Origin of the sequence: Mucilaginibacter sp., from assembly GCF_041660805.1 — a bacterium.
Taxonomy (GTDB): Bacteria; Bacteroidota; Bacteroidia; order Sphingobacteriales; family Sphingobacteriaceae; genus Mucilaginibacter.
This window is the reverse complement of record NZ_JBAZVP010000017.1, coordinates 57,672-107,264: the sequence shown is the minus strand read 5'-3', so window position 1 is coordinate 107,264 and position 49,593 is coordinate 57,672. Positions and strand designations below refer to the sequence as shown.

Annotated in this window: 56 protein-coding genes (1 of these 56 cut by a window edge); 44 read left to right on the top strand and 12 right to left on the bottom strand. The window is 41.8% G+C overall.

Features of this window, described 5'->3' with window-relative positions:
* The first annotated feature begins 496 nt into the window (after nt 1–496).
* The 5 genes from WC743_RS18970 (at nt 497) to WC743_RS18950 (ending at nt 6,021) form a co-directional block, all read left to right on the top strand.
* Complete coding sequence (locus WC743_RS18970) at nt 497–1,612, top strand: acyltransferase family protein (RefSeq protein WP_373014498.1); 1,116 nt, start codon at nt 497–499, stop codon at nt 1,610–1,612.
* A 7-nt stretch (nt 1,613–1,619) separates the two neighbouring features.
* Nucleotides 1,620–2,087, top strand: a complete 468-nt coding sequence (locus WC743_RS18965) for a DUF2059 domain-containing protein (RefSeq protein WP_373014496.1) — start codon at nt 1,620–1,622, stop codon at nt 2,085–2,087.
* Between the two features lie 59 nt (nt 2,088–2,146).
* Nucleotides 2,147–5,008, top strand: coding sequence for a M16 family metallopeptidase (locus WC743_RS18960; protein ID WP_373014494.1), 2,862 nt, complete (start codon nt 2,147–2,149; stop codon nt 5,006–5,008).
* Nucleotides 5,009–5,168: 160 nt separating this feature from the next.
* Complete coding sequence (locus WC743_RS18955; RefSeq protein WP_373014492.1) at nt 5,169–5,759, top strand: DUF6624 domain-containing protein; 591 nt, start codon at nt 5,169–5,171, stop codon at nt 5,757–5,759.
* 43 nt (nt 5,760–5,802) lie between these two features.
* A complete protein-coding gene (locus WC743_RS18950; protein ID WP_290427212.1) occupies nt 5,803–6,021 on the top strand; it encodes a zinc ribbon domain-containing protein YjdM in 219 nt (72 codons plus the stop codon).
* Between the two features lie 70 nt (nt 6,022–6,091).
* Here the strand turns inward: WC743_RS18950 and WC743_RS18945 are convergent, their stop codons facing one another.
* The 3 genes from WC743_RS18945 to WC743_RS18935 form a co-directional block, all read right to left on the bottom strand.
* On the bottom strand, nt 6,092–6,997 hold the full coding sequence (locus WC743_RS18945; protein WP_373014490.1) for a prohibitin family protein: 906 nt from the start codon (nt 6,995–6,997) through the stop codon (nt 6,092–6,094).
* Nucleotides 6,998–7,076: 79 nt separating this feature from the next.
* Nucleotides 7,077–7,262, bottom strand: coding sequence for a DUF6358 family protein (locus WC743_RS18940; RefSeq protein ID WP_373014488.1), 186 nt, complete (start codon nt 7,260–7,262; stop codon nt 7,077–7,079).
* A gap of 4 nt (nt 7,263–7,266) precedes the next feature.
* Entirely contained in the window at nt 7,267–7,581 is a 315-nt protein-coding gene (locus tag WC743_RS18935) for a rhodanese-like domain-containing protein (RefSeq protein ID WP_373014486.1), read from the bottom strand.
* A gap of 128 nt (nt 7,582–7,709) precedes the next feature.
* Between WC743_RS18935 and WC743_RS18930 the strand changes: the two genes are divergently transcribed.
* The 5 genes from WC743_RS18930 to WC743_RS18910 all read left to right on the top strand — a co-directional run bounded on the left by WC743_RS18930 (nt 7,710) and on the right by WC743_RS18910 (nt 14,032).
* A complete protein-coding gene (locus WC743_RS18930) occupies nt 7,710–8,828 on the top strand; it encodes a DUF4407 domain-containing protein (protein ID WP_373014484.1) in 1,119 nt (372 codons plus the stop codon).
* Between the two features lie 639 nt (nt 8,829–9,467).
* Nucleotides 9,468–11,339: a M61 family metallopeptidase gene (locus WC743_RS18925; protein ID WP_373014482.1), complete on the top strand. Its 1,872-nt coding sequence runs from the start codon at nt 9,468–9,470 to the stop codon at nt 11,337–11,339.
* Nucleotides 11,340–11,344: 5 nt separating this feature from the next.
* The gene (locus WC743_RS18920; RefSeq protein WP_373014481.1) at nt 11,345–12,676 is read left to right on the top strand and encodes a M20/M25/M40 family metallo-hydrolase; all 1,332 of its coding nucleotides are present in this window, start codon (nt 11,345–11,347) and stop codon (nt 12,674–12,676) included.
* A gap of 44 nt (nt 12,677–12,720) precedes the next feature.
* The gene (locus WC743_RS18915) at nt 12,721–13,077 is read left to right on the top strand and encodes a VOC family protein (protein WP_373014479.1); all 357 of its coding nucleotides are present in this window, start codon (nt 12,721–12,723) and stop codon (nt 13,075–13,077) included.
* Between the two features lie 88 nt (nt 13,078–13,165).
* The gene (locus WC743_RS18910) at nt 13,166–14,032 is read left to right on the top strand and encodes a neutral zinc metallopeptidase (RefSeq protein ID WP_373014477.1); all 867 of its coding nucleotides are present in this window, start codon (nt 13,166–13,168) and stop codon (nt 14,030–14,032) included.
* 305 nt (nt 14,033–14,337) lie between these two features.
* Here the strand turns inward: WC743_RS18910 and WC743_RS18905 are convergent, their stop codons facing one another.
* The 3 genes from WC743_RS18905 to WC743_RS18895 all read right to left on the bottom strand — a co-directional run bounded on the left by WC743_RS18905 (nt 14,338) and on the right by WC743_RS18895 (nt 16,720).
* Nucleotides 14,338–15,060: a lysophospholipid acyltransferase family protein gene (locus WC743_RS18905; RefSeq protein WP_373014475.1), complete on the bottom strand. Its 723-nt coding sequence runs from the start codon at nt 15,058–15,060 to the stop codon at nt 14,338–14,340.
* Nucleotides 15,061–15,112: 52 nt separating this feature from the next.
* Nucleotides 15,113–15,697, bottom strand: a complete 585-nt coding sequence (locus tag WC743_RS18900; protein WP_373014473.1) for an NUDIX domain-containing protein — start codon at nt 15,695–15,697, stop codon at nt 15,113–15,115.
* A gap of 96 nt (nt 15,698–15,793) precedes the next feature.
* Complete coding sequence (locus WC743_RS18895; protein WP_373014471.1) at nt 15,794–16,720, bottom strand: EamA family transporter; 927 nt, start codon at nt 16,718–16,720, stop codon at nt 15,794–15,796.
* A 104-nt stretch (nt 16,721–16,824) separates the two neighbouring features.
* On the opposite strand from WC743_RS18895, the gene WC743_RS18890 reads away from it, so the two are divergent.
* Nucleotides 16,825–17,451 carry an ABATE domain-containing protein gene (locus WC743_RS18890; RefSeq protein WP_373014469.1) on the top strand — a complete coding sequence of 209 codons (627 nt, stop codon included), beginning with the start codon at nt 16,825–16,827 and terminating at the stop codon, nt 17,449–17,451.
* Nucleotides 17,452–17,499: 48 nt separating this feature from the next.
* On the opposite strand, the gene metK is transcribed toward WC743_RS18890, so the two are convergent.
* The gene (gene metK, locus WC743_RS18885; RefSeq protein WP_373014467.1) at nt 17,500–18,750 is read right to left on the bottom strand and encodes a methionine adenosyltransferase; all 1,251 of its coding nucleotides are present in this window, start codon (nt 18,748–18,750) and stop codon (nt 17,500–17,502) included.
* 204 nt (nt 18,751–18,954) lie between these two features.
* Between metK and WC743_RS18880 the strand changes: the two genes are divergently transcribed.
* The 33 genes from WC743_RS18880 (at nt 18,955) to WC743_RS18720 (ending at nt 46,879) form a co-directional block, all read left to right on the top strand.
* Entirely contained in the window at nt 18,955–19,848 is an 894-nt protein-coding gene (locus WC743_RS18880; protein WP_373014465.1) for a diacylglycerol kinase family protein, read from the top strand.
* A gap of 2 nt (nt 19,849–19,850) precedes the next feature.
* Nucleotides 19,851–20,186, top strand: a complete 336-nt coding sequence (locus WC743_RS18875) for a translation initiation factor (RefSeq protein WP_373014463.1) — start codon at nt 19,851–19,853, stop codon at nt 20,184–20,186.
* Nucleotides 20,187–20,332: 146 nt separating this feature from the next.
* Complete coding sequence (pckA, locus tag WC743_RS18870) at nt 20,333–21,937, top strand: phosphoenolpyruvate carboxykinase (ATP) (RefSeq protein WP_373014461.1); 1,605 nt, start codon at nt 20,333–20,335, stop codon at nt 21,935–21,937.
* A 297-nt stretch (nt 21,938–22,234) separates the two neighbouring features.
* Nucleotides 22,235–23,077, top strand: coding sequence for a MotA/TolQ/ExbB proton channel family protein (locus tag WC743_RS18865; RefSeq protein ID WP_373014459.1), 843 nt, complete (start codon nt 22,235–22,237; stop codon nt 23,075–23,077).
* A gap of 85 nt (nt 23,078–23,162) precedes the next feature.
* Complete coding sequence (locus tag WC743_RS18860; RefSeq protein ID WP_373014457.1) at nt 23,163–23,780, top strand: ExbD/TolR family protein; 618 nt, start codon at nt 23,163–23,165, stop codon at nt 23,778–23,780.
* A gap of 6 nt (nt 23,781–23,786) precedes the next feature.
* Complete coding sequence (locus tag WC743_RS18855; RefSeq protein WP_373014456.1) at nt 23,787–24,320, top strand: ExbD/TolR family protein; 534 nt, start codon at nt 23,787–23,789, stop codon at nt 24,318–24,320.
* A 49-nt stretch (nt 24,321–24,369) separates the two neighbouring features.
* Nucleotides 24,370–25,194, top strand: a complete 825-nt coding sequence (locus tag WC743_RS18850; protein WP_373014454.1) for an energy transducer TonB — start codon at nt 24,370–24,372, stop codon at nt 25,192–25,194.
* 8 nt (nt 25,195–25,202) lie between these two features.
* Nucleotides 25,203–25,442 (top strand): hypothetical protein, encoded by a 240-nt coding sequence (locus tag WC743_RS18845; RefSeq protein ID WP_373014453.1) that lies wholly within the window; start codon nt 25,203–25,205, stop codon nt 25,440–25,442.
* Nucleotides 25,423–26,346, top strand: a complete 924-nt coding sequence (locus WC743_RS18840; RefSeq protein WP_373014451.1) for a PstS family phosphate ABC transporter substrate-binding protein — start codon at nt 25,423–25,425, stop codon at nt 26,344–26,346. The genes WC743_RS18845 and WC743_RS18840 overlap by 20 nt, the downstream gene beginning before the upstream one ends.
* Before the next feature lie 31 nt (nt 26,347–26,377).
* Entirely contained in the window at nt 26,378–28,081 is a 1,704-nt protein-coding gene (locus tag WC743_RS18835) for a tetratricopeptide repeat protein (RefSeq protein ID WP_373014450.1), read from the top strand.
* Nucleotides 28,082–28,160: 79 nt separating this feature from the next.
* On the top strand, nt 28,161–28,532 hold the full coding sequence (locus WC743_RS18830; protein ID WP_373014448.1) for an NADH-quinone oxidoreductase subunit A: 372 nt from the start codon (nt 28,161–28,163) through the stop codon (nt 28,530–28,532).
* 116 nt (nt 28,533–28,648) lie between these two features.
* Entirely contained in the window at nt 28,649–29,191 is a 543-nt protein-coding gene (locus WC743_RS18825; RefSeq protein WP_373014446.1) for an NADH-quinone oxidoreductase subunit B, read from the top strand.
* A complete protein-coding gene (locus WC743_RS18820) occupies nt 29,191–29,694 on the top strand; it encodes an NADH-quinone oxidoreductase subunit C (RefSeq protein ID WP_373014444.1) in 504 nt (167 codons plus the stop codon). The genes WC743_RS18825 and WC743_RS18820 overlap by 1 nt, the downstream gene beginning before the upstream one ends.
* Nucleotides 29,695–29,699: 5 nt before the next feature.
* A complete protein-coding gene (locus WC743_RS18815) occupies nt 29,700–30,911 on the top strand; it encodes an NADH-quinone oxidoreductase subunit D (protein ID WP_373014442.1) in 1,212 nt (403 codons plus the stop codon).
* Entirely contained in the window at nt 30,904–31,428 is a 525-nt protein-coding gene (gene nuoE, locus WC743_RS18810) for an NADH-quinone oxidoreductase subunit NuoE (RefSeq protein ID WP_373014440.1), read from the top strand. The genes WC743_RS18815 and nuoE overlap by 8 nt, the downstream gene beginning before the upstream one ends.
* Entirely contained in the window at nt 31,428–31,610 is a 183-nt protein-coding gene (locus tag WC743_RS18805) for a hypothetical protein (RefSeq protein ID WP_373014438.1), read from the top strand. The genes nuoE and WC743_RS18805 overlap by 1 nt, the downstream gene beginning before the upstream one ends.
* A gap of 2 nt (nt 31,611–31,612) precedes the next feature.
* Nucleotides 31,613–32,977 carry an NADH-quinone oxidoreductase subunit NuoF gene (nuoF, locus tag WC743_RS18800; RefSeq protein WP_373014436.1) on the top strand — a complete coding sequence of 455 codons (1,365 nt, stop codon included), beginning with the start codon at nt 31,613–31,615 and terminating at the stop codon, nt 32,975–32,977.
* 39 nt (nt 32,978–33,016) lie between these two features.
* Entirely contained in the window at nt 33,017–33,370 is a 354-nt protein-coding gene (locus WC743_RS18795; RefSeq protein WP_373014434.1) for a four helix bundle protein, read from the top strand.
* 55 nt (nt 33,371–33,425) lie between these two features.
* Nucleotides 33,426–34,424 carry a 2Fe-2S iron-sulfur cluster-binding protein gene (locus WC743_RS18790; RefSeq protein WP_373014433.1) on the top strand — a complete coding sequence of 333 codons (999 nt, stop codon included), beginning with the start codon at nt 33,426–33,428 and terminating at the stop codon, nt 34,422–34,424.
* Nucleotides 34,424–35,455, top strand: coding sequence for an NADH-quinone oxidoreductase subunit NuoH (gene nuoH, locus WC743_RS18785; protein WP_373014431.1), 1,032 nt, complete (start codon nt 34,424–34,426; stop codon nt 35,453–35,455). Before WC743_RS18790 ends, nuoH begins: the two co-directional genes overlap by 1 nt.
* Before the next feature lie 13 nt (nt 35,456–35,468).
* A complete protein-coding gene (locus WC743_RS18780) occupies nt 35,469–35,966 on the top strand; it encodes an NADH-quinone oxidoreductase subunit I (protein WP_373014430.1) in 498 nt (165 codons plus the stop codon).
* A 64-nt stretch (nt 35,967–36,030) separates the two neighbouring features.
* Nucleotides 36,031–36,540 carry an NADH-quinone oxidoreductase subunit J gene (locus tag WC743_RS18775; protein ID WP_373014428.1) on the top strand — a complete coding sequence of 170 codons (510 nt, stop codon included), beginning with the start codon at nt 36,031–36,033 and terminating at the stop codon, nt 36,538–36,540.
* Nucleotides 36,540–36,869: an NADH-quinone oxidoreductase subunit NuoK gene (gene nuoK / locus WC743_RS18770; RefSeq protein ID WP_373014427.1), complete on the top strand. Its 330-nt coding sequence runs from the start codon at nt 36,540–36,542 to the stop codon at nt 36,867–36,869. Before WC743_RS18775 ends, nuoK begins: the two co-directional genes overlap by 1 nt.
* Nucleotides 36,870–36,961: 92 nt before the next feature.
* Nucleotides 36,962–38,866 (top strand): NADH-quinone oxidoreductase subunit L, encoded by a 1,905-nt coding sequence (gene nuoL / locus WC743_RS18765; RefSeq protein ID WP_373014425.1) that lies wholly within the window; start codon nt 36,962–36,964, stop codon nt 38,864–38,866.
* Between the two features lie 24 nt (nt 38,867–38,890).
* The gene (locus WC743_RS18760; protein ID WP_373014423.1) at nt 38,891–40,357 is read left to right on the top strand and encodes a NuoM family protein; all 1,467 of its coding nucleotides are present in this window, start codon (nt 38,891–38,893) and stop codon (nt 40,355–40,357) included.
* Nucleotides 40,358–40,401: 44 nt separating this feature from the next.
* Nucleotides 40,402–40,776: a four helix bundle protein gene (locus WC743_RS18755; protein ID WP_373014421.1), complete on the top strand. Its 375-nt coding sequence runs from the start codon at nt 40,402–40,404 to the stop codon at nt 40,774–40,776.
* Between the two features lie 114 nt (nt 40,777–40,890).
* Nucleotides 40,891–42,270 (top strand): NADH-quinone oxidoreductase subunit N, encoded by a 1,380-nt coding sequence (locus tag WC743_RS18750; RefSeq protein ID WP_373014419.1) that lies wholly within the window; start codon nt 40,891–40,893, stop codon nt 42,268–42,270.
* 58 nt (nt 42,271–42,328) lie between these two features.
* Complete coding sequence (locus WC743_RS18745) at nt 42,329–42,982, top strand: DedA family protein (protein ID WP_373014417.1); 654 nt, start codon at nt 42,329–42,331, stop codon at nt 42,980–42,982.
* Between the two features lie 8 nt (nt 42,983–42,990).
* Nucleotides 42,991–43,536: an inorganic diphosphatase gene (locus WC743_RS18740; protein ID WP_373014415.1), complete on the top strand. Its 546-nt coding sequence runs from the start codon at nt 42,991–42,993 to the stop codon at nt 43,534–43,536.
* A 7-nt stretch (nt 43,537–43,543) separates the two neighbouring features.
* On the top strand, nt 43,544–44,884 hold the full coding sequence (locus tag WC743_RS18735) for a hemolysin family protein (protein ID WP_373014413.1): 1,341 nt from the start codon (nt 43,544–43,546) through the stop codon (nt 44,882–44,884).
* A 58-nt stretch (nt 44,885–44,942) separates the two neighbouring features.
* Nucleotides 44,943–45,650: a 16S rRNA (uracil(1498)-N(3))-methyltransferase gene (locus tag WC743_RS18730; RefSeq protein WP_373014411.1), complete on the top strand. Its 708-nt coding sequence runs from the start codon at nt 44,943–44,945 to the stop codon at nt 45,648–45,650.
* Nucleotides 45,651–46,313: a DUF4159 domain-containing protein gene (locus WC743_RS18725; protein WP_373014410.1), complete on the top strand. Its 663-nt coding sequence runs from the start codon at nt 45,651–45,653 to the stop codon at nt 46,311–46,313.
* Nucleotides 46,314–46,381: 68 nt separating this feature from the next.
* Nucleotides 46,382–46,879, top strand: coding sequence for an acetyl-CoA carboxylase biotin carboxyl carrier protein subunit (locus WC743_RS18720; protein ID WP_373014408.1), 498 nt, complete (start codon nt 46,382–46,384; stop codon nt 46,877–46,879).
* A gap of 14 nt (nt 46,880–46,893) precedes the next feature.
* On the opposite strand, the gene WC743_RS18715 is transcribed toward WC743_RS18720, so the two are convergent.
* The 5 genes from WC743_RS18715 to WC743_RS18695 all read right to left on the bottom strand — a co-directional run.
* Nucleotides 46,894–47,445 carry an NUDIX hydrolase gene (locus WC743_RS18715; RefSeq protein WP_373014406.1) on the bottom strand — a complete coding sequence of 184 codons (552 nt, stop codon included), beginning with the start codon at nt 47,443–47,445 and terminating at the stop codon, nt 46,894–46,896.
* Entirely contained in the window at nt 47,432–47,845 is a 414-nt protein-coding gene (locus WC743_RS18710) for a hypothetical protein (RefSeq protein ID WP_373014404.1), read from the bottom strand. The genes WC743_RS18715 and WC743_RS18710 overlap by 14 nt, the downstream gene beginning before the upstream one ends.
* Before the next feature lie 32 nt (nt 47,846–47,877).
* Entirely contained in the window at nt 47,878–48,687 is an 810-nt protein-coding gene (locus WC743_RS18705; RefSeq protein WP_373014402.1) for a YgcG family protein, read from the bottom strand.
* An 8-nt stretch (nt 48,688–48,695) separates the two neighbouring features.
* Nucleotides 48,696–49,130, bottom strand: a complete 435-nt coding sequence (locus WC743_RS18700; RefSeq protein WP_373014401.1) for a TPM domain-containing protein — start codon at nt 49,128–49,130, stop codon at nt 48,696–48,698.
* Nucleotides 49,131–49,278: 148 nt separating this feature from the next.
* Nucleotides 49,279–49,593 carry the 3' portion of a LemA family protein gene (locus tag WC743_RS18695; RefSeq protein ID WP_373014399.1) on the bottom strand. The gene runs 264 nt beyond the window's last position, so the window shows 315 of its 579 coding nt (coding positions 265–579); its start codon lies off the right edge, out of view — the gene reads right to left on this strand; it ends in the stop codon at nt 49,279–49,281.

Below are 49,593 nucleotides of genomic sequence, written 5' to 3'. Positions count from 1 at the left end.
ACCGCAACCGGGAAACGGCGCAGAGCTATGACCGGCTGGGGCTGGCCGAATACGCCGCCATGGAAGCGTTCGTGAGGTATCATTATTAAAAGATAAACCGCGTAGAGGCGCAATATTTTGCGCCTCTGCCTAAATAAAAATAAAAACCATGTCATTGCGAGTTTTAAAATCCGTTTGACCTCTGAAGGGAAATGACATTGGTTGGGTCATCCTGAGCTTGTCGAAGGACGTGCGCAAAGGCCCGCCCGCAATGTGGTTCGACAAGCTCACCATGACAAGACAAGCTCAGCATGACCCCCATATAATTAAATACGCTATCGCTCGCAATGACATATTTGTTCGTGGGTAGCTGTTCCACCCAGCGCGTCATTGCGAGGTACGAAGCAATCCCCGACATGCTTGTCGGCTACTTTTCTATCGGGGATTGCTTCGTACCTCGCAAAGACGCAGGTAGTTATTAAGACGCAAGTATTGCTATAAGATATTAAACAATAAAATGACTGAAACAATTTTTACAAAAGCCCCCCGCCTCCTTTCACTTGATGTTTTTCGTGGCCTAACCATTGCCGCTATGATACTGGTTAATGACCCCGGTGATTGGGGCCATATTTATGCACCGTTGGAACATTCCGAATGGAACGGCTGTACACCTACAGACCTGGTATTTCCCTTCTTCCTGTTTATGGTTGGGGTATCAGTTGTATATTCCATGGAAAGCAAGAAGGCTAACGGTGCAGGGCATTCAAAAATTATACTCACAGCATTAAGGCGTACAGTGATATTGCTGCTCATTACCTGGTCAATGCAGCTTATATTACGATGGAACTTTGATTTAGGGCACCTGCGTTTGCCGGGCGTTTTGCCGCGTATAGCATTGGTGTATTTTACCTGCACTATACTTTATCTAAAAACATCGCAAAAAACCCGCGACTGGATCTTTGCGGGGGTGCTTATTGGTTACTACATCATCATGACGTTTATCCCGGTACCGGGGGTAGGGTATCCTAACCTTAATCCCGAAACTAACATGGGTGCCTGGTTAGACCGTTTAGTGTTCACAACAGATCATTTATGGCGGTCATCACGCACCTGGGACCCTGAAGGTTTGCTGGGTACATTACCCGCAATTGGCACCGGTTTATTTGGTATAAGGGTAGGCACCTGGCTTAAACGCAAGGACCGGGACGATAGTGTTAAAGTAAGCTGGATGTTCACCTATGGCATTATAGCAGTGATCATCGCGCTGTTTTGGGATCTTTTCTTCCCTATTAATAAGGCCTTGTGGACAAGCTCATTCGTACTGTACACCGGCGGACTGGCTACCATTGGACTGGCTATTTGTTTTTGGCTGATAGATGTACAAGGGCATAAACGGTTCACTTACCCATTTGTGGTTTTTGGGGCCAATGCCATCACCGCCTATGTACTGTCGGGCTTTATTCCGCATTACTTTAATAAGATCCACATCGGTGGCAAAACCATCTATCAAAACTTATTTGTGCCATACTTTTCGCCTGTAAATGCCTCATTGATGGGTGCAATTTTTATTGTTGTAATATTATGGCTGGTAATGTGGGTGTTGTATCTTCGTAAGATCTTTGTTAAGATATAAAAGCACCATGAAAATCAGACTGATAATTGCCTTCCTGTTATTTTGTTCGGTAGTTAAAGCGCAAACTGCAAATGTTAATATTACCCCGGCACATTTAAAGGCAGCAGAAGATGTACTTATAGCTTCGGGTGCAGGCGCACAAATGAAACAAAACGTAACGGCGATGATAAAACAAGCCAGCGCAAATGTACCTGATGATAAAAAAGCCAAGTTTACAGAGATCATGGGCATTTTCATGAACAAGTATTTAAACTGGGAATTGCTGAAAGATCAAATGGCTGCTTTATATGCCCAGCAATTCACAGAGAAAGAACTGAAGGACCTGACGGTATTCTATCTATCGCCATTAGGTAAAAAATTAAATGAAAAACAACCCGTGCTATTTCAAAAAGGCGCCGAGCTTGGCCAGCAAGCCGTTGCAAGCCATCAGGTTGAGCTGCAGCAAATGCTGCAGGACGCATTTAAAGAGCAATAACAATTTGCAACTAAGAAATTCGTTTAGCATCTTAGTGCGATAATCCCTTAATTAATCATATGAACTTTAACAGGAGTTTTTCTGTAACCGCAATAGCGCTAATCCTTGTATCGGGCAGTGTATTTGCACAGGTTAAAAGAAAGCCAACACCATCACCCAAACAAAAACCTACTGCCGCCGCAAAACAATTACAAGGCAATATATTACCGGTTGATAAGGACGTACTTATAGGCAAGCTGCCAAACGGCTTAACGTACTACATCCGGCATAATGAGCAGCCAAAGAACCGGGCAGAATTATACCTGGTTAACAAAGCCGGCTCCATACTGGAAACCGATGCACAGCTGGGGCTTGCACATTTTACAGAGCATATGGCCTTTAACGGCACACGCGATTTCCCTAAAAATGATCTGGTAAATTATCTGCAAAAATCGGGCGTCCGCTTTGGCGCCGATTTAAACGCTTATACCTCATTTGATGAAACTGTATACCAGCTTCCCTTACCAACAGATAGCGCCGCGGTGTTCAAAAAAGGATTTAACATACTGGCCAACTGGGCGGGTTTTGTAACTTTTGACCCGGCCGAGATCGACAAAGAACGCGGCGTGGTTTTAGAAGAAGAACGCCTGCGCGGCCGTAATGCTCAGGAACGCCTGAGCCAGCAAACCTTACCGGTGTTATTAAATAATTCCAGGTATGCATCACGTTTGCCTATTGGTAAGGATAACATCATTAAAACATTTGATGCCAATACCATAAAAGCGTTTTATAATGATTGGTACCGCCCTAATCTGCAGGCTGTAATTGCCGTTGGCGATTTTGATGTAAAAGAGGTTGAAGAACTGATAAAAACCAATTTCTCCGGGTTGAAAAATCCGGTTGGAGAAAAGCCGCGTGCACAATACACCGTACCGCCAACACCGGGTACCGCTGTAAAAATAGTTACCGATAAAGAGTTTCCGTACACGCTTGCACAAATTGTAGTTAAGCACCCGCAAATTATTGTTACGTCGGTTACCGGTTTTATGCAAAACATGCGTATTAATTTGTTCAACTACATGCTTAGCGAAAGGCTGAATGAGCTGCAGCAAAAACCCGAACCTCCTTTTTTATACGGTAAAGCCAGCTATGGCCCTTTATTAGGAAAACAAGATGCATTCTCGGCAATAGTGGTAGCAAAACCCGGCGACCTGGAAAACGCGATAAAAACGATGGTTGCACAAACGGAACGTGCCCGCAAATTTGGATTTACTTTGACCGAGTTGGAGCGTGCGAAACAAGCCGCATTGGCCCAAATACAAAATGCCTATAACGAACGGGATAAAACCAATTCCAATAATTTTGTAAGAGAATACCAGCAGAACTTTTTAACAGGCGAAGCTATACCGGGTGTTCTTTATGAATACGCTTTTTATGCAAGCAACATCAGCGAAATAACCCTTACGCAAGTGAATGCTATGGCGGCTAAATTTATTACCGACCAAAATCGTGTGGTAATTGTTGAAGCCCCTGAAAAGGACAAAGACAAGCTGCCCGCCGAAAAAACCGTTTTAGATTGGGTAAATACTGCCGGTAAAAATGTTACTGCTTATGTTGATAACGTAACCAGCAGGCCGTTGATGGAAAATGCCCCTGAAGGTACAAAAGTGGTAAGTGAACTGCGCGATACTGCCATTGGTACAACAACCTATGTTTTAGGTAATGGCCTTAAGGTAATACTAAAACCTACAAAGTATAAAAACGACCAGGTCCTGATAAATGGTAACAGCTTTGGCGGCACATCATTAGCAAGCGATGCTGATTTTACATCTGCTAACCTTGCAGCGCCAATCATTAGCAATAGTGGCGTGGCCGATTTTAATCAGGGCCAGCTGGATAAAATGCTTGCCGGTAAAAACCTGCATGTTTCGCCTTATATCAGTGATATTTCACAGGGGATTACGGCAAATTCAACTCCGCGCGATTTTGAGACCGCTATGCAATTAATATACCTGTACTTTACCCAACCGCGTAAGGATAACGATATATGGCAGGGGAACATTAATCAAACCAAATCTATTTTAACTAACCGCGGGCTTGATCCGGGTAGTGTATTTCAGGATACTATTGCCGCCGTTTTAGGTAATAATAACTTCCGCTCAATGGTTACTACCTTGCCAAGGTTAAGCACAGCCAGCTTAGATAAAGCTTATAACTTTTATAAAGACAGGTTTGCCGATGCCAGCGGGTTTACTTTTACACTGGTAGGTAATTTTGAACCTGAACAGGTAAAGCCATATCTTGAAACTTACCTGGGCAGCTTACCATCAACCAATAAAAAAGAAATTTATAAAGACCTGCACATATACCCAACCCCCGGGCAGGTAACCAAAGTAGTAAACAAGGGGATTGCCGATAAAGCCACCGTGCAGTTAGTATTTAGTGGCACTTATGAGTTTAATGATGCCAACAACATACAAATAGATGCATTGGAGGAGGTGTTGAACATTAAACTTACCGAACGCTTACGCGAACAGGAAAGTGGCAGTTATGCGCCGGGTGTGAGGGCAAGCTATGTTAAAATACCAAATGGCAGGTATACCATTACCATTTATTTTAGCTGTGCCGAAGCCAATGTTGATAAGCTGATAGCGGCAGCGCTTGAAGAGATAAGCAAGCTAAAACAAAATGGCGCCCTGCCTGCAGATATTGAAAAATTTGTTGCTGAAGAAGCGCGATCAACACAATCGCAATTAAAGGAAAATGTATTTTGGGCAGGCTACCTTGCCGGAACTGCACAAAACGGTCAAGACCCGGATAACATATTGTTCCACGTTAAAAACCTGGAGCAAATAACCGTTGCAAGCACTAAAGATGCTGCTAATAAATATCTAAACACCAACAATTTCATTAAACTGATCTTGCTGCCTGAAAAGAAATAGACATACATTTCATAAACCAAGAAAGCCCTGCATAGCGGGGCTTTCTTGGTTTTACACCTATTTTTAAATCGTTGTTCCGCTAAAAACGGAACACGCAGCAATTAAATGTATTCTTATTGCATCTCGACTTAATTATTTAGCTTTACCTAAAGATTTAGTTATGAAGAAGTGTTACTTATTATTGTTTTTGTTAACCTGCACAATAGCGGGTGTTTGCCAGCCTAAAATAGACTCCGCTTTGTATAAAAAACTGAAAGCGATGTTTAAGGAAGATCAAAAATGGCGGATAGAATTTAACAAACTATACAAGCACGAAAAATCTGATTATGACCAGAAAACCGTCGACAGGAATTGGGCATTAACAGACAGCGCTAACGAAGCCGAAGCCAAACGGATTATAATTAAGTACGGATACCCGGGTTATTCGCTTGTTGGTGAAAGCGGAAGCAGTATTTTTTGGGCTATTGTACAGCATTGTGATGATGATGTAGCTTTTCAACAGAAAGTATTACTATTGATGCATAAAGAGGTTAAACGCCATAATGCATCAGGCGAAAACTACGCTTATTTAAAAGACAGGGTATTGGGCAATCTGGGGCAAAAGCAGCTATACGGTACACAGGGCCGTACTGACCCGCAAACACATAAATGGGAACCATTACCTATAAGTGACCCGGCTAATGTTGAAATCCGCAGAAAACAGATGGGGCTGATATCATTGAAAGACTATAAAAAGGAAATAAATAAATAGTAGTCAACTTATCTGTTTAATTTTGCAAACTATAAATTAGCAGATGGCAGAATCAAACGTAAAAGACAGCAACGGTAACATCCTTAATGACGGCGACTCGGTAACCCTTATTAAAAGCCTTAAAGTAAAAGGCGGCGGTGTTACCCTTAAGCAGGGCACACTTGTTAAAAAGATCCGCCTTACTGATGACGATGAAGAAGTTGATTGTAAAATTGATGGCATGAGCATTGTTCTAAAAACAGCCTTTTTAAAGAAAAGGTAAATTGTTTTTTAGGATAATGGCACGAGCCCAATGATCCGCCCGGTTAAGTAAAACCTGTGTTAGCTTAATATTACTTATCAGTCAGCATAATAGGATTGCTCTTTCCGTTGCCAATAATGATCACTTTAGTGTTTGGCGACAGGGCTATTTCCTTTTGGGCCTTAATGGTTTCGTACTGCAGCTGCTTGTCAGACAAACCGGTTGAAAGTATCTTTTGGTAATCGGCTATACCTTGTGCTTCAACACGTTTACGATCAGCTTCCTGGCGTTCTTTTTGAAGTACAAATTGCATTTTTTGCGCTTCCTGCTCAGCATTTATCTTTGATTCGATACTTGCCTTTACCGATGCCGGTAATGAAATGTTGCGGATCAGTATCTGTTGTAGTTCCAGGCCACGTTTGGCAAAACTAAGAGATATAGTGCGGTTTATTTTATCTTGAAATTCCTGTCTTTTTATAGAGTAAAGGTCTACCGCGGCATAGTTAACCGCATTGTCACGGATAGCGGTACGGGCCACGGTCCTAACAATTTTATCAACGTAATCTAAACCAATGTTTTGCATAATAAAAGGAGCCTTAAACGGACTCACCTTGTATAAAACGGATAGGTCAATAGTAACCTCCAAACCATCAGATGATAGTACTCTTATGGCATCATCGCCCTGTACTTCACCCTCGCTATGTACAGCGCTCATGGTATAGTTTTGCGTTTGAACGTTGAATGGAACAACATCTACCACAGGATTAATGATATGCAGCCCGCTTTCTAATACGTTATCCTGCACTTTACCAAACAATACCTGCACACCAACCTTGCCCGGTTCTATCACTTTAAAAACAGAGAATAGCAGGCCAAGCGCCACCACTGCAATACCCACAAGTCTTATTATGCCACCAAAGCGGCTGCCAGGCTCAGGCGAACGTTTTACCATTGTGCCTATAACAAGCAAAATGATGCCAATAATTGCTACGAACATTACAGTTTAGGGTTTAATATTAGGGTTAGGAATTGAAATTATGTTTTAGAAACCGGAGGTTAAAATTAGTATTTAATACTTATGGTTTTTGAATGTTCCTTATTTCTTTTATCAGCCGTATTTTTAATGTAATTATAATACCGGCAATAAACGCGCATCCAAGCACATATTCATATCTGCCGTGCTCAAATGCCGAGTATATCAACAGAATACACAAAAAGATCACCAGGTTATAAAATACGTTGAGTGCTACCTTTTTGCCCATGGTATTAATAAACGTTAATAGTAGGGTCAATTTCGGCCTGCCATGCTAATATGCCGCCTTTAAGATTGCTCAAATTAGTATAGCCTTGCTGTTCTAATTGCATAATGGCAGCCGAGCTGCGTTTACCGCTTCGGCACATTACTACAACAGGTTTGTTCTTGTCTATTTTATCGGCCTCTATCATAATTCCACCCAATGGAATTAGTACACCACCAATGTTTGATGTTTCATACTCAAAATCCTCACGAACGTCTATCAGTTGAAAATCTTCTCCTTTGTCTATCTTTTCTTTTAGTTCCTGTACGCTTATTTCTTTCATGATTAAATGTAATTATTAGTCAAAGGTATGTTTTTTCTATGTTAAATATTTATATGTAAGCTGTAACAAACAGCAACCAAGTGCGTTTTATATTTATGTTTGTAAAATATTACAAGTAAATTGGTTAAATGAAGAAAATTACCCGGTTTTTTTGGTTCTGTTCCGGAGCACACATAAATACACTTAAAAAGTACCCTATTGAGCATAATAAATATGTTGGTATAGGGGCTACTATATTTTTCACGGCCTTATTTGCAGCCCTATCCGGCGGGTATGCTATGTATTTTGTTTTTAGTGGCGACGCGTTTGCCGTAGGCTTTGCCATACTATTTGGCTTGATATGGGGTACCGCGATCTTTAATATGGACCGCTACATAGTATCCAGCATAAACAAAGAAGGCAGCACCAATCAGCAAATATTACAGGCATCGCCACGTATATTATTAGCCATTGTAATAGGGATCGTAATATCGCGCCCGCTGGAATTAAAGATCTTTGATAAAGAGATCCGTCAGAAACTAAAAACAGCCTACCTGAAAGGGCAGCGTACCAAGATTGATAGCCTGCAAAAAACATATAACCAAAAATATGCGCAGGAGATGGGTAAGAATACCGATCTGAAGAAAGAAAAAGACTCATTAGAAAGGGATATTAACCGCTCAAGATACCTGCTAAACCAGGAAGTGTTTGGCGATAAAACAAATCAAACATCGGGCATTACAGGCTATGGCACTTATGCCAAGCAAAAAGCCCAGGTGTTGCAGGAGAAGGAAGACCGCCTGAAAACAGTTACCGGCAACCTGGGGCAGATGGATGACTACCTGAGCCGGCGTAAAGATTATGAGGGGGTGAACGGGTTGCGCCTGTTTAGCGAACATCAGTTAGATAGCCTGGCTAATGTAGCTGGTTTTGCCGACCGTAACTGGGCACTTGGACAAATCTCTTATAATGAAAAGGGCACCCGCGATCTGGATACTTATCTGGCAGTTTCCTTTATTGGCTATCTGTTCATTTTGTTTGAATGTTTACCTGTATTTGTGAAGCTTATGTCGCCCAAGGGGCCATATGATGTAGCAGTTGGAAAGCTCAGCGAAGCCAATACCTACTTTGCAGAAAAGGATAAAGACAGGGATATAGCCGTTACGGATAATACCTATGAGCACAATCTTGATGTGGATGTAGCACGGCGAAAGCAAATCATAACAGCCCAATCTGAATATGATTTGGAGCGGCATAGTTATGATTAAAGGCAGTGTGGTATGTCATGGTGAGCTTGTCGAACCATTAGCGGTTAGGCCTTTGCGCACAGGTCTTCGACAGGCTCAGACTGACTCCTACTGGTCTAAGTTTAGCATAGCGTAACTTAGACCTAAAATTTCTAAAGCTTCCAGCTTCCGAAATGGTTAAGCTGAAAGCTTAACACATTTCTGGTCGAAGTTTGTAAACTTCGACCAGGGAGGTAAGATAGCTGATCGCCAGCGATTACTTCACATTTTGATAATTCAGTCTTCGCCCGCAGATTCATTCCCCTCTTGAGAGGGGGAGCGTAGATGGTGCGGCTGCAGGGGTGTGTTATTCGCGCATAAAGGACACACCCCTCCACCCCTCTCAAGAGGGGAATCGCACAACCCGCCGCTTCTTTTTCATCTTCTGAACACTTGTGGTGACAACACCAACAACGGCGCGCAACTTATATGGGTCATCCTGAGCTTGTCGAAGGACGTGCGCAATGGCCCACTTCGCAATGCTTCGACAAGCTCAGCATGACCCCGGCAAATGTCATTCCCCTTCAGAATTTCGCTAAATTTTATAACTCAGTTATCGTAATAAAATTGATAGAAAACTTTTCCTGATTAAATAGTAATTTCATCGCTGAACAATATCATATGATGAAAAATTTACTATTAATAACGGCCGCATGTTTGCTGGCCTCTGCATCAATTGCCCAAACCGGTCAAAATGCTATCAGTTATTCGGTTTCATTCCCAAATGTGATCCATCACGAGGCCGAAATTGTAATGACCATACCACAGGTGCCCGCCGGCCCGTTAAAGGTCCGCATGAGCCGCTCATCACCCGGCCGCTATGCCACGCATGAGTTTGGTAAAAACATATACAACGTAAAAGCTACAGACGGCAACAACAAGCCACTGGTTTTAAACCAGCTGGAAGGCGATGTTTACCAAGTCCCTGTTCATGGTTCAACAGTAAAGATCAGTTATACCCTTTTTGGTAACTGGACGGATGGTACCTATACCAGCATTGAGCCCAGCCACGCGCATTTAATGATGCCAGCCTCTTTCATGTGGGCGTATGGTATGGATAACCGCCCGGCAAAATTCAAGTTTAATGATCTGGATAAAAACGGATGGAAAGTGGCTACACAGTTAAAACCCGAAGGTAACAACGTGTATTCGGCCCGCGACCTGCAATATATGATGGATAGCCCGGTAGAGCTATCGGCGTATAAAGAAGTGAAATGGACCGTTAAAAATACCGATGGTAAAGACGAGATCATCAAACTAAGTACCCACTCAGATGATGACCAATCTGTAATTGAAGGCTTTGCCGAAAAGGTAAAGAAAGTAGTGCTGGAAGAGAAAGCTGTTTTTGGCGAATTGCCAACTTACGATTATGGCACCTATGTGTTTTTGCATGATGTACACCCAAGCACTGCCGGCGATGGCATGGAGCACCGTAACTCTACCGTTATTGTTCAACCTATTGACAAAGTTAGCGGCAATGAGGTGCGGTTATTAGGCACATTTGCACACGAGTACTTCCATAGCTGGAATGTAGAGCGCATCCGCCCAAAAACATTGGAGCCTTTCAATTTTGAACACGCCAACATGAGCAACGAGCTTTGGTGTGCCGAAGGTTTCACACAATATTACGGCGGACTGGTACTAACCCGTGCCGGTTTTGATACGCCTGAAGAATATACCCGTACTATTGCCGGTTTAGTGAACACAGTGTTGAATACCCCCGGTGCAAAATATTATACGCCGGTGCAAGCCAGCAGATATGCCGTATTTGCAGATGCGGGTGTATCTGTTGATCAACTGAACAGCGGAAACATCTTCACCAGTTACTATACTTATGGTGGCGCAACAGCATTAGCGCTTGATTTGCGCCTGCGCAGCGAGTTTAATTTAACCCTTGATGATTTTATGCGCCAGTTATGGTTAACCCATGGTAAAACCGAAAAATCATATACTGTAGCCGATTTGCAAGCGGTATTAGCCAAAGTAACTAACCCTGCTTTTGCTGCCGATTTCTTTAAACGTTACATCAACGGCATCGAAAAAAACGATTACCAGCAATTACTGGCTAAAGCGGGTTTTATACTCCGCAAAGCACAGGCCGGCAAGGCATGGGCAGGCCGTATAGGTGCTGTTCCACGCAGGGGCTCATCAGGCCAAACAAATACAACTGCCGGTGCTACCGGAATCCCAATTACATCGCCAACTACAAAAGATACACCGCTTTATAAAGCCGGTATTGATGCAGGTGATGTGATCTTAAAAGCCGATGGTACAGCAATTGATGCAGCAGGGCTAACCGCCGCGGTTGCCGCTAAAAATCCGGGGGATAAAATAGTTCTTACCTATAAGAACCGTACAGGCGAACACGAAACTACATTAACTCTTGAAGAAAATCCTACCTTAGAAGTTGTTACATTTGAAAAGGCAGGAAAAGAACCAACCAAACAACAACAAGATTTCCGTAATAGCTGGTTATCATCAAAAGTTAAATAAACCGTATGAAAATTAAATTGTATGCAGCCCTTGCTGCTTTAGCAATAGCGCCTTCACTTGGCTTTGGCCAGGATGCTGTAGGCTTTACTAAAAATGTAGATAAGCTTATTAAAGCTGATGATGTTGAGCGCATCATTAAAACACTCTCTGCTGATGATATGCAGGGCCGTGGAACCTTCACGCCGGGTATTGATAAAGCCGCCACATTTATTGAGGGCGAGTTTAAACAGGCCGGTTTAAAGCCGCTGGCGGGTAATACCGGTTTCAGGCAAAGCTTTAGCATGGTGCAAACCAAGCCTGTTAGCGCTAAAGTTACCTTGAACGGTGCTGATGTTCCGGCTGATAACCTGGCTATTACCGCCTCTGCATCATTTAGCTGGGCAAGTGCCGATGGTGTTGAAGTAGTGAAAATACCGGCAGGCAAAAACTTTGCAAGCGAGTACCAAAGCCTTATGGCAAGTGATAAAAAAACACTGGTTTTGTTAGATACCAGCTATTCGTCATTTTTTAAGAGATTAGTTGCACGTGCTAAAAGAGGCGGCACATCTTTCTCAAAAGCGGGCGATAAAGCGGATAATGCCAAAGTGTTTGTAATGGGTGCTTTGGATGATGTTAAATCGCTTGCGGTTAATTACGAAGTTAAATCGCAGGAGAAACCATTGTTTAACGTTGCCGGTATGATCCCCGGTAAATCAAAACCTGATGAGTACGTTGTGTTCTCTGGCCATTATGATCACCTGGGCATTGTTAAACCAATGAATGGCGATAGTATTGCAAACGGTGCCGATGACGATGCATCGGGTACAACAGCGGTGATAAGCCTGGCTAAATTTTTCAAAAAACTGAACAATAACGAGCGTACGCTGGTATTTGTAGCCTTTACTGCCGAAGAGATTGGTGGCTTTGGTTCGCAATACTTTTCAAAACAGCTGGATGCCGACAAGGTAACCGCCATGTTTAATATTGAAATGATTGGCAAGGATTCAAAGTTTGGGCCTAATACAGCATTTATCACAGGTTTTGAACGTTCAGACTTTGGAACTATCTTACAAAAGAACGTTGAGGGTACCGAGTTCAAATTCTTCCCAGATCCGTATGTAAAAGAGAATCTTTTTTACCGGAGTGATAACGCAACACTGGCAAGGTTAGGTGTTCCGGCGCATAGCATCTCAACAGATCAGATTGATACAGATAAGCTTTACCACCAGGTTACCGATGAGTTTAGCAGTTTGGATGTAAAAAATATTATTGCCACAATAAAGGCAATAGCATTAGGCTCACGCAGTATAGTTGCCGGTAAGGATACACCAACCCGGGTAGCAAAGCTGGATAGGTAGGACGTATTGACACAACCATTGGTTTTATTTTAACGCCTTTTTAAATGAAAACATTAAGCTTAACTGCTGTTATCCATGTTACAGACCTGCAAAGTGCTACTACTTATTACACAGATATTTTGGGCTTTAAAGTCGATTTTAAATTTGGCGATTATATGGGATTGACCTATGGCGATATCTGCATTCATTTAAACGGGCCAACAAATCAGGGAACAAAGAAAGCTCCCGGTGGCGCCCATTTTTGTATCGACTGTGATGAAGTTGACGCTTACTATGATTTGATCTCAGAAAAAGGAGCCCTGATCATTGTACCTCTGGAAGACAGGGAATATGGTATGTGTGATTTTGCTGTTAACGATATAGACGGTAACACGCTGGTGTTTGGCAAGGCCATTATTTAAAGAAATAAACAATAATATCTCAACAATACGTAAGGCTCAAACATTGTTTGGGCCTTACTGTTTATCAGCTAAACTAAATTAGAATATTATGCAATGGATGGGCAGGCGCGAAAGCAGCAACACTGAAGAAGGCGGCAGCGGTGGCGGTGGTCGCGGGTTGGCTTTTGGCGGAGGTATAATTGGGGTAATAGCAGCCGCCATATACTTCTTTACCGGTATTGATCCATCACAGGTGCTTAACCAGGTGCAGCCGGGTAATTCGCAGCAAACAGAGCAAATAGATACGCAGCCGGGTGGCAGTGTAAAGGATACGCCCCAAAGGAAATTCGCGAAGGTGGTTTTGGCCGATACCGAAGATATCTGGGCAAAGCTGTTTAATGATATGGGCAAAACTTACGTTGACCCTAAAATGGTATTCTTTACAGATGGCGTATCAACAGCTTGCGGCGAGGCTTCCTCCCAATCGGGCCCGTTCTATTGCCCCGGCGACCAAAAGGTTTATATAGATGTTTCTTTTTTTGATGAGCTGCAGAATCGTTTTCAGGCAGCCGGAGATTTTGCCCAGGCATATGTGATAGCGCATGAGGTAGGCCATCATGTGCAGGATCTTTTAGGGGTTACCGCTAAAATGGATCAGGCACGGGGGCAGGTAAGCGAGAGTGAATACAACAAGCTTTCGGTTAAATTGGAGCTACAAGCCGATTTTTATGCCGGTGTATGGGCGCATTACGAGCAAAAAGTAAAGAATGTGCTTGATCCCGGTGATATTGAAGAAGCCCTGAATGCCGCCCACCAAATAGGGGATGACCGCCTGCAAAAAGAATATCAGGGCAGTGTTACGCCCGATAGCTTTACCCACGGCACCAGCGCCCAGCGGATGTACTGGTTTAAAAAGGGTTATGAAACAGGCGATGTAAGCCAGGGAAACACCTTTGCATCTGCAGATTTAGAGTAGCGCGCAAGATTAGGTGTAAAATCATGTCATTATGAGGAGTGAAACGATATTTGCCGGGGTCATCCTGAGCTTGTCGAAGGAGGTGCGCAATGGCCCACCCCACAATGCTTCGACAAGCTCAGCATGACTCAATCCTCAAGTCTGTCACGGGAAAACACCTTTGCATCTGCGGACTTAGAGTAGGAAGAATAATGTCATGCTGAATTTATTTCAGCATCTCTCCTGCTTGTTTGCGACTGAAATGTTTGTGACTTTTCTTGTGAGATGCCGAAATAAATTCGGCATGACGGTACCTGATCAGATAATTATTCTACCACCGCCCTGATTCTGTCTTCCACCTCTTTCACTAACTCATCAGCAGGGGTTTTGCCGGGCTCAATGGGTTCAAGTACAGTCCAGCGCATACGAGTGAACGGGTTTAAAGGATAACGGCTCATTTTCCAGGAATCTTTTATAGCAATGGGCACCAATAGGGCATTGGGGCATTTCTTTAATAAAGTAGCCACACCTGCCGACTGAAACGGTTTTACCTTGCCATCTTTTGAGCGGGTGCCTTCAGGAAATATCACCGCAGACCAGGTGTTATTCTTCATCCGGTTAGCAAAATTCACCAGCTCGGTTATAGACTGGCGGGGATCTTTCCTGTCGATATTGGCACCGCCGCCAACCTTTAAATTGTAGGATATGGATGGCACGCCCTTGGTAAGCTCTAACTTTGATATAAACTTTGCATGATATTTTCTGAGGTAATATATCAGCGGGGGGATATCAAAAATGCTTTGATGGTTGGCTAAAAATATCATTGGCCTATCAAGCGGCAAATCGTACTTATTTGTAAAAGTAACACTGCTCCCCATAATATAGGCGGTATGAAACAGGAAGAAATTTAAAATATCAACAGATCGTTTATGCGCTTTATACCCGCCCCAGTTATAGCACATCCACTGTATGGGATGGAATATCACCAGTAACAAAAAAAATGCAGCAATGACAAATGGCGACAGGATATAGCCTAATAACTTTTTCATTAACGCCGCAAATTTAGCTTTTTTTGAGAAAGTGATAAATGTTTTAACTTATTTATAACGTGTTTTCTAACTGCATTAAGCGGGCTTTTAAAATAGCGCCCACCGTTACCGAGTCGGTAATTTCGCCGGCACAAACCATACGGTATACTTCTTCAAAAGGCACTTTATTAACTATCAGTTGTTCGGTATCCTCGGGTTCGGCTTCGTGCTGTTCCAGTCCGCGGGCAAGGTAAACAATGCTCAGCTCGTCGCATACCGAGTTGGATAGGTGCATGCGCTGTAGCTCTGTCCACTGTGATGCCTTTAGTCCGGTCTCTTCCAGCAATTCCCGTTTGGCGGCCTCTAACGGATCTGTGCCTATAATGCCGCCGCCTTCGGGTATTTCCCAGCTGTACTCATTAAGCACAAAACGGTACTGACCAACCAGGTAGGTGTTCATCTCTTCATCAAGCGGCAGTACACCAATGGCCAGGTTTTTAAAATGCACCTTGCCATAAATGCCCGGGTTGCCCGATGGATTGATGACCTGGTACTCGGTCACATTTATCCAGGGGTTGTCATATTTTTCTTCTTCGGATTGGATGGTCCAGGGGTTTTCTTCGGGGTGGTGCATGGCGATAAATATACGGGTAGACACGAAATTTTAGACGGTATTTAGAGATATTTAGTGAAATTTAGAGGTTTTTGTAAGTGTTTGAGCTGGAAAACAGGCGGAAAAATTTGTGAAAAATATTTATCCAGCCATTCCTTTCCGTCTCCTATACCCCGGCACATTTACCAGCAGTATCCCAACCAAAATTATTATCAGGCTTAAGAGCTGTGCAATATTTACACTTTCATTTATTAGCAGCCAACCTAAAAAAACGGCTACTACCGGGTTCACATAGGTATGGGTACTAATAATGGCCGGCGGCTTTATACTAATAAGCCAAACGAAGGATAAATAAGCCACCAACGACCCCATAATAATTAAAAAAACCAAACCGCCCCAGGCTTGCCAGGTTACATTGCCAAATGAAAAGCCAACCTGCTCACTTTTACAAAACGCGATAATAGCACTTGCAATTCCGGCTGCTAAGAGTTGTATGCCGGCATTCATTATGGTTGAGCTTTTGCCCTTGCTATCCTTAGTGATTAGCGAGCCAAACACCCAAAGCATGGCACTAAACAAAACCACTATACTGGCAATGGTAGCCATTGGCGATGGGTTAACCACAGCCACGCCCAATCTTAAAAACAGGAAGATGCCGGTAAAGCCTATTATAAGGCCACCCAGTATATATTTATTAGAAAAATATTCCGACCAGCGTTTCCGGTCTATCAGCAAAAACATAAGGGGCTCGGTGGCTACCAATATAGCCGCCTGGCCAGAGCTGATGTACTGTTCGGCCCAGGCTATCATACCGGTGCCACCAACCAGCATTAGTGTGCCGCTTAGCGCCTGCTTTAGCAAAAACTTTGTTTCGGGCAGTTGCTCGCCCTTTAGTTTGCACCATGCAAGCATAATTCCTCCGGCAGCAAGATAACGCAGGCCAACCAGTATAAAAGGAGGGAAGCTTTTTAACCCATATGCTACCGCCAGATAGGTTGATCCCCATATAATATAAATGTTAAAAAATGCGGATGCAATTAATAATGGCGATATAGCTTTGTCTTTCATAATTATTATTTTTACCACCTTGAGAAGTAACGCTGGTAAAGTTATAAAGTTTTTACTATCTTTAAATATTACGATAGTAAAGATTAATATATATTTGACTTAATATGAGTAAAGAGAGGGATATAACCAATTTGCCTTTAGATGGGGGCTTATTGTGCCTTGACTTTATTAATACCGTACAAACCCGTAAAAAGGATGTATTTCATGAATATCTGCCTAACTATGCCGCATTTCTACAGTGGTGTATTAAGTTAAATCTCGTTAGTGCTAAAGAAGTAAAGCAGTATGAGACTATAGCTCATCAATCTCCGGCTAAGGCAATTACCGCTTACCACCATGTTATTTTAGCCCGTGAACTGTTATACCGGTTCTTTTCGGCAAAAGCCGATGGGAAAGCTATTGAAGCTGATGTGTTAGAAGGCTTTAACGAGTTGCTTACAGAGGCATTGCAGCATATTGGCTTTGAGAACACTAGTGCCGGGCCAAATACGGTTTGGTTAAACCAGGATAATGATCTTTCTGCACCGTTATGGAAGATAATGAAATCTGCCTATGATATTTTAACCGTCGCCGAATCAAAATATGTTAAGGAATGCTCGGCCTGTGGATGGTTGTTTTTAGATAAGAGCCGTACCCATACCCGCCGCTGGTGCAACCCGCTGGAGTGTGGCAGCATTGATAAAGCCACCCGTTATTACCATCGCCAAAAGGCAAAAAAAGCAGGTGCATAAAAAAGGCGCAACATAAATGCTGCGCCTGTATGTTATTTGTGCCTGGTATTATAAGCCAAAGGCTGCTTTTACTTTATCTACATAGTCCAGTTTTTCCCATGTAAACAGCTCAACTTCGCTGGTTACAACGCGGCCTTCCGGGCTGGTAAAGGTTTTAGTTACCGTTTCGCTTGGCTTACCAAAGTGGCCATAAGCGGCAGTTTCACTATAAATAGGGTTACGCAATTTAAAACGTGTTTCTATTGCATAAGGCGTCATGTTAAATATTTGCTCAACCTTTAAAGCAATTTCGCCATCGGTTATATCAAGTTTGCTGGTACCGTAAGTATTTATATAAATACCCATAGGCTGTGCAACACCAATAGCGTATGATACCTGTACCAAAACTTCATCGCAAACACCGGCAGCTACCAGGTTTTTTGCAATGTGGCGGGTAGCGTATGCTGCAGAACGGTCAACTTTTGAAGGGTCTTTACCAGAAAATGCACCACCACCGTGCGCGCCTTTGCCACCGTAGGTATCCACAATAATTTTACGGCCTGTTAAGCCGGAATCGCCATGCGGGCCGCCAATAACAAATTTACCGGTTGGGTTAATGTGGTATTTAATATCATTGTTAAAGAAGTGCGCGTATTTAGGATATTTAGCCTGTACCCTTGGAATAAGTATGCCAATGATATCGCTGCTTATCTTTTTAAGCATTACTTCTTCCTCATCAAAATCATCATGCTGGGTTGATATCACTATCGCATCAATACGGGTAGGCTGGTTATTGTCGTCATACTCCAAAGTTACCTGTGATTTTGCATCAGGGCGCAAATAATCAATATCAGTACTCTCGCGGCGGATGGCGGCTAATTCAATTAATAAAGCGTGAGCAATATCTAAAGCCAGTGGCATATAGTTATCAGTTTCAACAGTTGCATAACCAAACATCATACCCTGGTCGCCGGCGCCCTGGTCTTCTTTAGCCTGGCGGTCAACACCCTGGTTAATATCAGGTGATTGTTCGTGAATGGCAGAAAGCACAGCGCATGAGTTGCCGTCAAACATATATTCGCCTTTGGTGTAACCAATTTTATTGATCACTTCACGGGCGATTTTTTGCACATCTAAGTAAGCTTTTGATTTAACCTCGCCAGCCAAAACTACCAGGCCGGTTGTTACCAATGTTTCACAGGCAACTTTCGATTCGGGGTCAAAAGCTAAAAAATTATCAATTAACGCATCTGATATTTGATCAGCTACTTTATCCGGGTGTCCTTCTGACACGGATTCTGAGGTAAATAAATATGGCATGTTATGTTATAAACGTTAAATCGAAAGGAGCAGGTTTACTTGAAACGCAGTAAAAGGAGCAGTTTTTAGCACTTTTTTACGTGGTTGCAATTTGGTCCCAATGTTTCAGGGGCAATAAATCAGTCCACTTTCGGATGGCAAAAATAAAACAATTTTTCACAAAGCCGAAAATACATTTACTTTTGGCGACGAAAAGCTATTTAGTTGAAAAGGAAAGCGTTATTTATAATAAACCCAGTATCGGGAGGAAAGAAGAAAGAAGGTGTGCCGGACCTGATACAAAAATACGTTGATTCAACTATTTTTGATTTCGAGACCACGTTTAGCACCGGTATTTCTGATGCACGGGATATAGCCAAACAGGCCGCCGGTAAATATGATATTATTGCAGCCGTAGGCGGCGATGGTACAGTTAATGAAGTAGCATCTGCAATAGCCGGTACCAACTCTGTACTGGCCATAATTCCTTACGGGTCAGGAAACGGGCTTTCCCGTTTCTTAAGTATCCCAATGGATGTAGAGGGCGCATTTGCAACATTTAATAAGGGCCGTACTATAAGCATTGATGCCGGCAAAATGAATGGGCATTGGTTTTTTAATATGGCAGGTATGGGTTTTGACGCGCACATTAGCCATGTATTTGCGCACGGCAGTAAAAAGCGCGGCTTTATCAGCTACTTTAAATCGTCTCTTCAAGAAATTAATAAATACGAACCCCAGCTATATAAGCTGGATATTGACGGTGTAAAATACGAGCGCGAAGCATTTATGCTAAGTATGGCCAACTCATCACAATATGGTAACAATGCGCATGTATCGCCAACGGCATCGGTGCAGGATGGTTTGCTTGATGTTTGTATTATTAAGCCTTTCCCGCTATATCGTTTCCCCGAAATGGGTTTGCGTATGTTTACCAAAACGGCAGACAGTTCACAGTTTGTTGAAATTATAAAAGGAAAGCATATTATTATTACACGCTCAAAACCGGGCCCGGTACATTTAGATGGCGAGCCGCAGATAGAAGGCGCCGAAATTAAAATAGATGTGGTGCCCGGTGCACTAAAAGTTATTGTTGGCGGTTCATATAAAAACGGTTAAACATGGCAAAGAAAAAATTTACCGGTATAATGTATTCTACCGATCCTGATTTTCAATACCAGGAAGAGGGCGGCGATGGTATGCAAACGCTTCCGCCGCAACAGCAAAACTTAAAAATATACCTTGACCGCAAAGGCGGCAGCAAGCTGGTGACCCGTATTAACGGCTTTATTGGCACAGTGGATGACCTGGAAGCAATTGGCAAAAAGCTAAAAACAAAATGCGGGGTAGGCGGATCTGTAAAAGATGGCGAGATACTGATACAGGGCGACTTTAGGGATAAGGTATTGAGCCTGTTGCAAATTGATGGCTACAAAGCTAAAAAGGCAGGGGGATAGTGTATTGGTTTTATATTTGTAGTGACTGACTATCAATGCGTTATATAGTGTGTAAAACATACATTATGTAAAAATATATACCAAAATACTTGTTTCTTAGTGTATTAAAAGAGTAATTTGGGGTAACCAATTATAAATCTCTTTTAATGAACAGAACGAATAATCAGGTACCCGATCTGGGTTATCTTGGCCTGGCTAATACCCCACAAATTTTATTTCAATTAAACCCTGCACAACTTGTTGAAGCCGCTATAAAAAGGAACGAAGGCATTTTAACCGAATGCGGCGCTCTTGCAATTGACACAGGTGAGTTTACCGGGCGTTCGCCCAAAGACAGGTTTATTGTGGTTGACGAGATAACGGCCGACAGCGTTTGGTGGGGCGATATCAATATTAAATTTGATGCCGGTAAATTTGATAAGCTATATAATAAAGTAACGGCCTACCTGGCAGATAAAGAAATTTTTGTGCGCGATTCCTGCGCCTGCGCTAATGAAAAGTATCATATAGATATTCGTGTGGTTACAGAAACGGCTTATCAAAATCTTTTTGTACACCACTTATTTATAAGGCCCGAGGTTGTTAATGCAAATAACCAGCCCGAGTGGACTATTATAGCCGCCCCCGGCTTTAAGGCCGATCCGGAAACAGATGGTACCCGCCAAAGTAATTTCGCTATCATCAACTTCGGCAAAAAAATAATACTGATAGGCGGCACAGGTTACACCGGCGAGATCAAGAAAGGTATTTTTTCTGTTTTAAACTTTTTACTGCCTCATGACAAAAAGGTGCTTTCCATGCATTGCTCTGCCAATGCCGGCAATAAAGGCGATACTGCTATATTCTTTGGATTGTCCGGAACGGGCAAAACAACCCTCTCCGCAGATCCGGAACGTTGCCTGATAGGTGATGATGAACATGGCTGGAGCGATTATACCATATTTAATTTTGAGGGTGGGTGCTATGCGAAATGCGCGGGCCTTACCGCCGAAAAAGAACCACAGATATTTAATGCTATACAATATGGCGCTTTGCTGGAGAACGTAAACTTTGTACCCGGCACCCGCCGCGTTAATTTCTCTAATATTGATAAAACCGAAAATACACGTGTAGCCTATCCGTTATATAATGTAGATAACGCGGTAACCCCCTCAATAGGGGCATCGCCAAAAAATATATTCTTTTTAACTGCCGATGCCTTTGGCATACTGCCGCCGATATCAAAATTAACCCCGGAGCAGGCAATGTATCATTTTATATCGGGCTATACAGCTAAAATTCCCGGGACAGAAGCTGGCATAACTCAGCCTAAAGCTACATTCTCGGCCTGTTTTGGCGAAGCTTTTTTGCCATTGCATCCGGTAGCCTACGCAAAATTGCTGGGGCAAAAGATAAAAGACCACCAGGTGAACGTATGGCTGGTAAACACCGGCTGGACAGGCGGGCCTTATGGTACAGGCAACCGTATGAAATTATCTTTTACCCGTGCCATGATCACAGCCGCGCTAAATGGCGAGCTTGAAAATGTTAACTATCAACTCCATCCTATATTTAACCTGGCCATGCCGGTAAGCTGCCCAAATGTTCCTGATCATGTGCTTGACCCTAAAAAGACATGGCCGGATCCAGAATCTTATGATGACGCAATAAACAATTTAGCAATAGCGTTTGTTAAGAACTTCGAAAAATATATTAATTATAATATTGCCGAAATAGCAAATGCGGGCCCCAATGTGTCTTTAGCGGTTTAATTAGACGCAACTATATCATGTTAGTTACACACTTTTTATGTGTTGCGACTTGCTATTATTAAAAAAAATGGGTTTTATTGTAAAAAAATTGCTTGGGGCAAGCACAATTTTTTGGTTAAAGAGCGTTATGTATTACCAATTTACAAATGTTCTGGCCCTGTATATTAAATTATTATAAAGAATTGCAGAAATAGTTTTTTTATTTCATTTAAATTCTATTTTTGTTATTCGCTTAATGCGCACACATTTTTTATTAACTTATATTCTAAACAAAACGAAAACTAAAAATTAAAAGTAATGGCAAACGCACCAACAAAACCAACTACTCCTGTAACAAAAGAAAGCTCAAGTGCATCCGGCGCATTTGCATCTTTGACCATTCCAATTTGCATAGCGGTAGCTATTTTGATCTACATATTCATCCTGGGCGACCCAAGCCACTTTAAAGGCGGTGATCCAACAGCCGGCGAACCAATCGATATGTTCGGTACCGTACACAAAGGTGGGGTTATCGTACCTCTGATTATGTCGTATGTATTAATGGTTATTGTATTCTCAATCGAAAGGTTAGTTGTAATTGGCAAAGCATCTGGTACAGGTAGTGTTGAAGGCTTTGTAAAAAGAGTTCAATCTTTCTTAAACGCAGGTAACATCGCAGCAGCAAGTGCAGAATGCGACAAACAAAAAGGTTCAGTAGCTAACGTTATTAAATCAGGTCTTAAAAAATACAGCGAAATGGAAATTGATCAAACATTAGATGTTGACCAAAAAACTTTAGCTATCCAAAAAGACATTGAAGAAGCAACAGCATTAGAAATGCCAATGTTAGAGCAAAACTTAACTATCATCGCAACATTAGTATCTATCGGTACATTAACTGGTTTGTTAGGTACGGTTGTGGGTATGATCAAGGCCTTTGGTGAGCTTGGTGCCGGTGGTGCTGCTAACCCAACTGCATTATCAAACAGTATCTCTGAAGCATTGGTAAATACTGCATTAGGTATCATGACATCAGCTGTATCAATTGTTATGTACAACGTGTTCACATCAAAAATTGATAAGTTAACTTATGCAATTGATGAAACAGGTTTCAGCATAGTACAAACATTTGCTGCATCGCACAAAAATAGCAGAGCGTAAAATATTAGTGCCTGTTTTCCCGTTATAACAAAATATAATTTGGGATTAATTTGATTTTCACACTAATAATTTTTAAATTTACAAAATGGCAAGAGTAAAAGTTCCCAGAAAGAGTACACATATAGACATGACGGCTATGTGCGATGTTGCTTTCCTGTTGCTTACCTTCTTTATTTTAACTGCTAAACCACGGCCGCAAGACCCGGTTCCTGTAGATATACCGCCTTCAAGCTATGAAGTGCCAATTGCTGATGAAAACGTGTTGTTATTAACCGTTGGCCAGGGCAAGGTGTTTTATACTGTTGATGGTGCTGATATCCGTAAACAGACTTTGATACAAATGGGTCAAAAATATAATATTAATTTTACCCCAGAAGAGCAAAACAAGTTTATAGGAACCAACATATTTGGTGTGCCTATTAATCAGTTAAAGTACTTTCTGTCCTTAGATGTTAATCAGAGGAAAAATTTTAAGCAGACAGGTATCCCACATGATACCACTGCTAATAATGAATTATCTGACTGGATCAGGGAAGCGCGGAAGGTTGGCGCATCATTGCATAACAAGGCATTGTTTATAGCTATTAAAGGAGATAATAGAGAAGAGTATCCTACAATTAAAAAGCTTATCACTGTTCTGCAAAAACAAAAAGTTAACAAATTCAGTTTAATTACGACGCTTAGAGCTGCGCCTAAAAAATAATAAACAATGGCAGAATTAGACACCTCCTCCGGCGGGGGGAAAAAGGGCGGAAAAGTAAGAAGTAAAAAAGCTTCAACGCGTATAGATCTAACAGCAATGGTGGATCTGGCGTTCTTGCTGATCACTTTCTTTATCCTAACTACTACGCTGGCAAAACCTAAGGCAATGGATGTTACCATGCCTGATAAGGACGAGAAAATTACAGACCAGTTACCTGTACCTGCCTCACGTACCATGACCCTGTTATTAGGTGCTAATAACAAATTGGAATGGTTTGTTGGTGAACCTGGTAAATCGGCCCCTACACCAGATACTTATGGTAAAAATGGTATCCGTAAGGCGCTTATTGAAGAAGGCAAAAGGATACAGGCTGAAAGCGGCAAGTATATGATCGTTATTATTAAGCCAAGCGATAAAGCAAATTATAAAAATTTGGTTGACGCGCTTGACGAAATGAAGATCGCAGCCGTTCAGTCATTCGCTGTTGGTGATATTACACCTGCGGAAATTGAATTGCTAAAGAGAGATGGCCTTTTTTAAAGGACTAAAAAGAAGTAAAATTAACGTTATTAATATTAATGCCTAAAAGATGTTTGGATCAAAATTAGACATATTAAACCAGCAATGGATTGACGTTGTTTTTTATGGCCGTAATAAAGCATATGGTGCTTATGAATTAAGAAAGGACAACCCTCGTCACACTAACAGGGCCCTTGTTATTGGCATAGTAGTATTTGTTTTTCTTATATCCTTAAAAACAATCATCAATAAGATCGAAGGGTTCATTCCTAAGGCGGATGAGAAGGTGAAAATAACCGAAGTTGTTTTGCCACCTCCCCCTATGGATAATAAAGTGAAACCGCCACCACCGCCACCAGAGCCACCTAAACCAAAGGTAGATCAAGTGCGTTTCCCTCCTCTGGTTGTAAAACCGGATAATGAGATCCGCGAGAAAGATCCGCCAACGGTTAAAGAACTTGAAGTTGCTGACCCTGGCCAGAAAGACCAGAAAGGTGACCCTAACGCCGACATCAGAATTGATGAGCCGGTAGGTAACTCAGATATTAAACAAGTAGTTGAAGAAAATCCTAACCAGATCTTTACAGCGGTTGAGCAATCACCGGCTTTCCCTGGTGGTGATGCAAAATTCAACGCTTATTTAAGTAAAGCGATCCGTTACCCTGCAATTGCAAGGGAAAACAACGTACAAGGACGTGTAATATTAACGTTCGTTGTGGAAAGAGACGGTTCTTTAACTGATATTAGAGTTGTTAGAGGAATTGGCAGCGGTTGCGACGAAGAAGCTATACGTGCACTAAAGGCATCGCCTAAGTGGAAACCAGGTATACAAAACGGCCGCCCTGTACGTGTACAATATAGCGTACCGGTACAGTTTGCGCTGGCACAAGAATAACAGAGCAAATGTTATCAAATAACAATAAGAAGCAAAAATCGCCCAAAAGGCGGTTTTTGCTTATTTTAGGAGTTACTGCATTCATCGGTTTTTGTATAATGGGGCTCGGTCTTATTTTTTGGGATAAGTTTCCGGGAGAATTTCCGCAAACACAAAGAACCATATTTGGAGTAGTTATCCTTATTTATGCGGTATTGCGTTTTTCGCGCTATTTAAGAAAAGATCCTGATGAAGTTGATGAAGCTTAGTTTAAGAAATATATTGCTGGGATCGGCTTTTCTTGTAGCAGTCCAGAGTTGCAAACAGGGTGATAAAAAAGCCTCACAAGCTGATAAGCTTTTAGCCGGCACCACAACTTTTGTAGCAGATGAGTCATTTTCTCCGATTGTTGATGAGGAAGTGTATGTATTTAAAGCGATGTATCCGGATGCTAACCCTATAATAAAATATAAGCCGGAAGCGTTAGTTCTAAATACTTTGTTAAATGACAGTGTAAGGGTAGCAATTTTGGCCCGAAATCTGGACACTGCCGAGGTTGGTTTGTTTAAAAGGCGTACATTGCCTCCTGTAATAAGCAAATTTGCTATTGATGCTGTGGCACTTATAGTTAACCAGGCGTCAAATGATACCACAATAACAGTTAGTGAAATAGTTAAAATGCTAAATGGTCAGTCAAAAACTGACAAAAGTATAGTTTTTGATAACCCTAACTCAAGTTTGGTAAGGTATTTGAAGCAAATATCAGGTAATAAGGATTTTAAGCAGAAAAATATTTACGCTTTAAAATCTAATAAAGAAGTTATAAAATACGTAAGTACACATACCGATGCTATTGGTATAACAGGCTTTAGCTGGCTTAATGACCCTGATGATGATTATGCTGATGCGGTGAATAAGGTGAAAATTGTAGGGGTTAGAGATGAGAAAAGCAAAATTGCGCCAAACGAATACTTTAAACCTTCGCAAACTACCCTTGTCCAAAAGACATATCCTTTGAGCCGGTCACTATATATAATTGATTGCACAGGAAAAAAAGGATTAGGGGCCGGATTCGCAGGGTTTTTAGCAAGCGAACGAGGACAAAGGATAATATTAAGATCGGGCTTACTACCTGATTCTATCCCGTCAAGGGAAATAAACATAACACACTAAATTAATACATACATTCAAAACTAAGATGAAAATGATCAGTAAGATAAGCAAGTTAGTATTAGCACTGATATTTATTGGCTCATCAGTTTTTGCGCAAAGTTTGGCCGACGCCAAAAAAGCAATTGATGCCGAGCAATATCAGAAAGCTAAATCAATGCTTAAAAATTTAACCGTTACCCAGGCAGATAAGGATGAGAACTATTTTTATTTGGGATGGGTGTACATCTTGCAAGATTACCCGGATTCTGCAAAAACAGTTTTCACAAAGGGAATCTCTGTAAGTGCCAAATCTGCACTTAACTATGCAGGTTTAGGTGTTGCTGCTTTTATTGATAAAGATAAAAACACTGCAACAACTAATTTTAACCAGGCTATTGCTTTAGCAGGTAAAAACAGCAAACCATATGTTTATATTGGTAAAGGCTATTTGTTAAATGCTACAGAAGGTAAAGTTAATCCTGCGGATGCCAATGCTGCTATAGCAGTATTAAATAAAGGCAAAGCAGTTAACCCTAAAGATGCTGAACTGTTAGTGACATTGGGTGATGCTTACCGCACGCAATTAAAAAGCACCGAAGCTTTGGGTAACTACCAAAATGCTTTAGAACTTGACCCTAAGTTAGCTAACGCAAAAGTAGCAACCGGCGTGCTTTGGAGATATGCTGATAACTACGAAGACTCTGAAAAGCAGTTTAAAGAAGCATTAGTTATTGACCCTAACTTTGGCCCCGCTTACCGTGAATGGGCTGAGACCGACATCCGTTGGTCATTAAGAGACCCTAAAATGGCATCAGCTAAAGTTAAGGAAGGCTTAGAGCAATACCGTAAATACATAGCATTAACAGATATGTCTGTAGAGTCAAGAATGCGTTATGCGGATTTCTTGCTTTATGCAGGTGATTTTAAAACCTTACAAACAGAAGCTGCTGCTTTATCAAAAGTAGCTAACGGAAACTTAAGGACCTATCGTTACCTGGCTTACTCAGCTTTTGAAAATAAAGATTACCCTGCTGCTTTAACAGCAATGAATACCTGGGTTACTAAAGCCGATCCTAAACGTGTAATCCCTCGTGATTATTTATACTTAGGCCGTATACAAATAGCTAATCAGCAAGATTCATTGGGTATCCACTCCCTGCAAAAAGCATACGACTTAGATACCACACAGGCCGATGTATATGTTGAGATCGCAAAATCATTATATGCGAACAAGAAATATGAAAAAGCCGGTGATGCTTATATGAAATATGTTACCAAAGCAAGAAGGGTATCATTGAATGATTACCTGGCTGCAGGCCGTAGCTACTATATCGCTTATGAAGATCAGCTGTTTAGCACTGCAAAACCAAAGCCAACCCCCGATTCAACATTGCTTGTAAAAGCAGATACCGCTTTTAGCTATATTGAGCATAAAGCAACAGCACCGGTTGCACCGGTTGTACTATTAAGGGCAAGGGTAAAAGATTATATGGATAAAGACCGTAATAATATTAAAGGTTTAGCTAAACCATATTACGAGCAATATATTCAGTTAATGACCGCTAACCCGCCAACTGATGAAAAAGGAAAGAAACCTATAGCTGAAGCATATGCTTACCTTGGTCTTTTCTATCAGTATAAAGAGAAAGACGACGCGAAAGCAACTGAAAGCTTTACCAAGGCAAAAGAGTTTGACCCTACTAATAAGCAGGCAGCAGCATTCTTTGCCCGTAAAAGTGGCACAAAGGGGAAATAACCTTTAATTTTAATGAATATTAAAAGGCCTCTTGAAAAAGAGGCCTTTTTTATTATGCGCTCATTTGTATATTTGCGGTATGGAATTACAAAGTTTACCGGTTAATTATTTGCCCATCATATTCCAGATGCTGGTGGCAATGGGGTTTGTTGTTACTACTATGTTTGTAACACATAAAATTGGTCCTAAACGGGTAACTAAAGATAAATTGACGCCGTTTGAGTCGGGTATTGAGGTTATTGGTAATGCCCGCACCCCCATGTCAATCAAATACTTTCTGGTTGCTATACTGTTTGTATTATTTGATGTAGAGGTGATATTCATGTACCCATGGGCGGTAAACTTCCGCGAACTGGGTAAAGAAGGTATGATAGAAATGTTCATTTTTATGGGAACATTACTTGCCGGTTTCTTCTACATCATCAAAAAAGGCGCATTGAACTGGGATTAGTTTAGATTGATTCTAAATATATTCCAGGGTATTCTTAGTGTACCTCTTACAATGGTATTTTATTTAAATTTGCAAATCAGCATGGCTGATGGGTTTATTTTATTTGATAATAATTCATGAGTGATATTCAAATAGTTGACGCTCCTGCGGGCATAGAGGGGTCCGGATTTTTTGCCACTTCGCTTGATAAAGCAGTGGGTTTGGCGCGCTCGCACTCTTTATGGCCTTTGCCGTTTGCAACATCATGCTGCGGTATTGAATTTATGGCCACAATGGGCTCACATTATGATCTTTCAAGGTTTGGGGCCGAACGCTTAAGCTTTTCGCCGCGCCAGGCCGATCTTCTAATGGTAATGGGTACTATATCTAAAAAAATGGGTCCGGTTTTACGCCAGGTTTACCTGCAAATGGCCGAGCCACGCTGGGTTATGGCTGTTGGTGCCTGTGCATCAAGCGGTGGTATTTTTGATACTTATTCTGTTTTACAGGGTATTGATGAAGTTATCCCGGTTGATGTTTACGTTCCCGGTTGCCCGCCACGCCCCGAAGCTATTATTGATGGCTTTATGGCTATTCAAAAATTAGTGCAGACAGAAACGCTTCGCCGCAGGGAAGAACCCAAGTACCAGGCTTTACTTGCTAAATACGGAATTCAATAATGGGTAAGATAGCTAACGAAGTGCTTTTGCAAAAGCTAACTGATAAGTTTCCGGGCCAGGTTACTGAAACCGGTGCGGATTTTGGCTTGCTTACCGTTGAAACAGGTAAAGAATCCATTACCGATGTACTTACCTTTTTAAAAACAGATGCGGCGCTGCAGTTTATTTTTTTAACAGATTTAACTGCCATACATTACCCCGAGCTTGAAAAGCCAATTGGTGTAATATATCACCTGCACAGCTTAACTACTAATACACGCATACGTGTAAAAGTTTTTCTTACGCTTGAAGACGTGCATATCCCAACGGCTACAACTATATGGGATGGCGCTAACTGGATGGAAAGAGAAACGTATGACTTTTTTGGGGTGATATTTGACGGGCACCCCGATCTGAGGAGGATACTGAATGTTGATGACATGACCGCGTTTCCGCTGAGGAAGGAGTTTCCGCTGGAAGATCCAAACCGTATTGATAAAAAAGATTACTTTTTCGGGAGATAACATAAATGCAGAACCACCCCGTATATAACGATAACGATCCGCAGAATGAGTATTCCACACTCAACCTGGGCCCTACACACCCTGCTACGCATGGTGTGTTCCAGAACGTGCTGCAAATGGATGGTGAACGTATTGTTAGTGGCGTATCAACTATAGGTTATATACACCGCGCATTTGAGAAAATTGCCGAACACCGCCCATTCTATCAGATAACACCCCTTACAGACCGCCTGAACTATTGTTCGTCGCCCATAAACAATATGGGATGGCATATGACGGTTGAGAAGCTGCTGAATATCCAGATGCCAAAACGTGTGGATTACATGCGTGTTATTATTATGGAGCTTGCCCGTATATCAGACCATATTATTTGTAATGGTGTATTGGGTGTTGATACCGGCGCTTTTACAGGTTTCTTATACATGATGGAGTATCGCGAAGCGATATATGAAATTTATGAAGAGATCTGTGGCTCGCGTTTAACAACAAATATTGGCCGGATAGGGGGCTTTGAGCGTAATTTTAATACTATCGCGTTTGCCAAAACACGTAAATTCTTAAAAGATTTCCCTGGGGTTTTAAAAGAGTTTCAAAACCTGTTTAACCGTAACCGCATATTTGTTGACCGCACTAAAGGTGTTGCAGCAGTTACTGCCGAAACCGCGTTAAGCTACAGCTGGAGCGGCCCTATTTTACGTGCCACCGGTGTTGATTATGATGTAAGGGCAATGGAGCCATATTCATCATATGAAGATTTTGATTTTGAAGTACCCGTTGGCGAAAATGGCGATGTTTACAATCGTTTTTTAGTACGTAACGAAGAAATGTGGCAAAGCCTGCGCATTATAGAGCAAGCTTTGGCTAAAATAGAAAAAGAGCCATCAGATATTTTCCATGCTGATGTACCTGCATATTACCTGCCTCCAAAAGAGGAAGTTTATAATAACATGGAAGCTTTGATCTACCACTTTAAAATTGTGATGGGCGAAGTGGAAACCCCTAATGCCGAAGTTTACCACGCGGTTGAAGGTGCAAACGGCGAATTAGGCTTTTACCTGGTTAATGACGGTGGCCGTTCGCCATACCGTTTACATTTCCGCAGGCCAAGCTTTATCAATTACCAGATGTATGCACCAATGAGCCAGGGGATGTTATTATCTGATGCGATTATTAACATGAGTAGTTTAAACGTAATAGCAGGAGAATTAGATGCTTAGCGTACAAGATACCAACACACCGGTAACATTTACACCGGAACTGATCAGCCAGTTTGCTGATGTAGTTAGCCGTTATCCCGAGGGGAAACAAAAATCGGCATTATTGCCCATACTGCACCTGGTACAGGCCGAGTTTGGATGGGTGAGCGTACCTGCAATGGATAAAGTGGCCGAATACCTTTCTATACAACCTATTGAGGTTTACGAAGTGGCATCATTTTATACCATGTATTTTTTAAAGCCGCAAGGCAAGTACATGCTTGAAGTTTGCCGCACCGGCCCTTGCGAAATTGTTGGCGCAACCCCAATAATGGAGCATATAGAAGAAACACTTGGCGTAAAAGAAGGCGATGTTACCCCCGATGGCTTATTTAGCTGGAGAGGTGTAGAGTGCCTTGCTGCCTGTGGCTTTGGCCCTGTATTGCAAATTGGCCCCGAGTATACATTTTACGAAAAATTAACCACCGAATCGGTTGATACTTTAATAAACGATTTAAAGGCGAAGGCTAATAATTAATGAATGAAAGAAACAGGTTGATAAGCTGGGACGCAGCATTAATAGCAGGCATAGTTCTGTTCTTTTTACTGCAGGTGCCAGAGCATTATCACCTCATTATTGGGATCACAACCGTAATGATACTTTCAAATTGTATAAGAAATCATATAGCTGCTTATAAAATGAGTGGTAAAATATATTAGTAATGGCACGTAAATTACTTTTAGAACATATAAACGTACCCGGCATCAATACATTTGATGTTTACCGCTCAAAAGGCGGTTACGCTGCTGTTGAAAAAGCCCTGAAAACCCTTACCCCTGATGAAGTGGTGGAGGAGGTAAAAAAATCGGGTTTACGCGGCCGTGGTGGTGCAGGCTTCCCTACCGGGATGAAGTGGAGCTTTTTGGCTAAGCCGGAAGGGGTTGAGCGTTACCTGGTTTGTAACGCGGATGAATCTGAGCCAGGTACTTTTAAAGATCGGTTTTTGATGACCTACATCCCTCACTTATTAATTGAGGGAATGATAGTATCCAGCTTTGCGTTGGGTGCAAAAACATCATACATATACGTACGTGGCGAAATGATGCCGCAGATACGCATACTTGAAAGAGCAATTGCCGAAGCAAAAGCCAAAGGCTTTTTAGGTAAAAATATATTAGGCACCGGGTATGATCTGGAGCTTTACGTACAACCGGGTGGTGGTGCTTACATCTGCGGCGAAGAAACCGCTTTGTTAGAATCATTGGAAGGTAAACGCGGTAACCCAAGAATTAAACCGCCGTTCCCTGCTATTGCAGGATTGTATGGCTGCCCAACGGTAGTTAACAATGTAGAATCAATTGCAGCTGTTGTGCCTATCATCAATGAAGGCGGCGACGAATATGCGAAATTAGGTATCGGCCGTAGTACAGGTACCAAGCTGATATCTGCAGGTGGTAATTTAAAAAATCCGGGTGTTTATGAAATTGACCTGGGTTTACCGGCCGAAGAATTTTTATACAGCGATGAATATTGCGGTGGCATAGCCAATGGCAAGCGTTTAAAAGCGGTGGTTGCAGGTGGTTCATCTGTACCCATTTTACCGGCAAACCTATTCCTGAAAACTATTAATAACGAACCACGCCTCATGAGCTATGAATCATTAGCTGATGGTGGCTTTGTTAGTGGTACCATGATGGGATCGGGCGGTTTCATCGCTTATGACGAAGACCAGTGCATTGTTCGTAATACCTGGAACTTTGCAAGGTTTTATCACCATGAAAGCTGCGGCCAATGTTCACCATGCCGTGAGGGTACCGGCTGGATGGAAAAAGTTTTGCACCGCCTGGAATATGGCCACGGTAAAATGAGCGACATGGACCTGCTGGTTGATGTAGCAAAGAAAATTGAAGGTAACACCATTTGTCCGCTGGGTGACGCGGCAGCTTGGCCGGTGGCCAGTGCTATCCGCCATTTTAGGGATGAGTTTGAGTGGCACGTAACCAACCCATCGGCAGCGGTGGCAGGTAATTACGGATTAGCACATTATGCTGACCCATTACCGAAGTTGGAGAGTGCAGCGGGATAAGTCAAAATTTAAAAGTAAAAATTAAAAAATAGAAAGCATTTGAGCGAGAAACCTTACAACATCAAACATAGGTGTTATCAGTTTTCAAAGGAATTAGTTTTATTCATCGCAAGTGCCAGATATGAGAAGATTTTCTTTTCACTTTTTGACCAATTAATAAGAAGCGGTACATCCGTAGGTGCTAATATTGTTGAAGCTAAAGCGGGTAGCTCGACTAAAGACTTTAAGAACTACTATAAAATAGCGCTTAAGTCGGCAAATGAAACAAAATACTGGCTGTGTTTGATTAGAGACACAGTTTTGGTAAACGAGAAAGATAAATTAAACGAGTTGCTGAACGAAGCTGATGAGCTGTCAAAGATCATCGCATCTATCATCATCAACCTGGATTAGATAGTACTTAAAAAGCATAGTTTTTTACTTTTGACTTTTTAATTTTGAATTATAAATGAAAGTTACGATAGACGGATTTCCTATTGAAGTAGAGGCCGGGACGACCATACTGAACGCTGCAAGGCTGATAGGTGGCGACATTGTTCCGCCTGCTATGTGCTATTACTCCAAGCTGGAAGGTACCGGCGGTAAATGCCGTACCTGTTTGGTACAGGTAAGCAAAGGTTCTGAAAAGGATCCGCGCCCTATGCCAAAATTGGTAGCAAGTTGCCGTACCACAGTCATGGATGGCATGGAAGTAAAAAACATTACTTCGCCGGAAGTTATTGAGGCGCGCAAGGGTGTGGTAGAGATGTTATTGATAAACCACCCGCTTGATTGCCCTGTTTGCGACCAGGCAGGCGAGTGCCATTTACAAGACTTAGGCTATGAGCACGGTGCTGCCAAAACCCGTTATGAGTTTGACCGCCGTACGTTCGAGAAAATTGATATTGGTGATAAGATCCAACTGCATATGACGCGCTGCATCCTTTGCTACCGTTGCGTATTTGTTGCCGACCAGATAACCGATCACCGCATACATGGTATCTTAAACCGTGGCGATCATTCAGAAATTTCAACGTACATACAAAAAGCGGTTGATAATGATTTTTCCGGTAACGTAATTGATGTATGCCCTGTAGGCGCGTTAACTGATAAAACTTTCCGCTTTAAAAACCGTGTTTGGTTCACCAAACCTGTTGAGGCACACCGCGATTGCCATACCGAAGGCTGCGGGGGTAAAGTTACCTTGTGGTACAAAGGCGAAGATGTTATACGTGTTACCGCGCGTAAAGATGAGTACGGCGAAGCAGAAGAATTTATTTGCAATACCTGCCGTTTTGATAAGAAAAAAACCAGTGACTGGGTAATAGAAGGCCCGCGTAAAGTATCGCATAAATCTGTTATTAACTCCAATCACTATGATACTCTTAAACCACTGCCGGTTGTAAAAACCAACCCGCTATTGATAGAAGCGAATAAAGAACAATTTGAAAGGGAGACACGCCTGTAATGGAATTAACAGATATCGCCATAAAATTTGGGCTTATAATAATCATATTCGCCATTAGCCTGGTAGTAGCTATGTACTCTACCTATGCCGAGCGTAAAATAGCGGCATTTTTTCAGGATAGGGTAGGCCCTAACCGTGCCGGTCCGTTTGGTATTTTACAGCCACTGGCTGATGGTGCTAAAATGTTCATGAAAGAGGAGATCATCCCAACCAACGCAACACCATTTTTATTCATTGTTGGGCCTTCGTTAGCTATCCTTACCGCATGTATCGGTTCGGCGGTTATCCCATGGGGGCAAAATTTAACCGTTGGCGATAAAGTTATCCCGCTGCAGGTTACTGATATTAATGTAGGGATCCTGTATATCTTTGGTGTAGTGTCACTGGGGGTATATGGTGTAATGATAGGCGGCTGGGCGTCAAACAATAAATACTCTTTATTAGGTGCTATCCGTGCAGCTTCCCAAAACATCAGTTATGAAATTTCAATGGGGCTTTCCATCATAGCCCTGTTAATGGTTACCGGTACTTTAAGTTTAGGCGAAATTGCCCAGGCCCAACACGGCTGGCACTGGAATGTGATCTATCAGCCGTTAGGTTTCCTGATATTTATTGTTTGCGCATTTGCAGAAACCAACCGCACACCGTTTGATTTGCCAGAGTGCGAAACCGAGCTGGTGGGTGGTTATCATACCGAGTACTCATCAATGAAGCTGGGTTTTTACCTGTTTGCCGAGTATATTAATATGTTTATATCATCGGCAGTAATGGCTACCTTGTATTGGGGTGGTTATAACTATCCGGGTATGGATTGGGTTACCGCCCATGTTGGCCCGGTTATTGGCCCACTTATTGGTACTGTGGTGTTCTTTACAAAAATATTCCTGTTCATCTTCTTCTTTATGTGGGTTCGCTGGACCATTCCGCGTTTCCGTTATGATCAGCTGATGGATTTAGGTTGGAAGGTATTAATACCGTTGGCTATAGCAAACATTGTGTTAACAGGTATTTTTATTACTTTTTTTAGTTAGACAGAGGAATCAAATGGAATCATTAAGTAATAAGAAAAAGCAATTAGTAGTAAAACCACTCAATTTTTGGGAACGGGCTTACCTGCCCGCAATTGTGCATGGTTTGTCTATTACTATGAGTCACTTTTTCAAAAAACCGGTTACTATACAATACCCGGATGAGAAGCGTGAGTTTTCTGAAAACTTTCGGGGTATGCACTCGCTTAAACGCGATGAGAATGGTGCGGAGCGTTGCACTGCCTGCGGTTTGTGCGCATTATCATGCCCGGCAGAGGCTATAACTATGACGGCTGCTGAGCGCCAGAAAGGCGAGGAGCATTTATACCGTGAGGAGAAATATGCTGCCGTTTACGAAATTAACATGTTGCGCTGTATTTTCTGCGGACTTTGTGAAGAGGCCTGCCCTAAAGAAGCGATATATCTTGACGGCGATATCATTCCATCAGATTATTTGAGGAAAGATTTTATTTACGGAAAAGACAAATTAGTAGAACCACCTTTAAATCAATAACAGAAGTTTTATACCTTTGCCCAACTCTTTTTTGAAGGGCAAAAGTATATTGTAAAATATAAACATGAGTACATTTTACTTCATCGCGTTTTTATCCATATTCTTTTCTATACTGGTTATTTCTGCAAAAAACCCGGTGCATAGTATACTGTACCTTATACTTACCTTTTTTACTTTCACCATTCACTATATATTAATGAATGCGCAGTTTTTGGCTATAGTAAACTTTATAGTTTACATGGGCGCCATACTGGTATTGTTTTTATATACGCTGATGCTCATTAACCTCAACAAAGAATCGGAACCGGTTAAGCCATTTATGATTAAGATAGCCGCTGTATTTGGCGGTGGTATATTAGCTGTAGCGCTGGTATCGTCATTAAAATCATTGGGCGCGTCAGATCCTGTAGTGTTGAAGAACCCCGAGCTGGGCCTTGTGAAAAACCTGGGTAAAATATTATTTAACGAATTTTTATTGCCGTTTGAAGTATCATCAATATTGCTGCTATCGGCAATGGTTGGCGCTGTATTACTGGCCACTAAAGATCCTAAAGAAACAAAAGCAACCATCTGATGGACAGTTTAACAAATACCATTCAAGCGGTGCCGCTTAACCATTACATATTATTAAGCGCTATTATATTTTCAATAGGTGTTATGGGTGTTTTATTACGCCGTAATGCTATTGTGATATTTATGTCGGTTGAGCTGATGCTTAACTCGGTTAACCTGTTGCTTACCGCATTTTCGGTTTACCGTGGCGATGCAGCCGGGCAGGTTTTTGTGTTTTTTATTATGGCACTGGCCGCTGCAGAAGTAGCAGTAGGGCTGGCCATTATAGTAATGATATACCGTAACACCAACTCTATCGATATTAACGTATTGAACAGGTTGAAATGGTAACCCCCTGAAGGGGAGCTTAGAGGAAAATAAAGAATTAAACAATCAAACTTCTGTTCCCCCTTCAGGGGGTTAGGGGGTAAAGAACTATATAAATGGACAAATTAATCTGGCTTATTCCTGTACTACCCTTAGCCGGTTTTGTTATTAACGGACTTGGGCGCAATTCCTTGTCGAAAGGTGTTATCGGTGCTATCGGTAGTTTATTGGTATTAGTGGCATTTGGCTTAAGCGTTGCTGCATTTTTCCAGATCAAACAAACCGGCGAACCAATTAATGTTACCCTATTCGATTGGATAAGCGTTGGCGACTTTAAAATTCCATTTTCTTTCCTGGTAGATCAGCTCAGTTCAATAATGCTGCTCATTGTTACCGGGGTTGGTTTCCTCATTCATTTATATTCTATCGGTTACATGCATGACGATGCCGGTTTTGGTAAGTTTTTCTCCTACCTAAACCTGTTTGTATTCTTTATGCTGCTGCTGGTAATGGGTTCTAACTACGTTATCATGTTTATTGGCTGGGAAGGGGTAGGTTTATGCTCGTACCTTTTAATAGGGTTCTGGTATACCAACCCAAGCTATGCCGATGCTGCCAAAAAGGCCTTTATCATGAACCGTATTGGTGATTTGGGTTTCTTATTAGGTATCTTCCTTATTGTTAACACATTCAACAGTGTTGCTTACGCGGATATCTTCCCTAAAGCGGCAGGTATGAAAGCCGGCGACGCCCCTTTTGTATTGATCACAATATTATTGTTTGTAGGTGCTATTGGTAAATCGGCACAGTTACCATTGTTCACCTGGTTACCAGATGCAATGGCCGGGCCAACACCTGTATCGGCATTAATACACGCTGCTACCATGGTTACAGCAGGTATTTATATGATAGCCCGTTCAAACATCCTGTTTACGATGGCGCCGGATACGATGGAAGTAATTGCCATTGTAGGTTTAGCCACTGCCGCGTTTGCCGCATTAATTGCCCTTACACAAACTGACATTAAAAAGGTGCTGGCATACTCAACCGTATCACAGTTAGGATATATGTTTTTAGGTTTAGGCGTTGGCGCTTATACCGGTGCATTCTTCCATGTGTTAACCCATGCATTCTTTAAAGCGTTATTGTTCCTGGGTGCTGGTTCTGTTATCCACGCCATGGGCGGCGAGCAGGATATGCGCAAAATGGGCGGACTGAAAGGTAAGATCAAAATTACTTTTGTGACCATGCTGGTTGGTACTATAGCCATTGCCGGTATCCCACCATTCTCGGGTTTCTTTTCAAAAGACGAAATTTTGGCCGCGGCCTTTGCACATAGCACAACATTTTATGTAGTGGGTGTTATTACCGCCATGTTAACCTCTTTCTATATGTTCCGGATGATGTACCTCACCTTTTGGGGTAAATTCCGCGGAACGCATGACCAGGAGCACCATTTACATGAGTCGCCTGCAAGCATGACCATCCCTTTAATAATACTGGCTATATTATCTGCCATTGGCGGTATGATAGGCGTACCTGCGGTTATGGGTGGCCATCATGAGCTGGGCGCTTTCCTTGAGCCGGTATTTGCAAGCTCAAAAGCACTATTAGGCGAACATGAGCTAAGCCACAGTACGGAGTGGTTGCTAATGGGCATCTCTGTTGCTGTAGCCATATTCGCTATGATATACGCTTACATGAAATATGTAAGTAAGGCGAGCGTACCGGTATCTGACGAAGAAGAACGCCCGGCATTGTCAAACCTGTCCTACAATAAATTCTATATTGATGAATTGTATGACATGATCATCCGTAAGCCGCTGGACGCTGTATCGGTATTTTTCTATAAAGTAGTTGAGCTAAGTGGTATAGATGGATTTGTGAACGGCTTAGGCAAAGGTTCAATAGAAGCAAGCAAAGGCCTGCGCCTGTTACAAACAGGTAATGTAGGTTTCTACATATTTATAATGGTGATAGGTATTATTGCCGTATTGGTTTACAACTTTTTAAGAATATAAAACGATAGCGTTTTACCCTATAAAATGACGGTTAGTATTTTACTTTTTTTACCGATAGTAGCAGCTCTTTTAGTGCTGTTTTTCAAAAATGAAGTGGCAAAGCATGCCGCATTGTTTTTTGCCGTAGTTGAACTGGCAATCGCTTTTTATTTTTTATCAGGCTTTGTGCCCGATGCATCAACCCAATACACTATTGATACGCCGTGGATCCCAACGATGGGCGTTTATTTTAGCGCTGGTATTGATGGTATAAGTATGGTAATGGTGCTGCTAACCACGGTGCTTGTGCCGCTTATTATTTTAACCACCTACAAGCATGAGTATAAGAATGCCCCGGCGTTCTACGCTTTAATACTATTTATGCAGGCAGGGTTATTAACCGTATTTACCGCGCTGGATGGTTTCTTATTTTATGTGGGCTGGGAAGCTGCCCTGATACCTATCTATTTTATATGTGCATTATGGGGCGGCGAGAACCGTATCCGCATCAATATTAAATTTTTCATTTACACCTTTGCAGGATCGTTATTTATGCTGTTGGGAATTATCTTCCTGTATCTGCAAACGCCCAACAAGGTTTATGATATACACGCCTTTTATGACCTAAGCCTTGATGCCAGCCACCAGTCGTGGGTATTTTGGGCGTTCTTTATAGCGTTTGCAATTAAAATGCCGGTATTCCCTTTCCATACCTGGCAGCCCGATACTTATACCGAAGCACCATCTGCAGGTACCATGATGTTATCAGGTATTATGCTAAAGATGGGGATCTATGGCGTTATCCGCTGGCTGATACCTAACGCGCCGGTTGGCTTTTTACATTGGCAAAATCTGGCTATCATATTATCGGTTATCGGTATTGTTTATGCTTCGCTGATAGCATTTAATCAAAAGGATGGTAAGCGCTTAGTAGCATACTCATCTATAGCACACGTTGGTTTAATATCAGCAGGTATTTTTGCCTGGACAACACAAGGTGTACAAGGCGCCATGATCCAAATGCTTAGCCACGGTATAAACGTGGTAGGTATGTTCTTTATATGGGATATCATCAGCAGGCGTTTAAACACCCGTGATATTAGCCAGATGGGTGGTATATCTAAAGTAGCGCCCAACTTCTCTATCGCGTTTTTAATTATCGTATTAGGTACAGTAGCCTTACCATTAACCAATGGTTTTGTAGGCGAGTTTCTGTTACTGAAAGGTGTGTTCCAGTATAACATCTGGTTTGCAGCAGTTGCAGGTTTAACCATCATATTTGGCGCGGTATATATGCTGCGTATGTATAAGAGTGTAATGCAGGGCGAAACCAACGCGCTAACAGCTGTATTTGCTGATATTGACGGATCAGAGAAATTAGTGCTGGGTATTATCTGCGTGCTGATCATCGCTATCGGTGTTTATCCGCAGCCTATATTGCATATATCAGAGGCGGCGGTTACTAATTTAGTACAAACAGTGAGTGCCAAGTTTGCGGTTGGTAAATTCTAAACTCTAATTTCTAAATCCTAAAAGAAAATAAAAAGGGAAAGAAAATGGAGGCGGAAAGATCAAATGTTAAAAAATACGATTTGGAAGAAAGAACATTTGATTTTGCCAACAACACGAAAGAGTTTTTAAAGAAGATCGATAAATCGATACACAACATCGAATACTACAAACAGTTGATAAGGTCTTCCGGATCAGTTGCGGCAAATTTGATTGAAGCTAATGAAAGTTTTAGCAGAAACGATTATTCACATAGAATAAAGATCTGTAGAAAAGAAGCAAAAGAAAGCCAGTTATGGCTCAGGCTTATAGATGTTACAGAGCAAATGGAAGCTACCCGAAAAGCATTGATACAGGAAGGAACTGAATTGATGAGAATATTTGGAGCTATCCTTGAAAAAATGAAAGTAAATAACCTATAGGTTTTAATACCCATAATTTAGGTTCAGCGTTTAAGTTTTAAGATTTAGGTTTTAGAATTTGGCATTTGGAGTTTAAATTTTAGAGTTTAGGATTTAGGTTTTAGAATTTAATATATGACCACGTTAATAATCATATCTGTTTTACCTATAGTGCTTTTGTACATGGGTTTATACAAAGCTCAAAAGGCATTGTTGCCGGTAACTGTTGTAGGTTTACTGGTTGCTTTGGGTGCAGCTGTTTTACAATGGAACGATAATGCAGTGCCTATTTATCATGGCATGATGCTGTTCAATAATTTTTCTATCGCTTTTTCGGTTATCAGCATAGTTTCAACCATATTAATATTATTGCTTTCTAAAGGATATTTTGAAAAAATAAGCAACCATATTGCCGAGTATTACGCTATTATCTTATTCTCATTGGCAGGCATTATTGTAATGGTATCTTATCACAACCTGGTAATGCTGTTTATCGGAATCGAGATCATGTCGGTAAGCTTGTATATATTGGCAGGTATCCGCAAAAATGACTTCGCATCAAATGAGGCGGCTTTAAAGTACTTCCTGATGGGTGCTTTCTCAACAGGCTTTTTATTGTTTGGTATCACGCTTATCTATGGTGCTTCGGGTTCATTTGATCTGGAAGGCATCCGCGATTATGTAGCTACCCACCCGCATGATATCGACCCCATATTTTACACCGGTATATTACTGATAGTGGTTGGCCTTTGCTTTAAGGTTGGTGCCGCCCCTTTCCACTTCTGGACACCAGACGTATACGAAGGCTCACCATCATTGATCACGCTTTACATGTCAACCGTGGTTAAGGTAGCGGGCTTCGCGGCATTCCTGCGTTTATTCTCTGCAAGCTTTATTTTGATGGCAGATTTTTGGGCGCCGGTATTAATGGTTATTACTATCATCACCCTATTTATAGGCAATATAACAGCACTATACCAGCAAAGCTTTAAGCGTATGCTGGCATTCTCCAGCATATCACATGCGGGCTACCTGTTATTTGCAATAGTTGCAATAGGCGCAGGCTCGGCAAATTCAATATTTGTATATGCTACCGCTTATTCAATTGCTTCAATTGTAGCCTTTGGCGCTTTAATATTGGTGAGGCAACAAACCGGCAGCGATAACTTTGAAGGCTTTAACGGCCTTGCAAAAAGAAACCCGTTCCTGGCATTGGTGCTTACTATCAGCATGCTATCATTAGCCGGTATCCCGCTTACTGCCGGGTTTATTGGTAAGTTCTACATGTTTACTGGTGCGTTGGCTCATTATAAATTCTGGCTGGTAATTATAGCGGTGGTAAATGCTATCATCAGTATATTTTACTACTTCAGGGTTATTATTGCCATGTATTTCCGCAGTGCAGAGCGTGCCGAGGTTGAAGTTCCGCCTTACTACAAATTTGTTTTAGGCTTGTCGGCATTGGCAACAATTCTTATCGGTATCTATCCTTCAATTATATCTGCTCTTATTTAATAACAGGGCCTTAACTGCAAATTGATTTAATATTTGTAGTTTTACGGATATAGTTTTAATGGAAAACTTTTGGGAATACCTTCAAAATTTAACTGATGCGCAAGCCATTTTAAGTACTGGCGGGTTTTACCTGTTGCTTATAGTAGTATTTGCTGAAACAGGCTTATTTTTTGGTTTTTTTTTACCGGGCGATTATTTGTTATTCCTTGCAGGCGTATTAAGCAGCGCCGGTGTTATTGATGTACCTATTCATGTATTAGTGCTTTCATTGATCGCGTCGGGCATTTTAGGCAATTATACCGGCTACTGGTTTGGTTACCGAACGGGGCCCATGCTGTTCAAAAAAAACGATTCTTTTTTCTTTAAAAAGAGATACATAGCAGTAGCAGAAGAGTTTTATGCCAAACATGGAGGCATGGCTTTGATTTTAGGCAGATTTTTCCCTATAGTTAGGACATTTGCCCCTATATTTGCAGGTGTAGTAAGAGTTGACCTTAAAAAGTTTACAATTTATAACATAATAGGCAGTGTTGCCTGGGTAACTACATTAACCTTAGCCGGGTATTTTTTAGGCAGGCAGTTCCCCGAATTGAAAAATAACCTGCAGTATATAATACTGGGGTTAATATTTGTAACTACAATACCGCTTATTGTAACCTATGTAAAAGGACGGTTAAAAAAAACGGATAACGATAAAATAGAAAATATATAATAGAATAAATGAGTACACAACACCCCTGGCACCAAGTCTCTCCGGGAGATAATATTCCTGAAATTGTAAATGCAATCATAGAAATTCCTAAAGGATCAAAGGCTAAATATGAAATAGATAAAGATTCGGGCTTGTTAAAGCTCGATCGTGTCTTATTTTCATCAGTAATGTACCCTGCCAATTATGGCTTTATACCACAAACTTATTGTGATGATAAAGATCCTTTAGATATATTGGTGCTTTGCTCTATTGATGTTTTTCCGATGTCTATCATCGAAGCAAAAATTGTAGGCGTAATGCACATGGTTGATAATGGAGAGCAGGACGATAAGATCATAGCTGTTGCTAAGAACGATATGTCTGTAAACTACATTAATGATTTGAATGAGTTACCGCCGCATGCTATGACAGAGATAGTACGCTTTTTTAAAGATTACAAAAAACTGGAAGGCAAGAATGTAACTATTGAGCATTTGCTGGGCTTACGTTACGCGCACAAGGTAATTAACGAAAGTTTAGAACTATACAAGTCTACTTTCCCTGATCACAAATAAATAATAAATGGACCCCGCGCATTACGAAATTAGTGTATTCTACATATTCCTGACCATATTTTTGGTTCTGCTCAACGGCTTTTTTGTGGCCGCAGAGTTTGCCATGGTAAGAGTAAGAGGCTCGCAAATTGAAATTAAGGCTAAATCCGGCAGCGGAGTAGCTAAAGTAGCACGGGGCATATTACATAACTTAGATGGTTACCTGGCTGCAACACAGCTGGGTATTACTATTGCATCACTTGGTTTAGGTGTTATAGGTGAGGGGGTGGTTACCAATATTGTGCTAAGAGCATTTTTGGCAGTTGGTATTGAGCTTACTCCCGGCTTTATCACAGCAAGCCATGTTTTATCATTCATAGCTATTACCGTATTACATATTGTATTTGGCGAATTGGCCCCCAAGTCATTGGCTATACAAAAATCGGTACGTACAACGCTGGCGGTTTCTCTGCCATTGCGCTTTTTCTTTGTAGTGTTTCGGCCGTTTATCTGGCTGTTAAACGGTTTCGCTAATTTTATTCTGAGACTTTTAGGCATCAGTACTTTAGAAGGCGGCGAAATGCACCATAGTTCTGAAGAATTGCAATATTTATTGGAACAGGGTAAAGAGACCGGCGCGCTTGATTCAAATGAACATGAGCTGATACAGAATGTGTTTGATTTTAACGAGCGTGTGGTTAAGAATATTATGGTGCCCCGCACCAAAATATCGGGCATTGAGGTAGATACCCCTAAAGAGGAGTTGTTGGAAATCCTGATAACCGAAGGATATTCCCGCATGCCGGTGTATGATGATGTGATAGATAAGATCATTGGTATTGTACATGCTAAGGATATTTTACCCTTGCTGGCACGGAATGAAGAGATTGTTCTGAAAAATATTATCCGCAAGCCATATTTTATTCCCGAAACCAAAAAGATCAATGATCTGATGGCCGAGCTGCAGCAAAAGCGTATCCAGATAGCTATTGTATCTGACGAGTTTGGCGGTACTGCCGGTATGGTTACCCTTGAAGATATTGTTGAAGAACTGGTAGGCGAGATACAGGATGAGTTTGACGAGGAAAAGCCTATTGTTGAAAAGATAAGTGAACGCGAATTTGTAGTGAACGCCCTGGCGCCTATCTATGATGTGAACGAGCATTTGCCGCACGACCTGCCCGAGGATGGCGATTTTGATACCGTATCAGGCTGGTTGGGCCATATCTTTGGTAAAATACCTGATGTAGGCGAGCAAAAAGAATCAAACGGGTACAACATCACCGTACTAAAAAAATCTGATCAGAATATTGAATCTGTAAAGCTGGAGTTGCTTATTAACGAAGAAGACGCTGTAGATTTACATTAAACAAGGAGTACACTTAGTAGCTTTTGGCTTTGAGCCTTCAGCTTTTTAGCTTAAGTCTATGCAGCTTTTTTATACACCGGATATCAACCCATCGTTACCCCAATACTTTTTAAGTGAAGAAGAAAGTAAGCATGCAGTGCGCGTGTTGAGGCTGGTAGCTGGCGATGAGGTTACCCTGATAGATGGCAAAGGCGGCTTATACGAGGCCGAAATAAAAGACGCCCACCCCAAGCGTACCATATTGCAGATCAATTCGGTTACTACTGAATTTAATAAGCGTAACCATTACCTGCACATTGCCATAGCACCCACAAAAAATTTAGATAGAGTGGAGTGGTTCCTGGAAAAGGCCACAGAGATAGGCATCGATGAAATATCATTGATCATCTGCCAGCGATCTGAGCGGAAGGAGGCCAAGGTTGAAAGGCTGGATAAGATCATTACATCTGCAATTAAGCAATCTATTAAAGCATATCACCCGGTATTGAATCCTGCCATTAACTTTAACCAGTTTTTAAAGCAGCCGTTTAACGGGCAAAAGTTTATAGCCCACTGTGCCGATGGCGAAAAAGTAAGCCTGGCACAATCAATTGAAAAGAACGGGCGTTATTTAATACTAATAGGCCCTGAAGGCGACTTTACCCCTGCCGAAGTTGATAGCGCTTTGCAAAACGGATATAAAGCCATAACTTTAGGTGAAAGCCGACTGCGTACAGAAACAGCCGCTTTGGAAGCCTGTTTCGAGGCCAACTTTTTAAACCGTTAAATGAAAAGATCCGTTTTTATTGTTACAGCCTTTGCTTTGCTGTTATGCATCAGCAGTTTTACAGCGCCATCATACAAAATGGGCCGGCTAAAATACAATGGGGGCGGCGATTGGTACGGCGACCGCACGGCATTGGTCAATCTTATTAAATTTTGCAACGTTAATTTAAAAACCAACTTTCAGCCGGAAGAAGAGGTGGTAGAAGCTGGCAGTGATGAACTTTTTAACTACCCCTTTGTGTTTATGACCGGGCATGGCAATGTTATTTTTAGCGACCAGGAAGCAAGTAACCTGCGTAAGTACCTTACAGGCGGTGGCTTTTTGCATATTGACGATAACTACGGCTTTGATAAGTTTATTCGCCCGCAAATGAAAAAAGTTTTCCCGGAGCTTGACTTTGTGGAGCTGCCACCCAATTATGCCATTTATCATCAAAAATATAATTTCCCAACAGGGCTCCCTAAAATACACGAGCATGATGGCAAGCGCCCGCAAGGGTTCGGCCTGATATATAAAGGCCGGTTAGTGTGTTTTTATACCTATGAGTGCGATCTGGGCAACGGATGGGAAGACTATGGCACCTACGCCGGCGATAGTCAGGAAGCCCGGTTAAAAGCGCTAAGAATGGGTGCTAATATGATCCAATATATATTCACTAAATAAGAATGGCATTCAATAGTGAATAAATTCTGCTAATTCTTAAATTCGGTAAATTTTGCCCAGACAATGTTATGTATAAAATAAAGGTTAACAATAAGCACGATTTTGAAGTTGACAGGCAAGCCGGCGTGCTGCAGGTTAATGATAATGTGATAAATGCCGATATAAAGCAGTTGAATGATCTGCTATACCATGTGATAAACGAAAACAGATCATACAACGCCGAAGTAGTGAGCTTTAACCGTGATGCGAAAACCGCGGAGATAAAAGTGAATAATACTATATATACCCTTGCTGCTAAAGATCAGTATGATGTTTTGCTTGATAAACTTGGGCTAAGCAGCCTGTTGGCCGCTAAGGTAAGCGAGATTAAAGCACCAATGCCGGGGATGGTGTTAAAAGTTTTAGTTGAAGAAGGTGCCGAAATTAAAAAAGGAGATAACCTTTTTGTACTGGAAGCAATGAAAATGGAGAACATTATTAAATCGCCTGCCGATGTAATTGTAAAAACCATTAAAATTAAACCGGGAGATAAGGTAGAAAAGGGGCAGATACTTATCCAGTTTTAATACAAGATTTCTCTCTATTTCAATTCTCCCAATTTCATTAACGCGTAAAACAGTCCGGTACAGTGCAATGCCTGGGGTATTTTATTATCGGCCAGGAGTTGCTTTACCTCTTCAATAGTGTATTCTTCTACCACCAGGCTCTCGTGTTCATCCAGTTTTTGTTCCTGTACTTTTTTACCGCCTTTAGCCAGGTAGCAAAAGGTTTTATTATTTGCGGTGGAGGGGTTGGCATAAACAATACTTAAAAGTTCCACCTCATTAAACTGGTAACCGGTCTCTTCCAGTAGTTCGCGGCGCATACCTGCTTCGGGTTCTTCGCCATCTTCAATAACACCGCCGGGTATTTCCAGTGATACAATCCCGGCCGCATGCCTATACTGCCTAACCATAACTATTTTATTATCCTCAGTTAAGGCAACCGCGTTAGCCCAATTTGGGTATTCTAATACGTAGTATTGGTCTACAATGGTGCCATCAGGCATTTCGCATTTATCACTCCGTAATGTGGCCCAGGGGCCTTTATGTATGTATTCTGATGAACAGGTTTTCCAGTTAAGATCGCTCATAGTTAGTATTAAAGAAACTGTAAATAGCGTTTCTTTTGTTTAAGTTTTCAAAAGATTCAAAATGATGCTGTGTTTCCAACAGATCAAAAATGATCATTACTTTTTTCAGGATGGCAGCCGTGTCTTCATTTGCTTCAAAAGGTTCGGCAAACATATACAACATCTGGCTTAGGGCATTCAACTTATCAGCACTATGGTCGGCTTTTTTTAACGCATCAGCAAATTCATCGTCCGACAGATTTAGTAGTTCCTCAAGTTCAATGCTGTATTCATCCTGTAAAGTACTGTTAAAATATTGCAGGTAATCCTCTTCTCTGCCTTCAACTTTAAGGCCCATAAGCTTTGCCAAAATTAAAGCAAGCTTACGGGCCTCGTTAAGTATATAATCGTGCTGCTGCATGTGTAGCTTAATTAAAGGTTATTTTTCTTGAATTACCAGCTGCCTGATGAACCGCCGCCGCCGCTACTACCGCCGCCAAAGCCACCCCAGCCACCGCCTCCTCCGCCGCCACCAGAGAAACCTCCCCAGTCGTTGCCGCCGCTGCTTCTGCCGCCACCGCCAAGCATGCTGCCTGCCAGTAACCACCAAAAAGGATTTGCGCTGCCACGGCTGCCAATAATTTGCTTACCGCCACCACCGCCGCCACCACGGTTGCGGAATACCATGATAAGTACAACTACAACAATAATTACAATAAAACCTATAGGGCTGCCATCTTTACGGTTGCCCCTGTTTGTAGCCTTTTTGCCTGTAGATTTGTATTCGCCTTTGGTATATTTTATAATATTATCAGTGGCTGCGTCTAATCCGCCGTAATAATCATTCTCCCTAAAGCGGGGCTTCATATCATTTTGGATAATTTGTTGCGTAACAATATCCGGCAAAGCGCCTTCAAGGCCGTAACCGGTTTGTACAGACATTTTACGATCAGCAAGGGCAACAAGTATCAATACACCGTTATTCTTATCTTTTTGGCCTATGCCCCATTTGCGGATAAGGCCGTTACCATACTCAATAATGTCATATTCACCAACTGATTGGATGATCACAACGGCTATTTGGTTGGAAGTAGAATCTTCAAAAGCTTTAATTTTAGCATCAAGCTTTTGTTTATCGGCCGCTGTTAAGGTATTGGTAAAGTCGGCTACCGGGCTATTGGTAGGCCTTTCGGGATATTCCTGTGAAAACGCCTGGGCAAAGCATAGCAATAAGCCAAGGCATAGTATGAGTTTTTTAAACATTTTAGTTTTTATTGGCCATCCATAAAGGCAATATCATCAGACAATTCGTTCTTGTCATCAAGCAGGTACGGGAAATATTTTTTTAGCTGCTCGCCGGCATGTTCTACACCGGTTACAATGCCATCAACTAAATTGCCATGTTTTAAGTGGTTTAGCATGTCATCTTTGGTTTTATCCCAAAAATCAACCGGAACTACCTTGTTTATACCGGCATCGCCTATAATGGCAAACTTACGATCAACGGTGGCTACATAAATAAGCACACCGTTACGCAGTTTGGTTTTGTGCATTTCCAGCTGGGTAAAATACCTTACAGCACGGTCAAGCGCTTCATCGCTGCAGGTTTTTTCAATACAAACCCGTATCTCTCCTGAGGTGTTTTTCTCGGCCTCGGCCACCGCCTTTTGTATGCGCTGTTGCTCTTCTTCGGTAAATACTGCCATCTGTTTAATTGGTGAATTGACGATTAGTGATTTAGTGATTAAGGTTAGGAATGAATTAATGATTTATGAAAGGCGATTAGTAACAATCACTAATTCGCTGATTCACTAAATCATTAATTCTTGCATTCACTAACTCATAATTCACTAATTAAAACGCAACTTTTGGCGCTTTGTCAGAACCTGCTTCAGATTGGAAATAACCTTTTTCGGTAAAGCCGAACATTTTGGCCGTAATATTAGCCGGGAATGAACGGATCTTGCTGTTATAATCCTGCACGGCAATGTTAAAATCACGACGCGCTACTGATATGCGGTTCTCTGTGCCTTCTAATTGCACCTGTAACCCTCTAAAGGCATCATTAGCCCTTAAGGTTGGGTAGTTCTCTGAAGCTACCAGTAACCTGCCCAAAGCAGTACTTAACTGGCCTTGTGCTTCCTGGTACTTTTGAATGGTTTCAGGAGT

Excerpts from the sequence above, each read along its gene's own strand:
- WC743_RS18970 (WP_373014498.1), top strand. The coding sequence starts at position 497 with ATGACTGAAACAATTTTTACAAAAGCCCCCCGCCTCCTTTCACTTGAT.
- WC743_RS18965 (WP_373014496.1), top strand. The coding sequence starts at position 1,620 with ATGAAAATCAGACTGATAATTGCCTTCCTGTTATTTTGTTCGGTAGTT.
- WC743_RS18960 (WP_373014494.1), top strand. The coding sequence starts at position 2,147 with ATGAACTTTAACAGGAGTTTTTCTGTAACCGCAATAGCGCTAATCCTT.
- WC743_RS18955 (WP_373014492.1), top strand. The coding sequence starts at position 5,169 with ATGAAGAAGTGTTACTTATTATTGTTTTTGTTAACCTGCACAATAGCG.
- WC743_RS18950 (WP_290427212.1), top strand. The coding sequence starts at position 5,803 with ATGGCAGAATCAAACGTAAAAGACAGCAACGGTAACATCCTTAATGAC.
- WC743_RS18945 (WP_373014490.1), bottom strand. The coding sequence starts at position 6,997 with ATGTTCGTAGCAATTATTGGCATCATTTTGCTTGTTATAGGCACAATG.
- WC743_RS18940 (WP_373014488.1), bottom strand. The coding sequence starts at position 7,262 with ATGGGCAAAAAGGTAGCACTCAACGTATTTTATAACCTGGTGATCTTT.
- WC743_RS18935 (WP_373014486.1), bottom strand. The coding sequence starts at position 7,581 with ATGAAAGAAATAAGCGTACAGGAACTAAAAGAAAAGATAGACAAAGGA.
- WC743_RS18930 (WP_373014484.1), top strand. The coding sequence starts at position 7,710 with ATGAAGAAAATTACCCGGTTTTTTTGGTTCTGTTCCGGAGCACACATA.
- WC743_RS18925 (WP_373014482.1), top strand. The coding sequence starts at position 9,468 with ATGATGAAAAATTTACTATTAATAACGGCCGCATGTTTGCTGGCCTCT.
- WC743_RS18920 (WP_373014481.1), top strand. The coding sequence starts at position 11,345 with ATGAAAATTAAATTGTATGCAGCCCTTGCTGCTTTAGCAATAGCGCCT.
- WC743_RS18915 (WP_373014479.1), top strand. The coding sequence starts at position 12,721 with ATGAAAACATTAAGCTTAACTGCTGTTATCCATGTTACAGACCTGCAA.
- WC743_RS18910 (WP_373014477.1), top strand. The coding sequence starts at position 13,166 with ATGCAATGGATGGGCAGGCGCGAAAGCAGCAACACTGAAGAAGGCGGC.
- WC743_RS18905 (WP_373014475.1), bottom strand. The coding sequence starts at position 15,060 with ATGAAAAAGTTATTAGGCTATATCCTGTCGCCATTTGTCATTGCTGCA.
- WC743_RS18895 (WP_373014471.1), bottom strand. The coding sequence starts at position 16,720 with ATGAAAGACAAAGCTATATCGCCATTATTAATTGCATCCGCATTTTTT.
- WC743_RS18890 (WP_373014469.1), top strand. The coding sequence starts at position 16,825 with ATGAGTAAAGAGAGGGATATAACCAATTTGCCTTTAGATGGGGGCTTA.
- metK (WP_373014467.1), bottom strand. The coding sequence starts at position 18,750 with ATGCCATATTTATTTACCTCAGAATCCGTGTCAGAAGGACACCCGGAT.
- WC743_RS18875 (WP_373014463.1), top strand. The coding sequence starts at position 19,851 with ATGGCAAAGAAAAAATTTACCGGTATAATGTATTCTACCGATCCTGAT.
- pckA (WP_373014461.1), top strand. The coding sequence starts at position 20,333 with ATGAACAGAACGAATAATCAGGTACCCGATCTGGGTTATCTTGGCCTG.
- WC743_RS18865 (WP_373014459.1), top strand. The coding sequence starts at position 22,235 with ATGGCAAACGCACCAACAAAACCAACTACTCCTGTAACAAAAGAAAGC.
- WC743_RS18860 (WP_373014457.1), top strand. The coding sequence starts at position 23,163 with ATGGCAAGAGTAAAAGTTCCCAGAAAGAGTACACATATAGACATGACG.
- WC743_RS18855 (WP_373014456.1), top strand. The coding sequence starts at position 23,787 with ATGGCAGAATTAGACACCTCCTCCGGCGGGGGGAAAAAGGGCGGAAAA.
- WC743_RS18850 (WP_373014454.1), top strand. The coding sequence starts at position 24,370 with ATGTTTGGATCAAAATTAGACATATTAAACCAGCAATGGATTGACGTT.
- WC743_RS18845 (WP_373014453.1), top strand. The coding sequence starts at position 25,203 with ATGTTATCAAATAACAATAAGAAGCAAAAATCGCCCAAAAGGCGGTTT.
- WC743_RS18840 (WP_373014451.1), top strand. The coding sequence starts at position 25,423 with ATGAAGTTGATGAAGCTTAGTTTAAGAAATATATTGCTGGGATCGGCT.
- WC743_RS18835 (WP_373014450.1), top strand. The coding sequence starts at position 26,378 with ATGATCAGTAAGATAAGCAAGTTAGTATTAGCACTGATATTTATTGGC.
- WC743_RS18830 (WP_373014448.1), top strand. The coding sequence starts at position 28,161 with ATGGAATTACAAAGTTTACCGGTTAATTATTTGCCCATCATATTCCAG.
- WC743_RS18825 (WP_373014446.1), top strand. The coding sequence starts at position 28,649 with ATGAGTGATATTCAAATAGTTGACGCTCCTGCGGGCATAGAGGGGTCC.
- WC743_RS18820 (WP_373014444.1), top strand. The coding sequence starts at position 29,191 with ATGGGTAAGATAGCTAACGAAGTGCTTTTGCAAAAGCTAACTGATAAG.
- WC743_RS18815 (WP_373014442.1), top strand. The coding sequence starts at position 29,700 with ATGCAGAACCACCCCGTATATAACGATAACGATCCGCAGAATGAGTAT.
- nuoE (WP_373014440.1), top strand. The coding sequence starts at position 30,904 with ATGCTTAGCGTACAAGATACCAACACACCGGTAACATTTACACCGGAA.
- WC743_RS18805 (WP_373014438.1), top strand. The coding sequence starts at position 31,428 with ATGAATGAAAGAAACAGGTTGATAAGCTGGGACGCAGCATTAATAGCA.
- nuoF (WP_373014436.1), top strand. The coding sequence starts at position 31,613 with ATGGCACGTAAATTACTTTTAGAACATATAAACGTACCCGGCATCAAT.
- WC743_RS18790 (WP_373014433.1), top strand. The coding sequence starts at position 33,426 with ATGAAAGTTACGATAGACGGATTTCCTATTGAAGTAGAGGCCGGGACG.
- nuoH (WP_373014431.1), top strand. The coding sequence starts at position 34,424 with ATGGAATTAACAGATATCGCCATAAAATTTGGGCTTATAATAATCATA.
- WC743_RS18780 (WP_373014430.1), top strand. The coding sequence starts at position 35,469 with ATGGAATCATTAAGTAATAAGAAAAAGCAATTAGTAGTAAAACCACTC.
- WC743_RS18775 (WP_373014428.1), top strand. The coding sequence starts at position 36,031 with ATGAGTACATTTTACTTCATCGCGTTTTTATCCATATTCTTTTCTATA.
- nuoK (WP_373014427.1), top strand. The coding sequence starts at position 36,540 with ATGGACAGTTTAACAAATACCATTCAAGCGGTGCCGCTTAACCATTAC.
- nuoL (WP_373014425.1), top strand. The coding sequence starts at position 36,962 with ATGGACAAATTAATCTGGCTTATTCCTGTACTACCCTTAGCCGGTTTT.
- WC743_RS18760 (WP_373014423.1), top strand. The coding sequence starts at position 38,891 with ATGACGGTTAGTATTTTACTTTTTTTACCGATAGTAGCAGCTCTTTTA.
- WC743_RS18755 (WP_373014421.1), top strand. The coding sequence starts at position 40,402 with ATGGAGGCGGAAAGATCAAATGTTAAAAAATACGATTTGGAAGAAAGA.
- WC743_RS18750 (WP_373014419.1), top strand. The coding sequence starts at position 40,891 with ATGACCACGTTAATAATCATATCTGTTTTACCTATAGTGCTTTTGTAC.
- WC743_RS18745 (WP_373014417.1), top strand. The coding sequence starts at position 42,329 with ATGGAAAACTTTTGGGAATACCTTCAAAATTTAACTGATGCGCAAGCC.
- WC743_RS18740 (WP_373014415.1), top strand. The coding sequence starts at position 42,991 with ATGAGTACACAACACCCCTGGCACCAAGTCTCTCCGGGAGATAATATT.
- WC743_RS18735 (WP_373014413.1), top strand. The coding sequence starts at position 43,544 with ATGGACCCCGCGCATTACGAAATTAGTGTATTCTACATATTCCTGACC.
- WC743_RS18730 (WP_373014411.1), top strand. The coding sequence starts at position 44,943 with ATGCAGCTTTTTTATACACCGGATATCAACCCATCGTTACCCCAATAC.
- WC743_RS18725 (WP_373014410.1), top strand. The coding sequence starts at position 45,651 with ATGAAAAGATCCGTTTTTATTGTTACAGCCTTTGCTTTGCTGTTATGC.
- WC743_RS18720 (WP_373014408.1), top strand. The coding sequence starts at position 46,382 with ATGTATAAAATAAAGGTTAACAATAAGCACGATTTTGAAGTTGACAGG.
- WC743_RS18715 (WP_373014406.1), bottom strand. The coding sequence starts at position 47,445 with ATGAGCGATCTTAACTGGAAAACCTGTTCATCAGAATACATACATAAA.
- WC743_RS18710 (WP_373014404.1), bottom strand. The coding sequence starts at position 47,845 with ATGCAGCAGCACGATTATATACTTAACGAGGCCCGTAAGCTTGCTTTA.
- WC743_RS18705 (WP_373014402.1), bottom strand. The coding sequence starts at position 48,687 with ATGTTTAAAAAACTCATACTATGCCTTGGCTTATTGCTATGCTTTGCC.
- WC743_RS18700 (WP_373014401.1), bottom strand. The coding sequence starts at position 49,130 with ATGGCAGTATTTACCGAAGAAGAGCAACAGCGCATACAAAAGGCGGTG.